47 protein-coding genes and 1 riboswitch (2 of these 48 running past the window's edge) are annotated in these 57,671 nt (G+C 65.4%); of the genes, 13 read left to right on the plus strand and 34 right to left on the minus strand.

Annotated elements, in window-relative coordinates; genetic code table 11:
• Nucleotides 1-1,303 carry the 3' portion of a Hint domain-containing protein gene (locus tag LC092_RS01645; protein ID WP_224804381.1) on the plus strand. Its footprint begins 5 nt before the window's first position, so only the last 1,303 of its 1,308 coding nucleotides appear in the window; the start codon falls outside the window, past its left edge; it ends in the stop codon at nucleotides 1,301-1,303.
• A gap of 273 nt (nucleotides 1,304-1,576) precedes the next feature.
• Here the strand turns inward: LC092_RS01645 and hydA are convergent, their stop codons facing one another.
• The 5 genes from hydA to LC092_RS01670 form a co-directional block, all read right to left on the minus strand.
• Nucleotides 1,577-2,989: a dihydropyrimidinase gene (gene hydA, locus LC092_RS01650; RefSeq protein WP_224804384.1), complete on the minus strand. Its 1,413-nt coding sequence runs from the start codon at nucleotides 2,987-2,989 to the stop codon at nucleotides 1,577-1,579.
• Nucleotides 2,986-4,272: a cysteine desulfurase-like protein gene (locus LC092_RS01655; RefSeq protein ID WP_224804386.1), complete on the minus strand. Its 1,287-nt coding sequence runs from the start codon at nucleotides 4,270-4,272 to the stop codon at nucleotides 2,986-2,988. Before LC092_RS01655 ends, hydA begins: the two co-directional genes overlap by 4 nt.
• A 29-nt stretch (nucleotides 4,273-4,301) precedes the next feature.
• Nucleotides 4,302-5,039, minus strand: coding sequence for an amino acid ABC transporter ATP-binding protein (locus LC092_RS01660; protein ID WP_224804388.1), 738 nt, complete (start codon nucleotides 5,037-5,039; stop codon nucleotides 4,302-4,304).
• Complete coding sequence (locus LC092_RS01665) at nucleotides 5,039-5,713, minus strand: amino acid ABC transporter permease (RefSeq protein ID WP_224804390.1); 675 nt, start codon at nucleotides 5,711-5,713, stop codon at nucleotides 5,039-5,041. The genes LC092_RS01660 and LC092_RS01665 overlap by 1 nt, the downstream gene beginning before the upstream one ends.
• Nucleotides 5,714-5,791: 78 nt before the next feature.
• Nucleotides 5,792-6,592, minus strand: a complete 801-nt coding sequence (locus LC092_RS01670) for an ABC transporter substrate-binding protein (RefSeq protein ID WP_412103504.1) — start codon at nucleotides 6,590-6,592, stop codon at nucleotides 5,792-5,794.
• A 178-nt stretch (nucleotides 6,593-6,770) separates the two neighbouring features.
• Here LC092_RS01670 and LC092_RS01675 point away from each other — a divergent pair, with 178 nt between their 5' ends.
• The gene (locus LC092_RS01675) at nucleotides 6,771-7,490 is read left to right on the plus strand and encodes a FadR/GntR family transcriptional regulator (protein WP_224804392.1); all 720 of its coding nucleotides are present in this window, start codon (nucleotides 6,771-6,773) and stop codon (nucleotides 7,488-7,490) included.
• A 64-nt stretch (nucleotides 7,491-7,554) separates the two neighbouring features.
• On the opposite strand, the gene LC092_RS01680 is transcribed toward LC092_RS01675, so the two are convergent.
• Complete coding sequence (locus tag LC092_RS01680) at nucleotides 7,555-8,649, minus strand: LysR family transcriptional regulator (protein WP_224804394.1); 1,095 nt, start codon at nucleotides 8,647-8,649, stop codon at nucleotides 7,555-7,557.
• Here LC092_RS01680 and LC092_RS01685 point away from each other — a divergent pair.
• Genes LC092_RS01685 through LC092_RS01695 form a run of 3 tightly spaced genes read left to right on the plus strand, consistent with a single transcriptional unit; the run spans nucleotide 8,614 to nucleotide 11,125 of the window.
• Nucleotides 8,614-9,714: an alkene reductase gene (locus LC092_RS01685; protein WP_412103505.1), complete on the plus strand. Its 1,101-nt coding sequence runs from the start codon at nucleotides 8,614-8,616 to the stop codon at nucleotides 9,712-9,714. The genes LC092_RS01680 and LC092_RS01685 overlap by 36 nt on opposite strands.
• A complete protein-coding gene (locus tag LC092_RS01690; RefSeq protein ID WP_224804397.1) occupies nucleotides 9,711-10,076 on the plus strand; it encodes a cupin domain-containing protein in 366 nt (121 codons plus the stop codon). The genes LC092_RS01685 and LC092_RS01690 overlap by 4 nt, the downstream gene beginning before the upstream one ends.
• The gene (locus tag LC092_RS01695; protein ID WP_224804400.1) at nucleotides 10,073-11,125 is read left to right on the plus strand and encodes a zinc-binding alcohol dehydrogenase family protein; all 1,053 of its coding nucleotides are present in this window, start codon (nucleotides 10,073-10,075) and stop codon (nucleotides 11,123-11,125) included. Before LC092_RS01690 ends, LC092_RS01695 begins: the two co-directional genes overlap by 4 nt.
• 155 nt (nucleotides 11,126-11,280) lie before the next feature.
• Here LC092_RS01695 and LC092_RS01700 read toward each other — a convergent pair whose 3' ends face one another.
• Nucleotides 11,281-12,600 carry a ferric reductase-like transmembrane domain-containing protein gene (locus LC092_RS01700; protein ID WP_224804402.1) on the minus strand — a complete coding sequence of 440 codons (1,320 nt, stop codon included), beginning with the start codon at nucleotides 12,598-12,600 and terminating at the stop codon, nucleotides 11,281-11,283.
• A 115-nt stretch (nucleotides 12,601-12,715) separates the two neighbouring features.
• Nucleotides 12,716-13,429, minus strand: a complete 714-nt coding sequence (gene gph, locus LC092_RS01705) for a phosphoglycolate phosphatase (RefSeq protein ID WP_224804404.1) — start codon at nucleotides 13,427-13,429, stop codon at nucleotides 12,716-12,718.
• A gap of 623 nt (nucleotides 13,430-14,052) precedes the next feature.
• Between gph and LC092_RS01710 the strand changes: the two genes are divergently transcribed.
• The 3 genes from LC092_RS01710 (at nucleotide 14,053) to LC092_RS01720 (ending at nucleotide 16,763) form a co-directional block, all read left to right on the plus strand.
• The gene (locus tag LC092_RS01710) at nucleotides 14,053-14,472 is read left to right on the plus strand and encodes a universal stress protein (RefSeq protein WP_224804406.1); all 420 of its coding nucleotides are present in this window, start codon (nucleotides 14,053-14,055) and stop codon (nucleotides 14,470-14,472) included.
• A gap of 55 nt (nucleotides 14,473-14,527) precedes the next feature.
• Complete coding sequence (locus LC092_RS01715) at nucleotides 14,528-16,180, plus strand: BCCT family transporter (protein ID WP_224804408.1); 1,653 nt, start codon at nucleotides 14,528-14,530, stop codon at nucleotides 16,178-16,180.
• 136 nt (nucleotides 16,181-16,316) lie between these two features.
• Complete coding sequence (locus LC092_RS01720; RefSeq protein WP_224804410.1) at nucleotides 16,317-16,763, plus strand: methyltransferase family protein; 447 nt, start codon at nucleotides 16,317-16,319, stop codon at nucleotides 16,761-16,763.
• On the opposite strand, the gene LC092_RS01725 is transcribed toward LC092_RS01720, so the two are convergent.
• Genes LC092_RS01725 through LC092_RS01755 form a run of 7 tightly spaced genes read right to left on the minus strand, consistent with a single transcriptional unit; the run spans nucleotide 16,760 to nucleotide 24,311 of the window.
• On the minus strand, nucleotides 16,760-18,598 hold the full coding sequence (locus LC092_RS01725; protein ID WP_224804412.1) for a V-type ATP synthase subunit A: 1,839 nt from the start codon (nucleotides 18,596-18,598) through the stop codon (nucleotides 16,760-16,762). The genes LC092_RS01720 and LC092_RS01725 overlap by 4 nt on opposite strands.
• Entirely contained in the window at nucleotides 18,595-19,326 is a 732-nt protein-coding gene (locus tag LC092_RS01730) for a DUF2764 family protein (protein ID WP_224804414.1), read from the minus strand. Before LC092_RS01730 ends, LC092_RS01725 begins: the two co-directional genes overlap by 4 nt.
• A gap of 3 nt (nucleotides 19,327-19,329) precedes the next feature.
• Nucleotides 19,330-20,055, minus strand: coding sequence for a hypothetical protein (locus LC092_RS01735; protein ID WP_224804416.1), 726 nt, complete (start codon nucleotides 20,053-20,055; stop codon nucleotides 19,330-19,332).
• A 23-nt stretch (nucleotides 20,056-20,078) separates the two neighbouring features.
• Nucleotides 20,079-20,528: an ATP synthase subunit C gene (locus tag LC092_RS01740; RefSeq protein ID WP_224804418.1), complete on the minus strand. Its 450-nt coding sequence runs from the start codon at nucleotides 20,526-20,528 to the stop codon at nucleotides 20,079-20,081.
• Nucleotides 20,525-22,315, minus strand: coding sequence for a V-type ATP synthase subunit I (locus tag LC092_RS01745; RefSeq protein WP_224804420.1), 1,791 nt, complete (start codon nucleotides 22,313-22,315; stop codon nucleotides 20,525-20,527). The genes LC092_RS01740 and LC092_RS01745 overlap by 4 nt, the downstream gene beginning before the upstream one ends.
• Complete coding sequence (locus LC092_RS01750; RefSeq protein WP_224804422.1) at nucleotides 22,312-22,935, minus strand: V-type ATP synthase subunit D; 624 nt, start codon at nucleotides 22,933-22,935, stop codon at nucleotides 22,312-22,314. Before LC092_RS01750 ends, LC092_RS01745 begins: the two co-directional genes overlap by 4 nt.
• Nucleotides 22,932-24,311: a V-type ATP synthase subunit B gene (locus LC092_RS01755; protein WP_224804424.1), complete on the minus strand. Its 1,380-nt coding sequence runs from the start codon at nucleotides 24,309-24,311 to the stop codon at nucleotides 22,932-22,934. Before LC092_RS01755 ends, LC092_RS01750 begins: the two co-directional genes overlap by 4 nt.
• Nucleotides 24,312-24,474: 163 nt before the next feature.
• Nucleotides 24,475-24,689, plus strand: a riboswitch (cobalamin riboswitch).
• A gap of 49 nt (nucleotides 24,690-24,738) precedes the next feature.
• On the opposite strand from LC092_RS01755, the gene LC092_RS01760 reads away from it, so the two are divergent.
• On the plus strand, nucleotides 24,739-25,422 hold the full coding sequence (locus tag LC092_RS01760) for an energy-coupling factor ABC transporter permease (RefSeq protein ID WP_224804426.1): 684 nt from the start codon (nucleotides 24,739-24,741) through the stop codon (nucleotides 25,420-25,422).
• Nucleotides 25,423-25,568: 146 nt separating this feature from the next.
• Nucleotides 25,569-26,159, plus strand: coding sequence for a HupE/UreJ family protein (locus tag LC092_RS01765; protein ID WP_224804428.1), 591 nt, complete (start codon nucleotides 25,569-25,571; stop codon nucleotides 26,157-26,159).
• A gap of 64 nt (nucleotides 26,160-26,223) precedes the next feature.
• On the opposite strand, the gene LC092_RS01770 is transcribed toward LC092_RS01765, so the two are convergent.
• The 5 genes from LC092_RS01770 to LC092_RS01790 form a co-directional block, all read right to left on the minus strand.
• Complete coding sequence (locus LC092_RS01770; protein WP_224804430.1) at nucleotides 26,224-28,107, minus strand: adenylate/guanylate cyclase domain-containing protein; 1,884 nt, start codon at nucleotides 28,105-28,107, stop codon at nucleotides 26,224-26,226.
• 75 nt (nucleotides 28,108-28,182) lie between these two features.
• Entirely contained in the window at nucleotides 28,183-28,989 is an 807-nt protein-coding gene (gene iolB, locus LC092_RS01775; RefSeq protein WP_224804432.1) for a 5-deoxy-glucuronate isomerase, read from the minus strand.
• 4 nt (nucleotides 28,990-28,993) lie between these two features.
• The gene (gene iolE, locus LC092_RS01780) at nucleotides 28,994-29,917 is read right to left on the minus strand and encodes a myo-inosose-2 dehydratase (RefSeq protein WP_224804434.1); all 924 of its coding nucleotides are present in this window, start codon (nucleotides 29,915-29,917) and stop codon (nucleotides 28,994-28,996) included.
• 25 nt (nucleotides 29,918-29,942) lie between these two features.
• On the minus strand, nucleotides 29,943-31,772 hold the full coding sequence (iolD, locus tag LC092_RS01785; RefSeq protein WP_224804436.1) for a 3D-(3,5/4)-trihydroxycyclohexane-1,2-dione acylhydrolase (decyclizing): 1,830 nt from the start codon (nucleotides 31,770-31,772) through the stop codon (nucleotides 29,943-29,945).
• Entirely contained in the window at nucleotides 31,769-33,727 is a 1,959-nt protein-coding gene (locus tag LC092_RS01790) for a bifunctional 5-dehydro-2-deoxygluconokinase/5-dehydro-2-deoxyphosphogluconate aldolase (protein ID WP_224804901.1), read from the minus strand. Before LC092_RS01790 ends, iolD begins: the two co-directional genes overlap by 4 nt.
• 816 nt (nucleotides 33,728-34,543) lie before the next feature.
• Between LC092_RS01790 and LC092_RS01795 the strand changes: the two genes are divergently transcribed.
• Nucleotides 34,544-35,923 (plus strand): DEAD/DEAH box helicase, encoded by a 1,380-nt coding sequence (locus tag LC092_RS01795; RefSeq protein WP_224804438.1) that lies wholly within the window; start codon nucleotides 34,544-34,546, stop codon nucleotides 35,921-35,923.
• Nucleotides 35,924-36,005: 82 nt separating this feature from the next.
• Here LC092_RS01795 and LC092_RS01800 read toward each other — a convergent pair whose 3' ends face one another.
• From LC092_RS01800 to LC092_RS01865, 14 genes are all read right to left on the minus strand, one after another.
• Complete coding sequence (locus LC092_RS01800; protein ID WP_224804440.1) at nucleotides 36,006-36,854, minus strand: fumarylacetoacetate hydrolase family protein; 849 nt, start codon at nucleotides 36,852-36,854, stop codon at nucleotides 36,006-36,008.
• Between the two features lie 74 nt (nucleotides 36,855-36,928).
• Entirely contained in the window at nucleotides 36,929-37,354 is a 426-nt protein-coding gene (locus tag LC092_RS01805; RefSeq protein ID WP_224804442.1) for a c-type cytochrome, read from the minus strand.
• Entirely contained in the window at nucleotides 37,351-37,749 is a 399-nt protein-coding gene (cueR, locus tag LC092_RS01810) for a Cu(I)-responsive transcriptional regulator (protein WP_224804444.1), read from the minus strand. Before cueR ends, LC092_RS01805 begins: the two co-directional genes overlap by 4 nt.
• Nucleotides 37,750-37,912: 163 nt before the next feature.
• The gene (gene ileS, locus LC092_RS01815) at nucleotides 37,913-41,047 is read right to left on the minus strand and encodes an isoleucine--tRNA ligase (protein ID WP_224804445.1); all 3,135 of its coding nucleotides are present in this window, start codon (nucleotides 41,045-41,047) and stop codon (nucleotides 37,913-37,915) included.
• A gap of 118 nt (nucleotides 41,048-41,165) precedes the next feature.
• Entirely contained in the window at nucleotides 41,166-42,479 is a 1,314-nt protein-coding gene (locus tag LC092_RS01820; protein WP_224804447.1) for a nucleotide sugar dehydrogenase, read from the minus strand.
• Between the two features lie 172 nt (nucleotides 42,480-42,651).
• Nucleotides 42,652-44,151, minus strand: a complete 1,500-nt coding sequence (locus tag LC092_RS01825) for a phosphomannomutase/phosphoglucomutase (protein ID WP_224804449.1) — start codon at nucleotides 44,149-44,151, stop codon at nucleotides 42,652-42,654.
• Nucleotides 44,152-44,221: 70 nt separating this feature from the next.
• Nucleotides 44,222-45,628: a mannose-1-phosphate guanylyltransferase/mannose-6-phosphate isomerase gene (locus LC092_RS01830; protein WP_224804451.1), complete on the minus strand. Its 1,407-nt coding sequence runs from the start codon at nucleotides 45,626-45,628 to the stop codon at nucleotides 44,222-44,224.
• A gap of 145 nt (nucleotides 45,629-45,773) precedes the next feature.
• The gene (locus LC092_RS01835) at nucleotides 45,774-46,535 is read right to left on the minus strand and encodes an ABC transporter permease (protein WP_224804453.1); all 762 of its coding nucleotides are present in this window, start codon (nucleotides 46,533-46,535) and stop codon (nucleotides 45,774-45,776) included.
• Nucleotides 46,532-47,323 (minus strand): ABC transporter ATP-binding protein, encoded by a 792-nt coding sequence (locus tag LC092_RS01840; RefSeq protein ID WP_224804454.1) that lies wholly within the window; start codon nucleotides 47,321-47,323, stop codon nucleotides 46,532-46,534. Before LC092_RS01840 ends, LC092_RS01835 begins: the two co-directional genes overlap by 4 nt.
• Nucleotides 47,324-47,410: 87 nt before the next feature.
• The gene (locus LC092_RS01845) at nucleotides 47,411-48,421 is read right to left on the minus strand and encodes an ABC transporter substrate-binding protein (protein WP_224804456.1); all 1,011 of its coding nucleotides are present in this window, start codon (nucleotides 48,419-48,421) and stop codon (nucleotides 47,411-47,413) included.
• A 159-nt stretch (nucleotides 48,422-48,580) separates the two neighbouring features.
• The gene (gene cysN, locus LC092_RS01850; protein ID WP_224804458.1) at nucleotides 48,581-50,464 is read right to left on the minus strand and encodes a sulfate adenylyltransferase subunit CysN; all 1,884 of its coding nucleotides are present in this window, start codon (nucleotides 50,462-50,464) and stop codon (nucleotides 48,581-48,583) included.
• A gap of 10 nt (nucleotides 50,465-50,474) precedes the next feature.
• Nucleotides 50,475-51,380, minus strand: a complete 906-nt coding sequence (cysD, locus tag LC092_RS01855) for a sulfate adenylyltransferase subunit CysD (RefSeq protein ID WP_224804460.1) — start codon at nucleotides 51,378-51,380, stop codon at nucleotides 50,475-50,477.
• Nucleotides 51,381-51,581: 201 nt separating this feature from the next.
• Nucleotides 51,582-52,433 (minus strand): 3'(2'),5'-bisphosphate nucleotidase CysQ, encoded by an 852-nt coding sequence (gene cysQ, locus LC092_RS01860; protein ID WP_224804462.1) that lies wholly within the window; start codon nucleotides 52,431-52,433, stop codon nucleotides 51,582-51,584.
• A 15-nt stretch (nucleotides 52,434-52,448) separates the two neighbouring features.
• Nucleotides 52,449-53,795, minus strand: a complete 1,347-nt coding sequence (locus LC092_RS01865) for a UDP-glucose dehydrogenase family protein (protein ID WP_224804464.1) — start codon at nucleotides 53,793-53,795, stop codon at nucleotides 52,449-52,451.
• A gap of 318 nt (nucleotides 53,796-54,113) precedes the next feature.
• On the opposite strand from LC092_RS01865, the gene galE reads away from it, so the two are divergent.
• The gene (gene galE, locus LC092_RS01870) at nucleotides 54,114-55,118 is read left to right on the plus strand and encodes a UDP-glucose 4-epimerase GalE (protein WP_224804466.1); all 1,005 of its coding nucleotides are present in this window, start codon (nucleotides 54,114-54,116) and stop codon (nucleotides 55,116-55,118) included.
• Between the two features lie 305 nt (nucleotides 55,119-55,423).
• Nucleotides 55,424-57,671, plus strand: partial view of a type I polyketide synthase gene (locus LC092_RS01875; protein ID WP_224804468.1) — the 5' end (the start) only. 5,324 nt of this gene lie beyond the right edge of the window; only the first 2,248 of its 7,572 coding nucleotides appear in the window; it begins with the start codon at nucleotides 55,424-55,426; its stop codon lies beyond the right edge, outside the window.

A 57,671-nucleotide genomic window follows, 5' to 3' on the forward strand; every position in this document is an offset into this window, starting at 1 on the left:
CTCTAAGGGTGGGATAGGCGCTTCTTATAGCGGAAGTTTTTCACCTCATGAAAGGGTCGAGATTTCGGGTAAAATGGAAGCTTCCCTCGATTTTGCGCTGGGAATAGGAATTGTGGGCGCAGCTGTTAAGTTTGACCCAAATACTTACGATATTACAGTATCAGCGTCTGGCTTTGGTGGAATCGCAAATTTTAAGGCAGGCTTTTGGTCCGGCACGCTTGGCGGTAACTATGGTTTCGGAGCTATCCTTGGTGCTAAGGCTGGTCAGATAGGAGCCTATGGCAAAGCAGAGATAGTCGGCGGCAGGGAAATTACAGGGATTAATTTTTCCGACCCACTGAATACCAATTCTTGGACCGTTAGAGATAGCATAGATGCCAAATTGAAATTAGGACTATTGTACGGATCCGCTGAAGCTAAAATTTCTGTCGATACAGAAAACCGCTGTTTCCTCGCGGGCACGCCAATCGACATGTGGGACGGGACGCAGAAGCCCATCGAGGAAATCGCGGCGGGGGATGTGGTCGTTTCCTATGACGCGAGCGGGACCCTCAAGCCGGGTCGGGTCAAGCGGACCTTCGAGAACCGCGTCGCGCATATCCTCGACGTTCACGGGCTGATGGTCACGCCGGGGCATGCCACTTATTGCGCGGACGGCAAGTTCGCCGGTCGACACGTGCCGATGATCGACATTCTGCGCTCCGACGGCGCGTTGGTGACCCGCGACGGCCAGATGGTTCGGGCCGCGACCAACTGCTTGGTCGGATCGCTGGAGGACCGCTTCGTCAAGGCCGTCACCTTCGAGGATGTGCCCGGCACCGACAGCGTGCGCATTCTGGACAGCGGCGAGATCCGTCTCGGCACGCGCTACATGCGCGCCGACGGGGCGACGATGAGCGTGCTGGAAACAATCCGAAAAATGGGCGCGTCGCTCAGCGACGATGGCCACGTCATCCTGCCGGGCCCGGGCGAGAAAACGCCGTTCTTCTGGACCTTCGGCAAGTATCTTCCCCGCCCCGAGGATTATGTCCTGCAGCGCAGCCAGTTGACGCTCAACGACATCTACGAGGCGGACGAATGGGAAGCGGTCGGGCCGCAAATGCCGTCGCCTTTTGCCGGGGAAGCTGGTCCGGGGTTTTCGCCGAGTCGTGGCGGCGTTCGCGCGCCGGGCAGATCAGAGCCAACCCCCAATATCCCGCTTGCCATGCGCGGCCACCCGAACCAGCCGACGATGTCACGCCGCCAGCGCCGGGCGATGGACGCGCGGGCGCGCAAGCAGCAGAAAGCCCGCATGGCGCACTAAAAACGCCGGGGCGCGAAACATGCTAAGGCTGAGGTTGATCGTAACGATTGTGACCACTCTTGGCGCCATATCGGGCAAGCGTCAGCGCGACCCGGTATCGGAGAGCCAAAAGCCTGGATTTCCTGAGGCTGAGAGACGCCGACAGGCAGTGCCTCTCCGGTCCCGGCTCTCATTGCATTCGGCCGGGATGAGGACGCCTCAAGCTTTTATCATTAGTCTAAGCCGGGGCGCGACATGCGCTCCGGCTTTTCCTTTTTCCGCGGGCTGTTCACCTCACCGAAACAGGCTGCTCTGCCCGCGCGGTAAATATGCGCCCCTGCCCTTTTCAGCGACCAGCTCGCCGTTCTCCACCGCGACTTCGCCGCGCAGCAGGACCGTGACCGGGCGTCCGGTGATCTCCATGCCCTCATAGGGCGTGTAGTCGGCGCCGTGCTGGAGGTCGGCGTTGCGGATCGTGCCCTTTGCCGTCGGGTCCCAAATCGCGATGTCGGCGTCGGACCCGACAGCAATCGTGCCCTTTTGCGGATAGAGGCCGTAGAGCTTCGCGTGGTTGGTGGCGGTCAGTTCGACGAAGCGGTTGACGTCGATGCGGCCCGTGGCGACGCCTTGCGAAAACAGGATCTGCAGCCTGGTGCCGACGCCCGGAATGCCGTTCGGGATCCAGCGGAAGGACTTTCTGCCCTTCTCCGTCTTCTTGCCGGCGCTCTCCTCGAAGCGGAACGGGCAGTGATCGGAGGAGAAGAGGTCAAAGACGCCGGTCTCCAGGCCCTGCCAGCAGGCGTCCTGGCTCGGCTTGTCGCGCGGCGGTGGCGAGCAGACGTATTTCGCGCCCTCGAAATCCTCCGTGTCGAGATCCTCGGCGGTGAGCACCAGATATTGTGGGCAGGTCTCGCCGGCGATTTTCTGCCCGCGCATCCGTGCGCGGCCGATCTCCTCCATCGCCTCGCGGTTGGAGACATGGACGATGACGATGGGCGTGTCGACGATCTCGGCAAGCGACAGCGCGCGGTGGGTCGCCTCGCGCTCGGCGGCGATCGGCCGGCTGGTCGCGTGGTGATAGGGCGCGGTGTCGCCGTCCTCCTCGCGCCGTCCGATCAGATAGCGGATCGCGTCCTCGTTCTCGCAGTGGACGAGGACGACCTGCTTGGAGCGGCGAGCGGAATCGAGCGTTGCCAGGATCTCGTCGTCGCGCAGGCGCAGGCCCTCGTAGGTCATGAAGACCTTGATCGAGGTGTAGCCTTCCTGCGCGAGCGCCGGCATCTCCTGGCCCAGAACGGTCGGCGTCGGATCGGAGACGATCAGATGGAAGCTGACGTCCGTGTAGCAGTTGCCTTCCGCAAGGGCGTGATAGCCGTTGAGCGCTTCGCGCAGGCCGACGCCCTTTTCCTGCAGGCAGAACGGCATCACCGTGGTGTTGCCGCCAAGGATCGCGGAGCGGGTGGCGCTTTCGAAATCATCCGCCATGACGATGCCCTCGCCCGACGGCTGGGCGATGTGCACATGGCTGTCGATGCCGCCCGGCATGACGAGCAGGCCGCGTGCGTCGATCTCGCGCGCGCCCTTGGCGAGATCCGAGCCGAGGGCGACGATCCTGCCGTCGCGAATGCCAACGTCACAGGTGACGGCATCGGCGGCGGTCACCACCGTGCCGCCGCGAATGACCGTGTCGAAACCGGCCGAACTCATGCGCCACCTGCCCGCGCCTGCCGCGTATCGCCGCGTGCGGCGTCGAGCACCGCGTCCAGTTCCCGCGTCATGCGGTCGACCTCTTCCAGCGTGTTGTAATGCACCATGGAGACGCGCACGACGCCGCCGGCCTCGGCCAGTCCGAGATCCTCGATCAGCCGGCGGGAGTGGAAGTCGCCGTGGCGGATGGCGATGCCCTTGGGGTCCATCTCGCGACAGAGCGCTTCCGGCGTCCAGCCATCCACGGTGAAGGCGATGGTCGGAATGCGGGTCGATGCGGGTGTATTTTCGCCCTGGCCGACGAGATGGACGTCGTCGCGGCCGTTGGCCCAGGACAGCAGCCGCTCGACCAGCGTGTTTTCCTGCGCGGTGATCGCCGAAAAGGCCGCCTCGACCTGCTCGCGCGGGGATGTGTCCGCCGCTCCGGCGCGTTTTCCAAGCTCCTGCAGATAATCGGTGATGCCGAGGATCGAGTACGCCAGTTCGTAGTTCGGATTGCCCGGCTCAAGTTTCCCCGGCACTTTGTCCTTGCCGTAGAAGTAGTGATAGAGCGTGTCGAGCTCGAGCAGATGGGAATGCTTGCCGTACATGACGGCGGTGTGCGGACCGTAGGTCTTGTAGAGGCTAAAGGCGTAGTAATCGACATCGAGCGCTTGAACGTCGATGGCGCGATGCGGCGCATAGGCGACCGCGTCGACGCAGATCCGCGCGCCGTGGGCATGGACGAAATCGGCGATCTCGCGGATCGGATTGACCTCGCCCAGGATGTTGGAGACGTGATGCACGCACACAAGCCGGGTGCGGTCGCTGATCAGCGGTTCGAGGTCCGACAGCTCCAGCTTCAAGGTTTCATGGTTGATCGGCCAGGTCTTGATGACGATGCCGAACTCGCTGAGCCGGTCCCAGGGGCCGATGTTGCTCTCGTGATCGGCAACGCAAATGACGATCTCGTCGCCCGGCGAGAGCTGGCTGCGCATCGCGGCGGCCAGATTTTGCATCAGGACCGTGGTGGAGGCGCCGAAGACGATCTCGTCGGAGCGCTGCGCATTGACGAGCACGCGTGCGGCGTCACGCGCCTCTTTAAGCGCATTGGCGGCGGCGACCGAGACCTCGTAGCTGCCGCCGATCTGCACGTTTTTCTCGTAGAGGAACGTGTTGATGCGCTCCACCGCGCCTTTCAGGATCTGCGACCCGCCGGCATTGTCGAAAAACACCCAGCCGCTCTGCAAGCCGGGGAACTGGGCGCGGACATACTCCATGTCGAGCGGCGCGTTGGTGAGCATATCTGTCTCCGAAACTGTCGTATCCAAGGTCAATGATTGAGAACCGCGCTCAGAAAGTCACGGGTCCGCGGTTCCTTCGGGGCGTCGAAGATCTCTTCCGGCTTGCCGGTCTCGACGATCTTGCCCCCGTTCATGAAGATCACCCGGTCGGCGACCTGCCGGGCAAAGCCCATTTCGTGGGTCACCACGATCATGGTCACGCCGGTGCCGGCGAGATCGCGCATGACGTCGAGCACCTCGCCGACCATTTCCGGGTCGAGCGCCGAGGTCGGCTCGTCGAAGAGCAAGACCCGCGGCTCCATCGCCAGCGCCCGGGCAATCGCCACACGCTGCTGCTGCCCGCCGGACAGTTGCCCGGGGTATTTCTCGGCCTGCTCTCCGATGCCGACACGGTCGAGCAGTTCGCGCGCCTTCTTTTCCGCCTGTTCCTCGGAAAGGCGGCGCACCCGCAGCGGCGCCAGCATGATGTTGCGCAGCACCGTCATATGCGGAAACAGGTTGAAGGACTGGAACACCATCCCGACCTCGGCGCGCACCTGCGCCAGATGCTTGCCCGGCTCCACCGGGATCTTGTCGACGAGGATGGTGCTTCCTTCCGAAAAGCTCTCCAGCAGGTTGATGCAGCGGATCAGCGTCGATTTGCCGGAGCCGGAGGGCCCGATGACGCAGACCACCTCGCCTTCGGCGATATCGAGATCGATGTCGGTGAGGGCTGCGAAGGCGCCGTAGTGCTTGTTGAGATTGCGGATCTCGATGAAGGACGACATCAGCGGGCTCCCCTTTGTCCCATGTGGCGCTCGAAGCGCGATACCAGCGCCACCAGCGGCCAGAGGAACGCCAGATAGATCAGGGCCGCCCCGATCAGCGGACTGGGGTTGGCGGCAAGGGCCTGCGCCTGCGTCGCCTGCTTGAGCAGGTCCGGCATCGCAACCACCGAGGCAAGCGCCGTGTCCTTCATGACGTTGATGCAGTTGTTGGTGAGCGGCGGGATCACGATCTTCACCGCCTGCGGCAGAACCACATCGACCATCATGTGGCGATAGCTCAAGCCCAATGCGCGCGAGGCTTCGAACTGGCCCGACGGGATTGCCTCGATGCCGGCGCGGAAGATCTCGGCGGTATAGGCACCGGAAACCAGCGTCAGCGCGACGACGGCGGAGAGGAAGGGCGACAGCCGGATGCCGACGAAGGGCAGCGCGTAATAGACGACGATCAGCAGCACCAGGAGCGGGATTGAGCGGAAGACGTCGATGTAGATGCGGGCGATGAAGACGAGCGGCCTGGCGGCATAGAGGCGGATCAGCGAGAGAAACAGGCCGAGCACGAGGCCGGCGATGATGCTTGTCGCGCCGATCTGGATCGTGATCCACAGGCCCGACATCAGCATCGGGAAGGTGCGGATCAGGATCGGAACGTTGAAGAAGGTATCGAGCAGGTCCATGGGGCGTCCGAAGGTGCGGGGCCTGAAAGAAAAGACGCGGGGGCGATGGAAACCGCACCCCGCGCCCTGCCGAAGAGCTTATTTCAGGCTCGGCATGTCGAGAACCTTCACGGTCGAGGTGGTGTCTTCCGGCGTCGCGCCGAACCACTTCTCGTGCAGCTTGGCGATGACGCCCTCTTCCTTGAGCGTCGTCAGGACCGCGTTCACTTCGCCGGCCAGCGGCGCGTCCTTGGCGAACATCATGGAGTATTTTTCGCCGGTCTCGATGCGCTGGATCACGGCGAGGTTCGGCTTGTCCTTGGTGTAGTAGAGCAGCGCCGGGATATCGCTGATGTAGCCGTCGATGCGGCCGGCGGCGAGGTCGAGCATCGCCGGTGCGAGGCCTTCGTAGCGGCGGATATCGGAGAAGCCGTATTTCTCGGTGTTCTGGGTCGCCCACATGTCGCCGGTCGAGCCGGTGTCGACGCCGATCACCTTGCCCTTCATGTCGTCGAGCGACTTCAGGCCGCTGGCGGTGGTTGCGGTCAGCGACTGGTCGCTGTCGTAATAGGGCTGCGCGAAGGTCACCGATTCCAGACGCTTGTCGGTGATGGTGATGGAGGAGACAGCGATATCGATGCGGCCCGACTGGACGGCGGAGAACAGGCCGTTGAAGGGAATGTTCTCGAAGGCGACGGACTTGCCGAGACGGCCCGCGACTTCATTGACCAGGTCAATCTCGAAGCCGACGGTCTTGCCGGTTTGGTCCTGGAATTCCCACGGCACGTTGCCGATGTTGGCGCCGACGGTCAGATCGGCGGCGAGAAGCGGCGCGCTGCCGGCCGCGACGGTCATAAAGCCGGCAAAGGCTGCGGATTTGAGCAAAGAACGGATTTTCATGTGAAGTCCCCTGGTGGCGAGTGTTTTTGATTTGGTCTAACTGGTCTGACCAGTTAGACCAAATAACCGCTTTGCAGCGAAGAGTGCAAGGTGGAATGTTGAGACGCACCGACAGGCACGCAGCGTGTGCCGCGTTCGGGGCACATGCGCGCATAAGGACAAAAAGGCGAAATTGCGGATGTTCACGCGGATCCCGGTGCCACAGGGCGTCGCCCGAAAGCTCCAGACGATGATTCTGGACGGAGAACTGAAGACCGGGGAGAAGATCCCCTCCCAGCGCGAGCTGTCCGAGAAATTCGGGGTGAGCCGTGCGTCCCTGCGCGAGGCGCTGATGACGCTGGAGACGATCGGCCTCGTCAAGACGGAAGCCGGTCGCGGCACCTTCGTCGTCGGAACCTCGCCCGAATCCGCCAAGACCATGGCGGAATGGCGCTATTCGCACACCTATTCCCTGCGGGAGGTGTTCGAGACGCGGCTGATGCTGGAGGGCGAAATCGCCGCCCGCGCGGCCGGCAGGCTTGTCGCCGACGACCTGGAGGCGCTGTCGCGGCTGACCGACGACATGGAACGGTCCTGGGCGGCGCGCGACTATCTGGCCAATGTCGAGGCGGACCTGAAGTTCCACGCGATCATCGCGCGGGCCTGCGGCAACAAGATGCTGAGCGAACTCTACGGCCAGGTGCGCGACCAGGTCACGGAGACCCAGCGCCAGCCGATCCCGATCACCGACCCCAAGCGCATGGAAGCTTCCGTCAGCGAACACCGGCGCCTGATCGCAGCCCTTGCCAAGGGGAATGCCCGGGGCGCACGCCGCGCCATGAGCGAGCATGTAGCCAATACCGCCGCCTGCGCCGGCTACGACATCTCCGCGGCCGGGATCGAGCCGCAAGGGGACTGATCGCCGGCCCCGGGGAGACCGGCGGGCGGCCACGGGCACGACGCGACGCGCGACGGCCCCGGGATCACGACGCGAACCCGGCGACCAGATGGTCGATCAGAAGGCGGACCCGGCGCGGCAGGGCCTTTCCTCCCGGGTAAACGATCTGCAGCCGCGACTCCTCGCCCAGATATGCTTCGAAAACCGCCACAAGCGCGCCTGAGTGCAGGTCGTCCCGCACGTCGCAATGGGCTTTCAGGGCAAGACCGTGGCCGGCCAAACACCACGCGCGCACCAAGCCGCCGTCATTTGCGATCCGGTTTCCCGACACGACGACGGACAATGGTCGGCCGTCGACCCGGAAGCGCCAGTGGTTGTCCAGCGTCTGCCCGAAGCGCATCAGGATGCAGTTGTGATCGACCAGCTCGCCGGGCGCGCGCGGTGTGCCATGGCGTGCCAGATAGGCAGGAGCGGCGCAGACCAGCCGCCTGTTGTCCGCAAGCTTGCGGACCCGAAGTCCGCTGTCGGCCAGCGCGCCATAGCGGATCGCCAGATCGATGCCCTGCCGGGGCAGATCGCTGTAGCCGTCCGACAGGTGCATCTCGACGCTCACATGCGGGTGCTCTTCCAGGAACGTGTCGATCAGCGGCGCGATCCGGGCCCGGCCGAGGTCGACCGGAACGCTCAAGCGAACCGGTCCGCTGACCTGCTCCACGCCAAGGCGAACCCGCGCGTCGAGGTCACTCGCCTCGGCGAGCAGCCGCCCGGCACCTTCCGCGAGCACCCGCCCCTCCTCGGTCAGGCTCACCGCACGCGTTGTCCGGTTGAGCAGGGTCGCGCCGAAATGGGTCTCCAGCGCGGCCAGCCGTTGCGAAACGCTTGTCGGCGACAGGCCGAACTCGCGCCCCGCGGCGGCAAGACCGCCCTTTTCCACGATCTTGAGAAACAGGGCGAGGTTGTCGAGGGTCATTATCCGCAATTTCCAAATTGTCATTTTGATTTTGAACGGATTATCGCCTTTTTGCAAACGAGGCATGCTGCGCGACAACACCCCGATGCACTGGCTGCCGTGGGTGAGCGCCTCCTGATCCTTTCGGGCGCTGCCCGCTTCGACGGCCCGGATCGCCCAACACAGGGATTGCCTTTGATGACCACGCTTTTCAGTGCCCTCGACATGCAAGGGCTCGTCCTTCCGAACCGCATCGTGATGGCTCCGATGACCCGCGCGCGGACGGACCAGCCGGGCAATGTGCCGAATGCGATGATGGCCGACTATTATGCCCAACGCGCCAGCGCGGGGCTGATCGTCTCCGAGGCGACGCAGATCAGCCCGCAGGGACAGGGCTACTCGTTTACCCCCGGCATTCACTCGCGCGCGCAGATCGCCGGCTGGCGCGGGGTCACCGATGCGGTGCACGCCGCCGGTGGACGCATGTTCCTGCAGCTCTGGCATGTCGGCCGGATGAGCCACGAGAGCTTTCACCCGGACGGCCGTCCGGTGGCACCGTCGGCGCTCTCGCCGGATGCGTCGGTCTGGGTCGCCGATCCCGAAACGGGCGCCGGCAGGATGGTGCCCTCGCCTCTCCCCCGGGCGCTTGAGACCGACGAGATCCCGGCAATCGTCGACCAGTTCCGGCAAGCGGCCGCCAATGCGGCGGACGCCGGCTTCGACGGCGTCGAGATCCACGGGGCGAACGGCTATCTGATCGACCAGTTCCTGCGCCGCTCCTCCAACATCCGCACGGACCGTTACGGCGGCCCCCAGGAAAACAGGATCCGGTTTCTGGTCGAGGTCGCGGAGGCGGTTGCCGGTGAAATCGGCGCGGGACGAACCGGCATTCGGCTGTCGCCCTACATCACCCAGCGCAACATGGAGGACGCGGAGATCATCCCGACCATCTTGCGGGCCGCGCGTGAAATCGAGCGGATCGGCCTGGCCTATATCCACCTGTCGGAAGCCGACTGGGAGGATGCGCCGGTCATTCCCGAAAGGTTTCGCAACGACCTGCGTGCGGCCTACTCGGGCACACTGATCGTCGCCGGGAAATACGACAAGCCAAGGGCGGAGCGGATCCTGGCGGAGGGACTTGCCGACCTCGTCGCCTTCGGGCGTCCCTTCATTGCCAATCCCGACCTGCCCGAAAGGCTGCGCACGGACAGCCCGCTTGCCGCCTTCGACCCGGCGACGCTTTTCGGTGGCGGGGCACAGGGCTATTCCGACTATCCGGCGGTGTCCCCGGCATGAGCGCGCAGGACAGGCTGACCCCGGCCGAGGTTGAACGGGGCCGGACAAACGACCGGATCGGCACGCAGCTCGTGCAAGCCGCGCCGGGGGTCTCTGTCTGGCATATCCGCCTGCAGCCGGGGGAAACGCTCCCGGCGCACCGCCACGACCGCCCGTACCTCTGGACCGTGTTGAGCGATGGCAAGGCGCGCACGCGCCGCGACGACGGAACGGTCGCGGAAGTGAGCTATCGCGCCGGCGACACTTGCCACCATGCGACCCTCTCGCCGGACACCGCCTTCGTCCACGACCTGACAAACATCGGCCTGGCGGAGCTCGTCTTCGTCACAATCGAATTCACCCAAGAAGGATCCCCCTCATGAAAGCCGTCGCCCTCACCCGATATCTTCCGGTCAGCGACCCGGATGCCTTCATCGACGTCACGCTCGAAACGCCCGTTCCGCAAGGCCGGGACATCCTGGTCGCGGTCGCGGCCGTCGCGGTCAACCCCGTGGACACCAAGGTGCGCGCCCCCAAGGACAAGGTCGAGGAGACCCCGAGGGTGCTTGGCTGGGATGCCAGCGGCACGGTCGTGGCGACGGGGCCCGACGCAACCCTCTTCAAGCAGGGGGACGCCGTCTATTATGCGGGCGACATCACCCGCCAGGGCTCCAACCAGGAGTACCAGCTGGTCGACGAGCGCATCGTCGGGCACAAGCCGAAGAGCCTCTCCCACGCCCAGGCGGCCGCCCTGCCCCTGACGACGATCACCGCCTATGAATCCTTCTTCAAGCGGCTGCGCATCGACCGGGATGGCGGCGATGCCGGGCAAAGCGTCCTGATCATCGGCGGTGCCGGCGGCGTCGGCTCCATCGCCATCCAGCTAGCGAAACGCGCCGGCCTGACGGTGATCGCAACCGCCTCGCGGCCCGAGACCGTCGCGTGGGTCAAGGACCTTGGCGCAGACCACGTGGTCACCCACCGCGAGCCCATGGTGCCGCAGGTCCGGGCCCTGGGGTTCGAGCATGTCGACCACATCGCGATCTTCAACGACATGCGCCACTGGGCGGAGGCGGTCGAGCTGATCCGTCCGCAAGGCGGCATCGTGACCATCGACGACACACACCACCCGATGCCGATGGACCTGATGAAAACCAAGGCGGCAAGCCTGCACTGGGAGTTGATGTTCACGCGCGCGATGTTCCAGACGCCGGACATGATCGAGCAGCACAAGCTTCTGACCTTCGTTGCCGGAGAGATCGACGCCGGACGCTTGCGCACCACCCTCGACACGGTGCTGAGCCCGATCAACGCGCAGACGATCCGCGAGGCCCACCGTCTCGTGGAGACGGGCGCGGCGCGCGGCAAGATCGTGATCGCCGGATTTGAAAACGGATCCGACGCAGGCTCAGCGAAAACGCCCCGGCCATAACACCCCCTTCGGCGGGAGCGCGATCTCCCGCCGTCGGCCTTGCGGCAGGCGGTCGCTAGCGCGCGGCAAAGACCAGAAGCGCGAGGACCACAAGCCCGTTCAGCGCCCAGAACACGATCAGCCCGCGTGCCTTGGATCCGTATTTGCGGTGGCCCTCAGTCATAGTGGAACCTTTCCGTCAGGACCTGTCCCGGTGCGACGCCGATGTCGAGCAGCATCGCCTCGACCGTGTCCAACATCGCCGGCGGGCCGCAAAGCACGAACAGCCAGTCGCGATATTTTTCCTCGCCGAAGAGCGCCCGGATGCGCGGCGCGTCGATAATCCCGGTCTCGCCGCTCCAGTCCGGCGGCGGGTCGCTCAGGACCTGGACGACCTTCGTCTTGTGAACCCGCCGCAATCTGGCCAGTTCATCGCCAAGGGCAATCTGGTCGGCGGCGCGGTTGCCGTAGACGAGCACCGTCGGGCGAGGATCTTTCTCATGGGCCAGCTGTCCCAGCAGAGAGAACATCGGCGCGATCCCGACGCCGCCCGCGATAAAGGCAATGCCCGGCGCGGCGCGGCCCTCCAGCGTCAAATGCCCGTGCGGACCATCGAGATGGACCCGCGTTCCGGGCCGAACCCGCGACAGGCTGCGGGTGAAGTCCCCCAGTTCCTTGATCAGGAACCGGAGCTCGCGGCCCTCGGCGGGCGACGAGCAGATCGAAAACGGGTTTTCATCGAGCGAAAACGGGCTGTGGCCGACATTGATCCAGGCGAACTGGCCCGCGCGATAGGCCAGGCCATCGTGGCCATCGGGCGCAATCGTCAGCTCCCAGGTGCGCTCCGCCACCTGCCGCACAGCGCTCACGTGCCAGCCGCGCCGCAGTTGCAGGAGCGGCTTGACGACATAGACGACCAGCAACGACAGCACGGCAAGGCCGAGCAGTCCGCTCCAGAACCAGCGCAGCATTGCATCCTGGCTGTAGCGCCCGGCCTCCACCGCATGCAGATAGACAAGGCCCGCGACGGCGAGCGCGCCGATCCCGTGCAGGAGCCGCCATGTTTCGTAGCGCAAGGACAGCTTGTCCCGGCCGATGGACAGGATCACCAACGACGGCAGCAGGAGAAAGGCCAGGACGCCGGTGACGAGACCCTCGCCTTCGAAGGTCAGGGTCAGCTGCCGCGTCGGGTCATAGGGCAGCGGATGGTTGAAGGGCAGCGTGTAGAGAAACGGATGGACCACCGCGAGCGCCAGCGCCGTACGCGCCAGAAGCTGATGAAATCGCATGGTGACATCCATGCCGACCCGTCCGGAAATCGCGCGGAAACGTCCAGAGAGCAGAAACTCGGCGAGCAGGATGGCAAAGGCGACGAGGCCGGCGCCGGCGGCCAGTTCGTCCATCATCGGGCGCGGCGGCCGGCCACTGGCGACGGCAAGCCCGAGCGGTGCGAAAACGACCGCAAGATAAAGACCGATCAGGGCGATTGCAGGCATTCCGGCTCCGTGAAAGTGGCTGCCCGCGCCCGTCCGGGACTGCGGCGCACGGCAGCGATCAAGCCACACAGTCACGCATCATGCAACCTGAGGCCAAAGTGCGGACCGGCGCTCGTCAGGCGGACGGCGACGGCGCGGGAACGCGCGCGAGAGCCTCGGCAAGATCGTCGAGACTGTCGATCACGCAATCCGCACCGAGCTCCTCCACAGCTATATTGGTGTATCCACCCCGGACCGCGATGCAGGGAAATCCGCCCGCCAGGGCGGCGTTGACGTCCGCCGGGCTATCGCCGACCAGAATGGCGTCTTCCGGCGCGACGCCGAGTTCCCGACAGGCGTGAAACAGCATTTCGGGATCGGGCTTGCGGGTCGCGCAAGTGTCGCCCCCGACCACCACCGTGAACATCTCGTGCAGGCCGAAATGCTCCACGATTTCGCGCGAAAAGGCTTCCGGCTTGTTGGTGACGACGGCAAGGCGATGCCCGCGCCGATGAAGCCACGCGGCGGCGCTCAGGGCGCCCGGCATCGGGGTCGTGGCAACGGTGAGCCCCTTGCCATAGACCTCCATCATGCGTGCGGTCATCGCGGTCAGCTCGTCGCCGGCCAGCGGCTTGCCCGATGCGTCGAACGCGCGTTCCACCAGCTTCTGGATGCCATTGCCGATCATCTTGCGCACATCGTCGACCTTCAGCGCGGCAAATCCCTCCGCGACGAGCACCGTGTTGATGGCATCGGCGATGTCGGGAACGCTGTCGACGAGGGTGCCGTCGAGATCGAAAAGCAGGGCGCGCGGCCAGGGCGTGGCTGGGATCGGGGCGTCGTTGGACAAGCGGCATCCTTCCATGGTGCAAGGCGAAAACGAGATGAACACGCTGCCGGCGACGGGTCGGAAAACCGGTTCGCGGTCGACGCGGCGCCCAAGCATTCCGCTTTTATAGCAGAGGCTTGCAGGGCGCAATTGACGCAAGACGAGCCGGAACCGCGGGCGCAGGATGCGCGCCGCAAGGCGCGGACGCCGGCGCGGGGCGATATCGCTCCCAAGCACCGGCGTCTTCTCGACGATATGCACAAGGTCTGCGCAGCGGTTTGCGCTCATGCCTTGAATATGCCAGTTTCACGGCGGTTTCGCGCAGCGAGGGGCTGGGGCCGATCGTCTTGCGAAATGCGCTGGCGTCCCGTGTCTTGCGGGCAGACGGCAAGCGTATCCATGTCGAGGGCGCGCCGTCAGCGCGCGTTTGCCGCCGGCGCCGCTGCCGTTCGGGCATGTGATGTCGCATCGACGCACCGACGGCCCCAATCGTTCTTCACTGACGAGCGTCACGTCCGCCTTGCGTCTTGTCACGGCCGAGGTCGGTTTTCAGCAACACAACGGCGCCCACGGAAAGCCGCGGGACAAAAATCCGGCGTTTAATTCAAAATAAAATCCAAAACACGGAGGTGCGAGACACCAGAATGTACAAGAAGATTATTGTTCCGGTAGATCTGGCTCATGCGGGAAAGCTGACGAAGGCCCTGAAGACGGCTGCGGATCTCGCGCGCCATTATCAGGCTCCGGTCTGCTATGTCGGCGTCACGACGGCAACCCCGGGTTCGCTCGCCCACAACCCGGCCGAATACACCACGAAACTCGAAGCCTTCGCCAGAACACAGGGCGAGGAAAACGGCATCGAGACCTCCAGCCACACCGTCGTTGCCCATGATCCGACGATCGATCTCGATCCGGCGCTGCTCAAGGCGATCGACGACACCGGGTCGGACCTGGTGGTGATGGCCTCGCATGTGCCGAATGTCGTCGATTACCTCTGGCCATCGAATGGCGGCACCGTCGCCGGACGCTCCAAGGCCTCCGTCTTCGTCGTCCGCGAGAGCTGACCGCCACCAAAGACCTGCCGCAAAGGCACACGAACAACAAAGACAGGGACACCCAATGACAGACCAAGCCAGCACAGGGATCCCCGATCCCGAAGGCGCGGCCGACATCATCGACACCGAATTCGAGATCGGCCAGGACAACATCGAGGGCAACGTCGGCCCTTTCGGCTTCGACATCCACAACCCGGTCTTCCTGATTTCCGGCCTGTCGGTGGTCGCATTCGTCCTCTATGCGCTCATCGCTCCCGAACAGGCCGCCACCTTCTTCGGATGGCTGCGCCCTGCCCTCACCAGCACCTTTGACTGGTTCTTCCTGAGCGCGGCCAACATCTTCGTGATTTTCTGCCTGTTTTTGATCGTCAGCCCCTGGGGCAGCGTGCGGCTCGGCGGCAAGGACGCGACGCCCGACTACACTTATGTCGGATGGTTCGCGATGCTGTTCGCCGCCGGCATGGGCATCGGCCTGATGTTCTTCGGCGTTCTGGAGCCGGCCTATTACTTCGGCACGCCCTGGGGCGACGCCCCGCTCGGCACCGTCCGCCCCTTCGATGAAAACGGCGCGCTGATTGCAGCCAACGTCGAGGAAGCCCGCCGCATGGCGCTGGCCGCGACGTCCTATCACTGGGCGCTCCACCCCTGGGCGATCTATGCCGTCGTCGCGCTAGCGCTGGCGCTCTTCAGCTTCAACAAGGGCCTGCCGCTGTCGATCCGCTCCGCCTTCTATCCGCTGCTTGGCGAGCGCGTCTGGGGCTGGCCCGGCCATCTCATCGATATCGTCGCCGTGTTCGCGACGCTCTTCGGCCTCGCCACCTCGCTCGGTCTCGGCGCGCAGCAGGCCAACGCCGGCCTCGAGTTCGTCTACGGCGTGCCCAACACCGTGACCGTCCAGGTGGTCCTGATCATCGGCATCACGGCAATCGCGCTGATCTCGGTGCTGCGCGGTCTCGACGGCGGCGTGAAGGTACTGTCCGAGATCAACATGGTGATCGCCATCCTGCTCCTGCTGTTCGTGCTGTTCACGGCCGGGGCCGTGGGCATCCTCACGGAGTTCGCCCAGGGCCTCCTCGCTTACACGCAGGAGGTCATTCCGCTGTCGAATCCGTTCGGGCGCGAAGATACCGGCTACATGCAGGGGTGGACGGCCTTCTACTGGGCCTGGTGGATCAGCTGGTCGCCGTTCGTGGGCATGTTCATCGCCCGCGTCAGCCGCGGTCGCACGGTGCGCGAGTTCCTGACCTGCGTGCTGATCATTCCCTCGCTCGTCTGCATCTTGTGGATGGCCGTCTTCGGCGGCGCGGCGATCAACGACATGATCGCGGATCCCGCGACCAGCCTGGTCAAGGCGAATGTGATCGATAGCTACAGCCCGGAACTGTCTCTCTTCGCCATGCTGGAGAGCCTTCCGCTTGCTTCGATCACCTCCACGATCGGCATCGTGCTCGTCATCGTGTTCTTCGTCACCTCCTCCGACTCCGGCTCGCTGGTGATCGACACGATCACGGCCGGCGGCAAGGTGGACGCGCCGGTTCCCCAGCGCGTGTTCTGGTGCACCTTCGAGGGACTGGTCGCGATCGTTCTGCTGATCGGCGGCGGCCTCAGTTCGCTGCAGGCGATGGTGATCTCCACCGGCCTGCCGTTCACGCTGGTGCTGCTGGTGATGTGCTGGGCGATCTTCCGCGGCCTGCAGGCGGAACGCAACGGGACCTGATCCACGGCCCGACCGCCAAACGACCCAACAGGCGCGGGACACGGTTCCGCGCCCGTTTTTATGCATCCGGCAGAAACTGGCCAAGGACACCGCACGGGCCTATCGTGAGACAGACCGCCCGTCAGGAAACCGTCCGATGCATCGCTTGCTGATCCCGCCCGTCCTCTGGCTCATCCTGCTTCTGGCCATGGCGGGGCTGAGCGTGGTTGCACCGGTCGCCACGCTGTTCGATGCGCCGGCCGAGATCCCCGGATGGATCGCGATCGCTGCCGGGCTCGCGCTTCAGGGCATCGCCGCCGGCCAGTTCGTCAAGGCCCGGACAAATCTGCACGCGTTCCGCGATCCCGACAAACTCATCACCGACGGCGTTTTTTCCTTCAGCCGAAACCCGATGTATCTCGGGTTCACCCTGACCCTCGCCGGGGCGGCCTTGCTGCTCAACACGGTCTCGGCGCTGATCGGCCCGCTGGTGTTCTTCGCGGTGGCCAATCTCTGGTACATCCCGCGCGAGGAACGCATCGCCGACAAGCTGTTCGGCGAGCCCTACCGCGCCTATCGGGCCCGGGTGCGCCGCTGGTTCTAGCTGCCGACGTAATGGACGTGCGACGTCGCGAGCAGGGATGCAATCTCCGCCAGCAACTCGATGCGCCTCGGGCTCTTGTCGGCCGCATAGTTCAGGTTGCGGAACAGCCCGGTCAGCCGGATGAAGAATGCGCGCGCGGCCTCCTTGTCGTCGAAGGCATACGTGTGGCCGACCGCACGGCAGACCAGATCGAATGTCTCGCGCTGGCGTGCCAGTGGCACCGACACATCGACATCGTCGAAGGCATCCTGCTGCAGATAGACCATGTCGACGAAGAGCGCTTTCTGCTGCGTCACGAAGTCGTCGAGAGTAACGCCGTCCTCGCCCGTCACCTGCATCATCCGCGAAATCTCGTCGCCCTTGTGCAGCAGCGCGGTCACCGTCTCGACCTGGCCGGCCCAGTCGTGTCCGAGTTCGCGGGCGAACCAGCCGGCCAGTTGAGAGCGGTAGCGCGACCAGGAGATCAGCGGATCGACGGCCGGGTAGAACCGTTTGTAGGCGCGGTCATAGGACAGGCCGAGAAAGGCCTTGACGGTGCCGAGTGTCGACTGGGTGACCGGCTCCTCAAAGTTTCCGCCGGCCGGCGACACCGTTCCGATCACCGTCAGGCTGCCGGTCGCCCCGTCGGGCGCACGCACCACACCGGCGCGTTCGTAGACGCCGCGAATCGCGGAATCGAGATAGGCGGGAAAGGCCTCCTCGCCCGGAATTTCCTCCAGCCGGCCGGAGGTCTCGCGCATCGCCTGCGCCCAGCGCGAGGTGGAATCCGCGATCAGCAGAACATCCAGCCCCATCTGCCGGTAATATTCGCCGAGCGTGATGCCGGTGTAGATCGAGGCCTCGCGCGCCGCCACGGGCATGGAGGAGGTGTTGCACACCAGCACCGTGCGCTCCATCAGCGTCCCGTCGCCGGAGGGGTCCGGCTGATTGGGAAACTCGGTGATGGTTTCCACCACCTCGCCCGCCCGTTCGCCGCAAGCCACGACGACCACCACGTCGACATCCGAAAACCGGGAGATCAGCGACTGAAGCACGGTCTTGCCGGCGCCGAAGGGACCCGGAATGCAACCGGTTCCCCCACGGGCGATCGGAAAGAAGGTGTCGATCAGGCGGATGGTCGTGACCAGCGGATCGCCCGGATAGAGCCGTTCGCCGCGCCCGGTGCGGTTCAGCGTCTCCGGGATCGGGCGGCGCACCGGCCAGCGTTGCGCCATGGTGAGTTCCTGCAAGCGGCCCTGGTCGTCACGCAGGGTGACGATCACCTCGTCGATCGTATGCGCGCCCTCGCGGATGCGTTCGACGGTAAGCGCACCGCGCGTGGAGAAGGGCACCATGATCTTGTGGGTGAACCGTCCCTCCGGAACCGTGCCAAGCACATCGCCGCCGCGCACCGTATCCCCCGAGCGCACGGCCGGAGAGAACGCCCATTTGCGGCGGGTGTCGAGGGCGGGAATGACGATGCCGCGCGGCAGGAAGAACCCGTAATCTGACGCGACATCGGCAAGCGGCGTCTGCAAGCCGTCGAAAACACCGCCAAGCAGTCCCGGCGCCAGCGTGACGGAGAGCATCTCGCCGGTCTGGATCACCGCATCGCCGATCCGCACCCCTTGCGTGCTTTCAAACACCTGAGCGTCGGCGGTGGCCCCGCGCACGCGCAGAACCTCAGCACGCAGATATTCCCTGCGCTGGCCGGCGCGTTCGGGCCCATGGGGAATGATGTAGACGACCTCGTTCTTCATCAACGGCCGCTCGCCGGTCGGGGCGATGGTCACAAGATCGTCCTGGACCGCGATGATTTCCGCGCTCGGCGCCGGCAGTTCCGAAATCTCCGTCATTGCGACAAGCTCCCCGCCATTCCCGCGCCCGTTGGTGTGGCATTGCCGGCGGTCCATGCGCCGGCCAGCGTCGACTGAAGCAGCGCCTCCAGCCGGCCGCGCGCCCGCGTTGCATCGTAGCGCTGCCAGCGCTCGATCAGTTGAAACCGCATCACGAAGAACGCCACCGCCTCGAAATCGAACTGGTGATCGTCCGCCGCCCGGTCGATCTGCCGATAGACTTCCGTCAACACCGCGCGCTCCAGGCCGATGTGGTCCCCGGCGGCACACAATGCCCGCGCCGCGCGCAACCAGGGACGGGCCCGGCCGAGGCCGAAGGTCGGCTCGCTCCAATTTGTGCGGATCGCTCGCGCGATTGCCGTGCGGCCCCATGCGGCGACCGGAGCGGGGTCCGCCGCGCCGTCCCGGCGCAGGCGAAGGGCTGCGACCAGCATCCGCGTTTCGAGCCGTTCGCGCACGACTGCCGCAAGATCCGGATGGGCCTGCACGGACCGGGATGCGGCCTCGAAGCGGGCGACGACCTCCGCGTCGGTGTCGCAACCGTCGACGCCGGGCCAGGAGGTCACATGCGCTATACGGTCGAGGCGACGGCGGTCCTCGTCCTCCAGCATCGACAGCCGCTCTTCCAGCCGATAGCGCGACATCGGCAGGTCCGCGTTGCTGAACAGCGCGCCAAGGTGCGGCAGGCTTGCCGCAAGCGTAATGTACTGGAACGAACCTTCGGCCATCACCTAGCGCACCACGCCTTCCATGACGGCCCGAAACCGAGGCTGCAGATGCCTGACGAGCAGCGGCGCGATCGCCGCCTCGGTCACATCCACCTCAAGGTCCCGGTCGCGCAGCTTGATGCGAATGCCGTCGAAGCCCGCACCGGCCGAAAACGTCACACCCTCCCGCAGCACGTTGGCGGCAAGCGACACCACCAGATGGGTCAAGGTGCCTTCCTTCGCCGTTTCGGGCGCGGCCTTCAGTTCCTCGAAGGTGATCACCTGTTCCGGCAGAACGATTTCCAGCTCCCTGGCGTCGTCGAGACCGGCGTCGCCGCGCACCTTGCCGGCGAGTGCCAGAACGAGACGTTGCAAGAACGTCTCGTCGGCGAAGGCCTCCCGCAGCAGGCGGGACGTCTCCTTGTCGATGCGCGCGGCGATTTCGTTTCGCAGCGACAGGACGACATCGCGCGCCGCGATCTTCAGCGCATCCTGGGTCGCCGCGCGTTCGGCCCGCGCGTCCTGGCGGGCGACCTCGCGGATCTCGGACGCCTTTTTCTCCGCATCCTCCACGAGCCGGTCCGCCTTCAGCCGCGCGTCGGCGAGCAGCGCCTCCGCCTCGCGCCGCCCGGCCTCGACGCCTTCCTGCCTCAGCCGGTCGATCAGGGCCTGCACGCCCGCGCCGGCGGAATGGACATCGGCGGGGTCCTGGCGCGCCGGATCGGCGCCGGTTTCGTTTGTCGAGCTCATGTCGGATCTCCCGCTTGAAAGCCTTAGCCCGGAATCGAGCCGCTCAGGACGAGGGCGAACACCAGTGCGAAGACGGCAAAACCCTCCAGAACCGCCGCCGGTGCCAGCGAGATGCCGAAGATTTCCGGCTTGGCCTTGGCGGCGACGATGGCGGAGGCGAGGACCTCGCCCTGGCGAATGCCGACATAGAGCAGTGCGACGCCCGCAAGCACGCCGACGCCAAAGACGCCAGCCGCGGCCTCCGCCGTCATCGGGTCGCGTTGCAGCGAGAACATGATGACGATGCCGTAGATCACCTGCGACGACGGCATCAGCGACGCGCCGATGAAACGGCCGTAGCCGGTTTCCGTATCGAGCATCGCGCCAATGGCGGCGGAGCCGGCGCGCGCGCAGCCGATGCTGCTGCCGATGGCGCCGAGGGCCACCGGTGCGAACAGGCCGAACCAGCCAAGTACCAGAACCAGGTCAGTCACAAGCGTGTCTCCTCCTTGCGGAACGGTCGGAAGGGGCGCCCCTCGCCCTTGAGGCCCCAGTTGAAGAATTCGATGACGTTGAGCCGCAGGCCATGCACGGTTCCCGCGACGATCCCGAGGCCCATGTTGACGGCATGGCCGATCAGCAGGACGGCGATCGCGACCAGAACCCCGACGCCCGGCACGGCATGGCGCACCTGCTCCGCCAGCATGTTGATCGTTCCGGCGAGCGACGCCGCCGCCAGCCCCAAGGCAAAGAGCCGCATGTAGCTGAGAACGTCGGAGAAAAGGTTCACCACCCGGGCGCCGCTGAGCAGCCCGCCGCCGAGGCGCTTGGCGAATGTCGACAGCGACGTGACCCGCACCTCGCCACCGAAGGCAACGACCAGCGCCACGCCGATGCCCGCCAGCGCGATACCCGCCGTCGCCTGCGTGCCGCCGGTCAGATAGACGAGAAGCCCGCCAAGGGCCGCGCAACACCAGCCGGCGGGAACAAGCCGTCCCGCGAGACTATCCGCATTCCAGGCGTTCAGCAGATTGGCGGCGACGACATGTGTGACACCGATGGTGACAGTGAGGCGCATCATCGCGTCGATGTCCGTGAGGTCGATGAAAGCGGCGCGGGCGACGAGGCCGCCGCCGTGCGGCTGCCAGCCGAAATAGCTTCCGGTGGCGACGCCGAACACCATGGTCGAGACCGCGAGCCAGTAGCCGAGGCGCACCATGCGCCGGCCAAGGGCGGTTGTCTGGAACCGGCGGCGCAGCAGGAACAGCAGCACCAGCAGGAACAGGCCATAGCCGGCGTCGGTCATGATCATGCCGAAGAAGACGATGAAGGACACATAGACCACCGGAGACGGGTCCCAGCTGCGATAACCGGGGGTCTGGTAGAACTGAACGAGATCCTCGCCCGCCGCCATCGCCGGCGCGTTTTCCAGAAGCGTCGGCGGATCGTCCTCCGGGACCGGCTCCTCGACCAGCGCCGCGATGCCAAGCCGTTCGGCGAGTTGCGCGATCTCGGCGACCCGGTCGGCCCTGGCCCATCCGCGCATCACGAAGACGCGGTCGGCGTCGATTGTTTCCAGCGCCGCGCGATTGCGGGCCGCCTGGTCGCGGGCGCGCGCCAGATTTTCGGCCAGCAGCAGGCGCCATTTGGTGAGATCGCGCCGTTCCAGCCAAAGGTCGTCAAGACGGATCTCCACGGCCTCCAGCTGCGCCAGCAGGCTCGACAATGCATGCGAGCCGATGTGAACGCGCGGGACCGGCATGCTGTCGACCGGCGGTTCCTCCGGCGACAGCACCACCATATAGGCGATGCCGCCCTCGCGGTGGACGGTCTCCACGATGGCACCGGATGCCTTGACCGCCTTCTCCCGCCCGGCCGGCACTTCGTAGAACCAGAAACGATAGCCGCCGATCTCGGACATGTCGGGAAAGGTGAACTCGCCCCAGCGCGCCACGTCGCGGATGCGCTTTTCCAGCGCGGCCTTGCGATCCTCGGTCTCCAGCAAGGCCCGCCGGTTGCGATTGGCCGCCTCGACGACGCCGGCAAGATCGAACAGCGGATCCCTGGAGACCACCCGTCGCGGCGCCGGACAGTCGACCAGCCAGCGCAAGGCCTCGGTCGCTTCCCGACCGGTGCCGCTCGGCACCGCCTCCAGGTCCTTTTGGGCGGCGCGCAGCGGCACGAGATGGCAGCCACCGAAGGCCTGCACCGCCTCGAGCACGGCCGCCTTGTCCTCCATGACGCCAATGAGGCTGATCTTCCTGAGCGCAACGATGGTCATATCGCGGCAAGCCTCGCTTCGGCCGCACGCGCCGCGGTCTTGCGCTTGGAGAGCTTGGCGCGCACCACCGCTTCGCGTTCGGCGTCGGCCAGCGCCATCCGGATCCGCCGGATTGTCTCCCTCGAGCGCGGAATGAGAACCTTCTCGAACAGATTGACCCGGCGGGCGATCACCGCCTCGGCCTCTTCCAGCTCGCGCAACCTGCGCTCCGCCACGTCATGGGCGATGCGCAGCCGGACCACGTCCCGAAGCGCGGTCACCGCGGCATCGACCCAATGCGGGCGCGCCAGCCGCGCATAGGCGACCTCGGCGAAGCGAACATCCTGCAACACGGGAAGCCGCGTGCCGGAGAGGTTCTGCACGGTGATGTCGACCGCTTCCACCACCACCAGCGCGTCGAGCCGCACTTCCTCGTTCGCGAGCATCGGCAGTTCGCGGGCGCTCTCCGCCAGCCGCGCCTCCAATTGCGCCCTGCACTTGGCCAGGTCGCTTCGCGCCTTGAGGCGTTCGGCAACGATCTGCCGGCGTTTCAGCTCCAGCGAGGGCAGGAACCGCTGGTACTCCGCGAGCTTGACGCTCTCATGCGACAGCACCGACTTGTTGAGCGAGGCGCGGGTCACGTCATCGCCTCTTCGCCTTCGCGAGACGGCGCGGCGCGGTCGCCCTCGCCCCCGGGAAAATAGCGCTCGACCAGGTCCTGCTTCATCAGCAGTTGCTCGGTACGAAAACACTCCGCCAGCGTCGTCCAGCACAGATCCAGCACCTCCTCCAGCGGCATGGCGATGCGAATGTCCATGAAGCGGTCACGGAACAACGCGCCGAAACGCAGGAGCTGCCGGTCGTAGTCCGACAGGTCGAAGGCCATCGACTGCTTCTGCTCCGCGTCGCGCGCCTCGGAATAAAAGCGGATCATGGTGTTCATCACCTGGCCGTGGTCCTCGCGGGTCTCCTTGCCGATGACATGCTGCTTGAGGCGCGACAGCGACCCGAAGGGATCGATGGCGCCGCCGTGGAGATAGAACTGCCCCTCGGTGATATAACCGGTGTTGTCCGGCACCGGATGGGTCAGGTCGTTGCCCGGCATGGTGGTCACGGACAGGATCGTCACCGATCCCGACCCGCGAAAGTCGCAGGCCTTCTCGTAGCGGCGCGCGAGTTGCGAGTAGAGATCGCCCGGATAGCCGCGATTGGCCGGCACCCGCTCCATGGCGATGGAGACCTCCTTCAAGGCATCGGCGAAGGCGGTCATGTCGGTGAGCAGGACGAGCACGCGCTTGCCCTCCTCCACGGCGAATTTCTCCGCGACCGCGAGCGCCATGTCCGGCACCAGCAGCCGTTCCACCACCGGGTCGGAGGCCTGGTTGACGAACATCACCGTGCGCGGGAACGCGCCGGCATCCTCGAACTGCTGGCGGAAGAAGGCATAGTCGTCGAAAATCAGCCCCAGACCGCCGAAGACCACGACATCGGCGTCCGCCTGGATGCCGATGCGCGCGAGAAACGCATTGTAGGGCTCGCCGGAGACGGAAAAGATCGGGATCTTCTGGCTTTCCACCAGGCAGTTGAAGACGTCGATCATCGGCACGTCGGTGCGGATCATCCTCGAGGCGAGGATACGCTTCATCGGGTTCACCGTCGCCCCGCCGATGGGTACGGTCGGGTCGGCGCTAAGATCGGGGCCGGCATCGACCGGACGCCCGCCGCCATCGAAGACGCGCCCCAGAATGCTCGGCGAATAGGTGACCTGCATGGCGCTGCCCATGAAGCGCACGGCGGCGTTGTTTGGCAGTCCCTTGGTCCCGGTATTGACCTGCAGCGTGACCAGTTCGCCGTCGATCATGATCACCTGCGCAAGCGAATCGAAGCCCTCGGCGCCAGTGACCCGCGCGAGATCGCCCAGGCACGGGCCGCCCGCCCGGCTGCTGCCGGAGGTGGCCACCCGGATCCGGATGATGTCGCCGACGATGTCGACGATACGCGTGTGAACCACCAGCATGGCGTTCCTTTCCGTCGCGGTCCTGCACATCGGCAGACTGTCAAAGACCGGTGTCCGTCTTGCGTCGCCCCATGCTGCACTGCAACAGCTTCGCGAAAAAGATCAAGAGTGGAAATGATCAGGATCAATCGAAAATTGAACTTGTCACGGCGAAGGCCGGCAGCCTAGCATCATCCGCGATGGTTCCGTGCGGCAAAGCCGATGCACGGATGAAAAGGGAACACGGTGCGGCGTACCCATCAGGGGCCAAGACCGTGGCTGCCCCCGCAACTGTAAGCGGAGAGCGGCGCCCACAAGCCACTGGTCCTTTCGGGCTGGGAAGGCGGGCGCAGCAAGGATCCGCGAGCCAGGAGACCTGCCATCAACTCCGGCGCAATTCGCGCCTTCCTCGAACCAGCGCACGGCGGGTGCGCTTGGGAGACATGACATGCATATCGAACCCGGCGTCGTCGACGGCGCCAAGATCCTTCTCAGCATCGGCACGGCAGCAGCAGCCATCGGCCTCGGCGCCAAGATGGCCTGGACATCCGTTCGCGAGGACGGCGGCATTGCGGCCCTTGGCCTGCGCTCGGTTGCGGCCACGGTCGCCGTCTTCGGCTTTTTCGAAGTGCTGCCGCACTATCCGGTCGGTGTGTCCGAGGTGCATCTGATTCTCGGATCGACCCTGTTCCTGCTGCTGGGCGCCGGCCCGGCCGCCATCGGACTGGCCCTCGGCCTTCTCGCGCAGGGCCTGTTCGTCGCGCCCTTCGACCTGCCGCAATACGGAATGAACGTGACGACGCTGCTCGTGCCGCTCTACGCCATGAGCCTGATCGCGCGGCGGGTCATTCCCGCACGCACTGCCTACAAGGATATTTCCTACGGCCAGGCGCTGGCGCTTTCCACCAGCTACCAGGCCGGCATCGTCGCCTGGGTCGGCTTCTGGGCCGTCTATGGTGGCGGCTTCGGCGCGGAGACGCTCGCCTCGATCTCGACCTTCGGCGCGGCCTATCTGATCGTGATCGCCATCGAACCGCTGGTCGATCTCGCCATCCTCGCCGGCGTGAAGACCTTTCATGGCGCACGGCAGGGCTCGTTTTTCCCCAAGCGGCTGCACCGCGCGGCCGCGTGACCTGACCACGGTGGTGGCGGACGCCGTCGGGACCTCATCCCGGTGGCCTCCGCCACCGCCTCCCCGACGGTCCCGCGAGGGCCCGCCTCCATGCGGCACGACCCATTCCGGGGTGCCCAGATCGACTTGAAAGAAGGATCGACCTTATGACCAGACGTTTCCTGCCCCTGCTCGCCGCGGCCTCCGTCGCCACTGTCGCGGGCGCAACGCCTGCCCTTGCGCATTTGAACCCGGGCGAACACGGCTCGTTTGCCGCCGGACTCAGCCATCCGCTGTTCGGCGCCGATCATATCCTTGCCATGGTCGCGGTCGGTCTCTGGGCCTGGCAGATCGGCGGCAAGGCTGTCTTTGCCATTCCGGCCGCCTTCGTCGTGACGATGGTTGCCGGCTTCGGACTGGCGCTTGCCGGGGTATCGCTTCCCTTCGTCGAACCGGCGATCCTCGCCTCCGTCGTGGCGCTCGGGCTGCTGGTTGCGCTCGCCGTGCGGCTTCCGCTCGGCGCGGGTGCGGCGATCGTCGCGGTCTTCGCGCTCTTTCATGGCTATGCCCATGGCGGCGAGATCGGCACAGCGACCCAGGTCGCCTATGGCCTTGGCTTCGCGCTCTCCACGGCCGCGCTGCACCTCTTCGGCATCGCCATCGGCTGGTCCGCCGGGCAAATCGGCTCGAACCTGACCGTCAGCCGGGTGCTTGGCGGCATCACCGCCCTTGCCGGCGTGGCGCTCGCCGCCGGCTGATCGCGTCCCGATCTTCGGGTCCACCATCTTGCCGCGGGCCGACATGCCGTCGCCCGCGGCAGTTTCATTTGTCGTCCGGAAGAGCCCCGAGCAGCTCGAACACCGGCACCGGTTCCTCATACCCCTTGATCGCAGTCTCTCCGGCGCTCCTGAAGCGGAAGCGACCCTCTAGCCGCGCCTTCATGTCCTCACTGACGAGGATCGAGGTCCCCAGGTCGCGGTTGAGCCCTTCCAGCCGCGAGGCAAGGTTCACCGTATTGCCCAGCGCGGTGTAATTCATCCGGTCGGAGCTGCCGACATTGCCGATGATCGCCTGCCCGCAGTGAATGCCGATGCGCGTGCGCACTCTTTTGTCACCCGCGTCCACCCAGCCGCTCGTCAGGGCCGAGGTTTCTGCGATGATCTCCAGGGCGGCGGCGCAGGCCTTGGCGGGATGATCCTGCGTCGCCATCGGCGCATTCCAGAACGCCATGACGGAATCGCCGATGTATTTGTCGATGGTCGCCCCATGCGCCTGCAGGATCTGCGTCACGCGCTCGAAGTATTGCGACATCCGCAGCATCACCTCTTCCGGCTCCAGATGCGACGACATCGCCGTGAAGTTTTCCAGGTCCATGAAGCAGACCGTTACCTCGCGCCGCTCGCCGCCCAGAACCGGCGGCGTTTCGCTGGCAACCAGCTGGCGCACCAGCGTCTTCGGCGCATAGAGCGAGAACATCGAGAGACTGCGGCGCATCCGCTCCATCGCCCGCTGCAGCAGGTCGACCTCGCGGATCACCGAGCCTGAGGGGATTTCGCGGTCGAGCTCGAACCGGCCGATCCGCTCCGCCGCCTCGCCCAGCGCGTGGATCGGCCGGGAAATCCGCCGCGACACCAGCCAGATCAACGGGATGCTCGCAAGCACGATCAGCAGCGAGACGAGGAAGGTGCGCTGTGACACATCCTCGATCGGGCCGACGACGGCGGCGCGCGGCATCGCCACGACGAGATTTTCCGCCGCTCCGCCGCCCAGGTCGACCGGGTTCCGCCGCACCAGCCAGGCGTGACCTCCCACATCCACCTTCAGCGCACGCAGCAGCGGGTCCCCCGCGAGGCGGGTGACGAGATGTTCCAGTTTTTCCCGCCTGTCGCCGGAAGCGTCCGCGTCGCCGGCGGCACCGCGCGGCGCGAGCTTGGAATGGGTCAGGATCCGGCCATCATCGTGAAACAGGGCGACAACGCCGTCGCGCGCCTGCGGCACGGCATCGAGAAAGGCGGTCAGTTCATCCAGCGTCACATCCACCCCGACGACGCCCTGCTCGAAGCGCCGCGCGACGCTGACCCCGAGCTTCGTCGACATGGCGAAATGATAGACGTCCGTGCGCACGACCTCGTCGGTCCCGCGCGCGAGTTCGTACCAGGGGCGTCCGCGCGGGTCGTAGTCGTTTTCCGGAGTGAAGCGGGTGGCGAGGATGCCGCCCTGCGCATCCAGGAACCGCACGAGCGCGAGCGGTTTGGCGCGGCCGGAGCGCAGGATCACCGTTTCCTGATAGGCAGTATCGGGCGGGGCGCCCCTGTCCGACATCACCTCTGCCGTCCGGTGCGCCGCCGAGGCGACCTGATAGTGATCGCCCTGCTCGAAACCGACGAACACGGAGGACGCTTGCGGCATCTCGCGCAGCAGCGACACCATATGCGCGCGCAGCGGATGTCCGGCGTAGCTTGGCGGCTCGTTCAGCGACAGCCAGAAGCGCGACTGGCGCACGGTGCTGTCAATGGGTTCGACCAGGGCGGAAATCCGCAGGTCGATTGTTTCCAGCGCCCGGTCCATCAGGACGGTCGCCGCGAGTTCCGCGTTTTTCGCGTTCTGCCCGTGGGTATAGGAGATGATCGCGCCCGCAAGACCGACGGCAATCACAAGCGTGATCGTGAAGATGCTCGGGGCTATGGCGATGCGCGCGCGGGTCATGCGCAAGGAAGTGCCAGACAATTGTCAGGTGCGCAATCGGCAATCAATGCGCGACAGGCCGCCGCAAAGCGCCGCTCAATCGCCCGCGTCGCGCCGCGCGATCCAGTCGTGATCGGGATGGTTCTTGAACCGCCATTTGCGCAGCGGCCCCGCCATGACGTTCAGATAGTACATCTCGTAGCCATGTGGCGCGCCGCAGGGGTGATGCCCTTTGGGGACGAGCACGACATCGCCGTCGGAAACCGCCATCGTCTCGTCGAGCGATCCGTCCTCGGTGAACACCCGCTGGAATCCGAATCCGCTCGCCGGATCGAGCCGGTGATAATAGGTCTCCTCCAGATAGGTCATCTCCGGAAAGGCATCCTCGTCGTGCCGGTGTGGTGGATAGGACGACCAGTTGCCGGCCGGCGTGAACACCTCCGTCACCAGCAGGCTGTCGGCGATATCCTTATCCTCCATCGCGATTGGGTGTATGTAACGCGTGTTCGCCCCCTTGCCGCGCTCCTCGAAGCCGATGTCCTCAATGCGCCGGGCAGTGTGACCGCCGTGGCCGGGCGCGGTGCAGACCGCAAGCGTGCAGGGCGTGGTGGCGCTTGCCCGCCAGGCGCTGTCGTTGGGTACATAGAGACAATGCGGCTTGGTCTTCTCGAATACGCTCATCCGCTCGCCCATTTCGCCGAAGGGCGTTCCACCGGCCTCGATCTCCGCCTTGCCCTCCACAAGCACCAGGATCGCCTCGCGGTCCCCGGTGGCCTCCTCGGCCGTTTCCCCAGGCTGAAGCCTGTAGAGCGAAAAGCCGACGTAGCCCCAGCCCGCAGTTTCCGGGGTGATCTCATGCAGCTTGCCTCGGATTCCCTTCGGCTTCACCAGCAGCTTCGACATCGCTTCAGTCTCCCTTGCCGTGGGTGGCCGGTCCGGCATCCAGACCGGTGGCACGGGCCATCTCGCGCAGCGCCTTGAGGCCCATCGACTGGTAGGTGACCGGATCGCGCACCTCCGGGTCCTGCTCGGCCTCGATCACCAGCCAGCCGGAATAGCCATGCTCCGCCGCGATCTTCAGGACCGGCTCGAAGTCGACGGCCCCGTCGGGATCGCCCGGCACGGTAAAGACGCCGCGGCGCACGCCTTCCAGAAAACTCAGGCCCTCGTTGCGCACCTCGGCCATGATCCCGGGCCGGATGTTCTTGGCATGGAGATGCGACACGCGCCCCATATGCTTGCGGGCAAGCGCTTCCGGATCGCCCCCGCCGAAGAACGCGTGGCCGGTGTCGAGCAGGAGCCGCGTCGCCGGCCCGGTCAACTCCATCAGCCGGTCGATCTCCGCCTCGCTCTCCACCACCGTTCCCATGTGGTGATGATAGACGAGCGGCACGCCCTCGGCGGCGCAATGGGCCGCCACCTGTTCGAGGTCGGCACAGAAGGCCGCGAAACGCTCCGGGTCCAGCTTCGGGCGGTCGTTGACCGGCACGCCGTCGTCGCCGTGGATCGCGTTGGAGGTCTCGCAGGCGATCAGCACCGGGCATCCCATCGCCTTCAGCCGCGTCAGATGCGGGCCGATGGCGCGGATCTCCTCCTCGACCGAGCGCGTCAGCAGATTGAGCGAGTACCAGGCGGAAACGAAGCGCAGTCCATGCGGCTTGAGCACGGCGGCAAGCTCTTGCGGATCGGCGGGAAACTTGTGCCCGTTCTCGATGCCGTCGAAGCCGATCCGCGCGGCGTCGGAAAGGCACGTCTCAAGCGGAATATGCGCTCCCAGGGTCTGGTCATCGTCGTTCGACCAGGCAATCGGGTTGGTGCCGTAAAGGATCATGACAATCGCCCTGCTCCGCCGCCCGTCAGTTCGAGGACCGGCGCTGTTTCAAAATGGTTTCATAGTGGCCGCGCGCGTCGCGCACCCTTGCCTGCCCGGAGACCTCCGGCACCGCGACATCCCACCAATGACCGCCGGCGTCGGTGGAGGCGAGCGGGTCGGTGTCGATCACGATGACATGGCTGCGCGTCGAGGCGCGCGCCCGTACCAGCGCCTCTTCCAGCGACGCAATGCCGTCGACCTTTTCGGCAATCGCACCCATGGATGCGGCATGTGCGGCGAAGTCGATGTCGCTCGGGGTCACGTGACGCGCCGTATCGAGCAGATTGTTGAAGCTCTCGCCGCCGGTCGCGACCTGCAGACGGTTGATGCAGCCAAAGCCGCGGTTGTCGAGCAGGACAACGATGATCTTGAGGCCGAGCATCACCGAGGTGGCGAGTTCGGAATTCATCATCATGTAGGAGCCGTCGCCGACCATCACGACGACCTCGCGGTCGGGACACGCCATTTTGGCCCCAAGCCCACCGGCGATCTCGTAGCCCATGCAGGAGTAGCCGTATTCCATGTGATAGCCGCCGGGTCGGGCCGCCTTCCACAGTTTGTGCAGCTCTCCGGGCAGGCCGCCGGCCGCCCCGAGCACGACCGCAGCGTCGTCGAGGCCGCGCTGGACCGCGCCGATCACCTGCGCATCGCTCGGCAGGTCATTGCCCCGGGGTGCGGCGGTGACCGCCGCAACGGCGGCCATCCAGCTGTCCTTGAGCGCGGCATCCGGCGCCGGGGCAGAATAGTCGCCAAGCGCCGCGCCCAGGTCTTCCAGTCCGCTGCGCGCATCCGCGACCAGCGCCAGCGCGTCGTGTTTCGCCGCGTCATAGGCGGCGACGTTGAGGCACAACAGCCGGCAGGCCGGGTTCTTGAAGAGCGCCCAGGAGCCGGTGGTGAAATCCTGCAACCGCGTGCCGACGGCAATCACCAGATCGGCCCGTTCCGCGATATCGTTCGCGCTCGCCGCTCCCGTGACGCCGATGGCGCCGAAATTGAGCGGATGGTCGAAGGCGAGCGCCGATTTTCCGGCCTGGGTTTCGGCAACCGGGATGCCGTGGCGTTCGGCGAAGCCACGCAGCGCCTCGCAGGCACCGGAATAATGCACCCCGCCGCCGGCAATGATCAGCGGCGTCTTCGCCGCCTTGATCGCCTGTGCCGCCTCCAGGAGTTCCGTAACATCGGCGCGCGGCCGGCGCACCCGCCACACGCGCTCCTCGAAAAACGTCACCGGCCAGTCGAAGGCCTCCGCCTGCACGTCCTGGCAAAACGCCAGCGTCACCGGGCCGCAATCGGCCGGGTCGGTAAAGACGCGCATGGCGCGCGGCAGCGCGCTCAAAAGTTGTTCGGGACGCTGGATGCGGTCGAAGTAGCGGCTGACGGGCCGAAAGCAGTCGTTGGCGGAAACGGTGCCGTCGTCAAAATCCTCGACTTGCTGCAGCACCGGGTCGGGCGCGCGGTTGGCGAAGACATCGCCCGGAACGAAGAGCACCGGCAGCCGGTTGACATGCGCAAGCGCCGCCGCCGTGACCATGTTGGTCGCGCCGGGGCCGATAGAGGTGGTCACGGCCATCGCCTGCCGGCGGTTCCTTGCCTTGGCGAAGGCAATCGCGGCATGCGCCATGCCCTGCTCGTTGTGCCCGCGCCAGGTCGGAAAGGCGTCGCCCGCCTGCTGAAGCGCCTCTCCCAGTCCGGCGACATTGCCGTGACCGAAGATCGCCCAGCATCCGGGGATCAACCGTTCGCCATCGCCGTTTTTCTGCGCGGCGAGATAGCGCACCATGGCCTGTGCCGCTGTCAGGCGGATCGTCGTCATACTGCAAGCCCCTGTTTGCCGGCCGGATTTCCTGCGATTTGACCGCCCCTGACGCGCGCCGAGTCCCAGATCGCGCACAGGCGGGCGAAAACATCCGCCATTTCCGCGACCGCGGTCGCGTCGTCGATCTCGCCTGCAAACCACCGGCGCGCCGGGCCGGCGAAGATCGTCCGCCCGACGGCAAAGCCTTTCACAAGATCGAAGCCGGCGGCAATCGCGAAACTCGCCTCGAGGTCTTCCATCGCCGCATCCAGTCCAAGCACCACGATGCCGCGCACATGCGGGTCGTTGCGCGCAATCGCCTGGCTGATGCGCTTCCACGCCTCCTCACTGGCGGAGGGTTCGAGCTTCCACCAGTCGGGATAGACGCCAAGATCATAGAAGCGCTGGATGATCGCGGCGGTGGTGGTTTCGTCGACCGGACCGACCTTGGACGGGATCACCTCAAGCAGGAACTCCAGACCGTTTGCCCGCGCGGCACGCGCCAGGCGCACAATCGTTTCTTCCTGCCGCGCCTTCAGCTCCGGTGTATCGTCCGGATGATAGAAGCACAGGACCTTGACCACCTGACCCGACGGCCATTCCGCCAGCTCCGAGCCGAAATCCGGCCCGATTTCCAGCGCCAGCGGGCGCGAGCCCGGTTCTTCCACCGGCCGACCGACCCAAAGCCCGGTGCCGGCAGCGGCATGCAAGGCGGTCTCGCCAAGCCGTCCGTCGCAGAGGATGCCGTAGCCGGGCCGTCCATCCTGTACCCGGCGCGCGGCCTCAAGGCACAACGCCTTGAAGAGCGGAATGCGGGAGGCGTCGGCCCCGGCGTCGCGGGCCAGATCCTCAAGCTGCTTGCGATGATCGAAGGCAAAGACCCGCATCGTCGACCAGTCGCCCTTGCGGTTCGTCGACCAGTGGATCTGCTCCAACTCCGCGTCGTGACGAAGCGCGGGCGTGCGCACGCCGCGCTCAAGGAAGAAGCGCAACTCCTCCCAGCTCGGATAGGCCGGCGCGCAGCCGTGCCGCGACACCGCCAGCGCCCCGCAGGCATTGGCGTAGGTCAGCGCGGTCTCCCAGGGCTCGTCCCTGAGCCATCCGCGCAGCAGGCCGGACATGAAGCCGTCGCCCGCGCCAAGCACGTTGAACACCTCGATCGGGAAGCCGGGGCCGGAAATCCCAGCATCAAGCGTGTCGGGGATGTCTCCGGTGAAGGCAACCGCCCCCATCGGGCCGCGCTTGCACACCAGCGTCGCGCGTGACACGGCGCGCACGGCCCGCAATGCTGCGACCGTATCGGTGGTTCCGCCGGCGATATGAAACTCCTCCTCTGTCCCAACGATGAGATCGAAGAGATGCAGCGTGGACTGAAGCCTGGCGGTGACCCTGTCGGAGGCGATGAAGCGGCTTTCCCCGGCGTCGTGCCCGGCAAGCCCCCAGAGGTTCGGCCGGTAGTCGATGTCGAGCGCCGTGCGGGCGCCGGTATCGCGTGCCAGGTGCAGCGCCTTGAGCACGGCGGCTTCCGTGCGCGGATGCGACAGATGTGTGCCGGTCGCCGTCACGCAGCGCGCCTCCGCGATGAAGCGCGGATCGATATCGGCCTCGCAGAGCGCCATGTCGGCGCAGTTCTCGCGATAAAAGATCAGTGGAAACTGCTCGTGATCGCGAATGCCCAGGAGCACCAGCGCCGTCAGACGCTCGGGATCCGTGATCACGCCGCGGGTGTCGACGCCTTCCGATTCGAGCTGTTCGCGAATGAAGCGGCCCATGTGCTCGTCGCCGACGCGGGTGATCAGCGCCGATGTCAGCCCAAGCCGGGCTGCGCCAGCGGCGATATTCGTCGGGGATCCGCCGATATATTTGGAAAAGGCGCGCATGTCCTCGAGCCGCCCGCCCACCTGCGCGCCATAGAGGTCGACCGAGGACCGGCCAATCGTTATGACGTCGAGCGTCTTTCCGTCTGCATTCACCACAGCGCACCCAAACTCCCGAGATCCATTGACCCGCCACGGCCGGAAGCCCCTTCACTCGGAGACCTCTTAAAACGGAACATAAATTCCATTTTTTGCGCCTGCAACCCAATTTTTCCGACAGTTCGGTCCGCACCGCAGCGGCGTTGTCTCCGCACAAAAGAGACGCCCGGAAGGGGCGACCAACAGACGACACGACGCATCCGCCCCTGCCCGCCAACCGCTCGCACCCTGTAGAGGCTTGGCCAGGAACATGAAATACGCAAACTTCTTCGGCCAATTTCACCATATGGAGCGATCCGGCACCGCGCGACCGGACGCCACTGCCGCTCTCCGCTGGAGCAGTACACCCGGGTTTCACGCCCCTGCCCTGCCCCAACACTGACGTCGTGCGGTTTTAGAATTTTTATTCCACCATTATCTGCGTTTTGGCTGACCCTCCGCAGGCCGTTTTCCATGCGGCACGCGGTGTCGCGGTCCTGAACAGATCCCTCCGCACGCTCGCTCCGTCGCCGTTGCCGGCAGCCGCCCTGCGCTTCCGGCGCGGCTGGGTTGCACCCCTGCCGGCACGATTTCCATTGCGCTGCAGCATCTTCTGTGGTCTACAGGCACCATCCTGGCGCTGCGTAGAGAAACGTCACACGTTCACGGCGCTTCAGGTCAAAGCAACTTTCCTCCCGATCGTTGCCCGAGCTGCTCGCGAAGCGAGCGCACTCCCAAGGCAGCTGATCTGCGCAAGCTCCCTTTTCGATGACACACGACCGCGACCCACGCAGGCGATGACGCCGCGTTCGGGCGCAGCTCTAAGGATTCCGCTTGACCACTTTCAAAGACCTCGGCCTCGCCGACCCGATCCTCAAGGCCGTTGAGGGCGAAGGCTACACCACGCCGACGCCGATCCAGGCCCAGGGTATTCCCGCAATTCTCTCCGGTGGCGACGTGCTGGGCCTGGCCCAGACCGGCACCGGCAAGACCGCATCCTTCGTCCTTCCCCTGCTCCACCGTATCGCCGAGCAGGGCTCACGCCCGAACCCGAAGACCTGCGGCGCGCTCATTCTCGCACCGACGCGCGAGCTCGCCTCGCAGATCGCCGAGAGCATCCGCGCCTACGGCCAGAAGGTTCGCCATTCTTCGACCGTCGTCGTCGGCGGCGCCCGCGCGATGCCGCAGATCCGCAGCCTTGCCCGCGGCATGGACATTGTCGTCGCAACGCCGGGCCGCCTGCTCGACCACATGTCGACGGGTGCCCTGCGCCTCGACGAGACCACGACCGTGGTGCTCGACGAAGCCGACCACATGCTCGACCTCGGCTTCCTGCCGGCGATCCGCAAGATCCTCGCCGCCATGCCGCGCAAGCGCCAGACGATCCTCCTGTCGGCCACAATGCCGAAGCCGATCCGCGCGCTTGCCTCCGACTTCCTGCATGAGCCGCAGGAAATCGCCGTCTCGCCGACCTCCAAGCCGATCGACCGGATCGAACAGACCGTTCTTCTGATCGAACGCGACCAGAAGCGCCAGGCCCTGGTCGACGTGCTGAAGCGCGCCGACATGGACCGCGCCATCGTCTTCACGCGCACCAAGCACGGCGCGGACAAGGTCACGCGCCAGTTGGAGCAGGCCGGGCTGAACGCCTCCGCCATCCACGGCAACAAGAGCCAGGGCCAGCGCCAGAAGACGCTGGAATCCTTCCGCTCGGGCCGGACGCCGATCCTGGTCGCCACCGACATTGCCGCACGCGGCATCGATGTCGACGGCGTGTCGCATGTGGTGAACTTCGAACTGCCGAATGTGCCGGAATCCTACGTCCACCGCATCGGCCGCACTGCGCGTGCCGGCAAGAGCGGCTCGGCGATCTCCTTCTGCGACCGCAGCGAACGTCCGTTCCTGCGCGACATCGAAAAGCTGATCGGCAAGACGCTGGTCGAGCGCGACGACGACGGCCCGATCGGAAACACGTCGAACGGCAAGGGCCGCAAGCCGGCCCGCCGTTCGTTCAAGCCGCGCACCGATGGCGCCCATGCGGGCGGTCATTCCGGCGCACATGCGTCCGACGGTGCCCCCAGCGGCTCGCGCGGTCCGCGCGACGGCAAGCCTGCCGGCGAAAAGCGCCCCTATCGCACCCCGCGCCCCGGCACGCAGTCGGAAGGCGCACAGCGAGGCCGCTTTCGCGGTTCGCGCTCGGCAAACGCCAGCTAATCCAGCCTTACAGGGCTGAACAGACAACAAAAAAGCGCCGGGCAGCCATGCTCCGGCGCTTTTTGCGTTTTCGGGTCGAAACCTAGAGGGACGCGCGCACCGTCTGGCGCTGCATGCCGAGCCCGGCGATCCCGAGTTCCAGCTTATCGCCCGCCTTGAGATAGACGGGATCGGGCTTTTGCCCCATGCCGACGCCCGGAGGCGTGCCGGTCGCAATCACATCGCCCGGATGCAGGCTCATGAAGCGCGACAGATAGGCGATCACGAAGGCCACGCCATAGACCATCGTCGCCGTGGTGCCGTCCTGGTAGCGCTTGCCGTTGAGATCGAGATAGAGCGGCAGGCTCTGGGGATCTGGCACCTCGTCGCGGGTGACCAGCCAGGGACCGATCGGCCCGAAGGTGTCGGCGGACTTGCCCTTCACCCATTGCCCGGAATGCCGGATCTGGAAATCGCGTTCCGACACGTCATTGGCGACGCAATAGCCGGCAACATGATCGAGCGCATGGGCTTCGGCGATGTTCTTGGCATGCTTGCCGATGACGACGGCAAGCTCCACCTCCCAGTCGGTCGCGACCGACCCGCGCGGAAGCTCGATGCCGTCGTCGGGACCGCAGATCGCCGAGGTCGCCTTCATGAAGACGATGGGTTCGGGCGGCACATCCATGCCCGCCTCGGCGGCGTGATCGGAATAGTTGAGCCCGATGCAGATGAACTTTCCGACGCCGGCGACGCAGGGTCCGATCCGCGGCGTGCCCTCGACCGCCGGCAGCGTTTCGGGATCGATCGCGCGGAGCCGCTCGAAGGTCTCGTCCGACAATGCCGCCCCGGACAGGTCGTCGATATGGGCGCTGAGGTCGCGGATGCGCCCCGCCGTATCGACGAGCCCCGGCTTCTCGGCCCCGACGGGGCCGTAACGCATGAGTTTCATAAAAGACTGCCTCCCAGACTGCATGTCCGCGCGATCATAGGGGTTTGACCGCTCAGGGCAAACGCGTCTGCGCGTCACTCGATGCCATTGGCCCGCTGCAGGGTCCGCACATAGGCGACGATGCGCGCAATCTCGTCGGGCGAAACACCGGCAACGGGAGGCATGTTGCCGAAGGTCCAGTGGTGCTGGCGCACCCCTTGCGCCACGGCGAGGAAGAACGCGCCGTCGGCGTGATGGCCGGGTTCGTAGATCACATGCACCAGCGGCGGCCCCTCCCCGGCCCGACCCTCGGCATTGGCGCCGTGACAGCTCGCGCAATTCGCCGAAAAGATCTCCGCGCCTTCAGCCGCCGCGCCGCTCAGCGGCGGCACCGTCACGGCGGCAAGCGCCGCGCCCGTTTCCGTGGTGCTTCCGGTGTCGTCCCCGGTCAGCACGTAGACCGCGCCGATCGCGCCGACCAGCCCAGCACCTGCCAGCAGCAAAGCGGACCGGGCGTTCACGACGTTTCGCTCCGGCCGGCGAGATCGTCGAGAATCGGGCAATCCGGGCGGCCGTCGCCATGGCAACAGTCGACGAGACGCGACAGGGTCGCCTTCATCGCCTGGAGCTCCGCGATCTTGCGCTCCACCTCGCCGATCTTTTCCAGCGCCACCGCCTTGACGTCCGAGCTTGCCCGCTGCTCGTCCTCATAGAGCGACAGGAGCGAGCGGCATTCCTCGATGGAAAAGCCCAGGCTGCGCGAGCGTTGCAGGAAGCGCAGCCGGTGAATGTCCGCATCCGAATAGTCGCGGTAGCCATTGGCCGCACGCGTCGGGCGCAGCAGGTCGATTTCCTCATAATAGCGGATGGTCTTGGGCGGCAGCTTGGAACGCTCCGCGGCAGCACCAATGTTCATCGTCCGATCCTTCATTGCCAAAGCGAATGCCGTCACCATGTCCATTCCAGTAACTGGAAGGTCAAGCAGGCGAACGCAAGCCCCTGGTGCAGGAACGCAAAACGCCGCGGCCCCTGTTCGGGACCGCGGCGCATTGCGTCTTCACAAGCCGTCGAAAAGCCGATCAGGCGTCGATGCGCGCCATCTCGATCACGACGTCCTTGCCGCCAACCTCATGGGTGGCGCTGAAACCGCCCTCGACGCGCCCACCGAGCGTGAACTCGCGCGCAAGCGTATCGGCTGCGATCCGCTCGCGATGCTCCTCGACTGCCTGCACCAATTCCTCAGGCAGCGTCAGATTGAGACGGATGCGGTCGGAGACGTTGAAGCCGCCATCCTTGCGGGTCTGCTGGATCAGGCGGACGATGTCGCGGGCGTAGCCCTCGCGCTCCAGCTCCGGATAGAGCTGGGTGTCCATCAGGACGACGCCGGCGCCGCCATCGAACAGCCCCGTGTCGGAGCCTTCCGGCGCCAGCACGCGCATCGTGTAGTCCTCCGGCGGCAGTTCCACGCCGGCCAGTTCGACGATCCCGTCGGGACGAAGCGTCCAGTCGCCCGACTTGGAAGCCGTCATTACGTCCTTCATCTTCTTGCCAAGGCGCTTGCCGATCTGCGGCTTCACCGCAAGGCGGTGCTCGCCGACCGACAGCGGATCGGCTTCCAGCACCACGTCCTTGATGTTCACCTCTTCGGCGATGAGGTTCGCATAGGGACGCAGATCCTCGACCTCCGGATGGGCGACGGTCAGCGTCTTCAGCGGCAGACGGGCGCGCAGGCGCTTGGCCTCGCGCAACGACATGACCGAGGCGCAGATGTCGCGGATCAGGTCCATGCGGCGCACGAGGTCGGGGTCGTTCGGCAACGCCTCGGCCTCGGGCCAATCGGCCAGATGCACGGAGAGCTCGCCGGTAAGCCCCTTGTAGATGCGCTCAGACACGAAGGGCATCATCGGCGCGAGCGTGCGCATCAGATGCGTCAGCACCGTGTAGAGCGTATCGAGCGCGTCGCGCTTCTCGTCCGTCATCTCCTCGCCCCAGAAGCGGGAGCGGGAGCGGCGGATGTACCAGTTGTTCAGCGCGTCGATATAGCCCGGCACATGCGCATAGGCGCCCGGGATGTCATAGGCGTCGAGCGAGCCCTGAACCTTCTCGATCAGCTCGCGCGTCTTGGCGAGGATGTAGCGGTCGAGAAGCCCCTTCTGGTCGAAGCGCACCCGCGCCTGGTAGCTGTCGGCGTTGGCGTAGAGCGTGAAGAAATAGTAGGCGCTCCAGATCGGGATGATCGCCTGGCGCAGGGACTGGGCGATGCCGCGTCCGTCCTTGGCAACCGCCAGGTCGCCGCCAACGAGCAGCGGCGAGGACAGCATGTACCAGCGCAGCGCGTCCGCGCCGTAGGTGTCGAAGACGCCGACGGGGTCGGGATAGTTCTGCAGGCGCTTGGAGAGCTTCTGCTTGTTCTCGTCGAGCACGACGCCATGGCAGACCGCGTTGCGGAACGGCGCGCGGTCGAAGATCGCGGTGGAAAGCACCATCAGCGTGTAGAACCAGCCGCGCGTCTGCGCGACATATTCCACGATGAAGTCGGCCGGGAAATTCTGCTCGAAGCGCTCCTTGTTCTCGAACGGATAATGCTCCTGGGCGAAGGGCATCGATCCGGAATCGAACCAGACGTCGAGGACTTCCGGGACGCGGCGCATCATCGACTTGCCGGTCGGATCGTCCGGGTTCGGACGCACCAGCTCGTCAATCATCGGGCGGTGCAGGTCGTCGGGACGAACGCCGAAATCAGCCTTGATCTCGTCGAGCGAACCATAGACGTCCATGCGCGGATAATTGGGATCGTCGCTTACCCAGACCGGGATCGGGCAGCCCCAGAAGCGGTTGCGCGAGATGTTCCAGTCGCGGGCGTTTTCCAGCCACTTGCCGAACTGGCCGTCGCGCACATGCTCCGGCACCCAGTCGATCTCGCGGTTGAGCTCGACCATGCGGTCCTTGAACTGCGACACGGCGACATACCAGGCATCGATCGCCTTGTAGATCAGCGGCGTGTCGGTGCGCCAGCAATGCGGATAGTCGTGCAGATAGGTCTCGTGGCGGTAGACGACATTGCGCGCCTTGAGATCGCGGATGATGTCCTTGTTGGCCTCGATGACGTTCTGACCAACGTAATCGGTGACCTCGGCGGTGAACTTGCCCGCCTCGTCGACCGGCACGACGAGGGGGATCTCGCGAGCCTTGGCAAGCTCGAAGTCGTCCTCACCGAAGCCCGGCGCGATATGCACGCAGCCCGTGCCGTCGCCGGCTTCGACGAAGTCGGCCGCAAGCACCTTGAAGGCGTTCTCCGTGTCCTTGAAATAGGGAAACAGCGGCTCGTAAGTCGCATCGGCGAGCGCCGATCCCTTCAGCGTGTCGACGCGGCTCCATTCGCCGAACTCGCGCTCGTAGCGCTCAAGCGCGGCCTCGGCGAGAACGACCCTCTGGCCGTCCTTTTCAAGAACCGCATAGTCGAGGTCGGGCGCGACGGCGAGCGCAAGGTTCGACGGCAGCGTCCAGGGGGTCGTCGTCCAGGCGAGAAGTCGCGTCGGCACGCCGGCAAAGGCTGCATCCTTCAGCAGGAAGCCGACGGTGAGCGCCGGATCCTGGCGTTCGCGATAGGAGTTGTCGAGGCGGGTTTCGAAGTTCGACAGCGGCGTCTGCACGGCCCAGGAATAAGGCACCACCCGGTAGCCGCGATAGACCAGTCCCTTGTCCCAGAGCTGCTTGAAGCCCCAGATCACGCTCTCCATGAAGGAGAGGTTCATGGTCTTGTAATCGTTCTCGAAATCGACCCAGCGCCCCTGGCGGTTGACGTAATAGCGCCACTCGTTGGTGAAGCGCATGACCGAGACGGAGCAATGCGCGTTGAACCTGCCGATGCCGTAGTCGAGGATCTCGTTGCGGCCCGAAATGCCCAGTTCCTTCTCGGCCGTCAGTTCGGCCGGAAGGCCGTGGCAGTCCCAGCCGAAGCGGCGCACGACGCAGTCGCCGCGCATGGTGCGGTAGCGCGGGATCAGGTCCTTGACGAAACCGGTCGCGAGATGACCGTAGTGCGGCAGGCCGTTGGCGAAGGGAGGCCCGTCGTAAAAGACATATTCGCCAGCCCCTTCCTGGTTGCGCCGCTGCTCGACGGAAGCCTCGAAAATCCGGTTCTCTTCCCAGAACTTGAGGATGTCTTCCTCCAGCTTGGGAAAGCTGGGGTTTGGATCGATGGCTTCGTACATCAACAACGTCCCGCTTCTTGTTGCAATCGCGCGGGTCCGTGGCCTTTTCGGCCCGAACCGCCGCGCGTCGACTGGTCCAGTGGGTGGGTTATCCGACCGGGGCGAAAAACACAATCGGTCAGGCGCGCGTCACCTTGGCATGACTGGCCGGAAAGCGGCCGCGCGTGTCGACGATCAGCTTGGCGTTCCGCCCGATCATCGCATAGTCGAAGGCGTCATGGTCGGTGGCGATGACCACGGCATCCATCGTTGCCACGGTCTGCGCGTCGGCTGTCAGGCTCTCGTGGTGCGATCCGTCCGCCAGCGTCAGTGCCGGCACATGCGGGTCGGCGTAGAAGACCTCGCCGCCTTTCGCGGCAATGCCTTCTATCACCATGACGCTCGGGGATTCGCGCATGTCGTCGATGTTCTTCTTGAAGGCGACGCCGAGCACCAGCACCCGCGCGCCGTTCAGCGCCTTGCGCTCGCCATTGAGCGCATCCATCAGCTTTTCGACGATGAACTCGGGCATGTAGCGGTTGATCTCGCCGGCCAGCTCGATGAAGCGCGTGTGCACGCCGTATTCGCGCGCCTTCCACGTCAGATAAAACGGATCGACCGGAATGCAGTGCCCGCCGACGCCCGGCCCCGGATAGAAGGCCGTGAAGCCGAAGGGCTTGGTCGCAGCCGCGCGGATCACGTCGAAAATGTCGATGCCCATGCGGTCGGCGAGCGTCTTCATCTCGTTGACGAGGCCGATGTTCACCGCGCGGTGGATGTTTTCCAGCAGCTTGGTCATCTCCGCGACCCGCGTCGAGGCGACCGGGACCAGCGTGTCGACCGCTCCGCCGTAAAGCGCCTCGGCCGCGCGCAGGCAGTTGGCGGTCACGCCGCTCACCACCTTGGGGATCTGGCGAATGCTGAAGGAGGCATTTCCCGGATCCTCGCGCTCGGGCGAATAGACGACGAAAATATCCTCGCCGACGGTGAGGTCGTCGCGCGCCAGAACCGGGAGCATGTCGTCCTCGGTGGTTCCGGGATAGGTGGTCGATTCCAGCGCGATCACCTGACCGGGGCGCAAGTGCGGATGTACGCTGCGCGCCGCTTCCAGAATGTAGCCGATATCGGGATCGTGGTATTTGCCGAGCGGTGTCGGTACGCAGATGATCAGCGCGTCACATGTGCCGGCCTGTTGGAAATCCGTCGTCGCGGTGAAGGGCGCGGAAAAGCGGACGCTTTCGCGCGTTTGCCCGACATAGCGGCGGAAACCGCCGTCGGCGTTCAGTTCCGCGACCTTGCCCGCATCGACGTCGAAACCGACGACCGGGTGACCGAGCTCGCTGAAGCGGGAGGCCAGCGGCAGGCCGACATAGCCAAGGCCGATGATCCCGATCACCGCGGAGCGGTCGGCCATGCGCGCGGCAAAGGCCTCAAGGGGGGGCGTTGACGTCATGTCCGCTGCCATCGGATCGATCCTGACCGGTCGTTGTGCTGAAGATTAGGGAGCACGACGCCATTGGCGCCGCCACCCGTCCGTTTTGCACAGTGCGCGGCCCTCGGCAAGGGCCGAGCGCCACCCGGCGCTCCCCGCAAGAGCGGAGACGGAACGACCGGCCCGGATCGGCCTAGAGGGTCTGGTTGTAGGCGCCGACTTCCGGGTTTTCGCGCAAGACCGTATCGACCGCCTTGAACATCTCGTGCAGCCTGTCCTTTGAGACCGGGCTTTCGATCACCACCACAAGCTCCGGCTTGTTGGAGGAGGCGCGCACCAGTCCCCAGGTGCCGTCGTCGGCGACGACGCGCACACCGTTGACCGTGACCAGATCGACGATCTCGTGTCCGGCGATCGTCTCGCCCTTTTCCTTCATCGCCGTGAAGCGGGCGACGACGCGGTCGACCACCTCGTATTTGATCTCATCCGCGCAATGCGGCGACATCGTCGGCGAGCCCCAGGTCTTCGGCAGCGCCCGGCGCAGCTCCGCCATCGATTTGCCAGGGTTGCGGTCGAGCATGTCGAGGATGGCGATCGCCGACACCAGCCCGTCGTCGTAGCCGCGCCCGATCGGGGTGTTGAAGAAATAATGGCCGGACTTCTCGAAGCCGACGAGCGCGTTCAGTTCGTTCACCCGCCGCTTGATGTAGGAATGGCCGGTCTTCCAGTAGTCGGTCTTGGCACCGTTTGCCTGAAGCACCGGATCGGTGGCGAACAGGCCGGTCGATTTCACATCGACGACGAACTGGCAGTTCGGATGAAGCTCCGACAGGTCGCGCGCGAGCATGACACCGACCGTGTCGGCGAAAATCTCCGCCCCCTCGTCGTCGACCACACCGCAACGGTCGCCGTCGCCGTCGAAGCCGAGACCGACGTCCGCGCCGGTTTCGAGCACCTTGTCGCGAAGCGCGTGCAGCATCTTCATGTCTTCGGGATTGGGGTTGTAGCGCGGGAAGGTATGGTCCAGCTCGCAATCGAGCGGGATCACCTCGGCGCCGAGCGCCTCCAGCACGCGCGGCGCGAAGGCCCCGGCCGTGCCGTTGCCGCAAGCCGCGACCACCTTGATCGGCCGCGACAGCTTCGCCCGGTCGGTGAGATCCTTGATGTAGGTCTCGGCGAAGCCTTCGACGAAGCGATACCCGCCGCCGGACCCCTCGCGGAAGGCACCGGTCAGCACGATCTCCTTCAGGCGGCCCATTTCGTCCGGCCCGAAGGTCAGCGGCCGGTCGATGCCCATCTTCACGCCGGTCCAGCCGTTGTCGTTGTGAGAGGCGGTGACCATGGCGACCGCCGGAACGTCGAGAGCAAACTGCGCGAAATAGGCCATCGGCGACAGCGCCAGGCCAATATCATGGACACGCACGCCGCCGGCCATCAGTCCGGAAATCAGCGCCATCTTGATGGCGGCGGAATAGCTGCGGAAGTCGTGGCCGACGACGATGTCGGGCCGCGTGCCGCGCTCGCGCATCAAGGTGGCGATCCCCATGCCGAGCGCCTGGATGCCCATCAGGTTGATTTCCTTCTCGAACAACCAGCGGGCATCGTATTCGCGAAAACCGGTGGGCTTCACCATCGGCTGCGATTCATAGGCGTAGGTATTGGGCGTCAATTCGGCGACGGGAACGCTCAGCATGCGTTTATCCTCAAGACTGTGTGCCGGGCGGTGCCGGCTTTGCAAAATAGGGTTGCCAGGATGCCCGGGCTCAAGTCGCGTCCGGCGTCTCGCCGGAATATCGGACGATGTCGTCGTCCCCGATATAGGTGCCGGACTGGATCTCGATGACACGTGCCGGCACGCGGCCGGGATTGGCGAGGCGGTGGCGCGCCCCGACCGGCACATAGGCCGACTGGTTCTCGGTCATCAGCCGGGTTTCGCCGTCGATGGTGATCGCCAGCGTGCCGGAGACAACCACCCAGTGCTCCGCGCGATTGACATGGCTTTGCAGCGACATGCTCTCGCCGGGCTTGATCTCGATTTCCTGCACCTGGAAGCGATCGCCACGGGCGATCTCCTCGCGCGCGCCCCAGGGCCGGTACCGCTTGCGGTGCTCGCGCGTCTCGCGCCGGTCGTCGCGCTGGAGCTCCTCCACGACGCTCTTCACGTCCTGGGCATGCGCCTTGTCGGCAACCAGCACCGCATCCTTTGTGGCGACCACCATCACATGGTCGAGGCCGACCACGGAGACCAATGCGCCGTCACTCACGACCAGACTGTCGCGCGATTTCACGAAGATCGCCTCGCCGAGCGTGCTGTTGCCCTCGTCCGTCTTGTCGAGCGCCTCCCACACGGCCGACCAGGAGCCGAGATCGCTCCAGCCCGGGTCGGTGGGTACGCAGGATATGCGGTCCGACTTTTCCATGATCGCATAGTCGATGGAGATGTTGGGCACGGCGGAAAAACTCTCCACCCCGAGACGCAGGAAGTCGAGGTCCGGTGTCGCCGCGGAGAGCGCATCCCGCACACGGGCCAGCACCTGCGGGCAGTGCTTTTCGAACTCGGCGATCATCGTCGCGGCGGAAAACAGGAAGATGCCGGCATTCCAGACATGATCTCCCGAGGCGAGAAAGGCCTTGGCGCGCTCAAGATCCGGCTTTTCGACAAAGGCGGCCACGGGCCGCACGGGCCCCTCGCCCTCCTCCAGGCGAATGTAGCCATAGCCGGTGTTGGGTTCGCTGGGGCGGATGCCGAAGGTGACGATACGGCCGGCCCTGGCGGCCGGGATCGCATGATCGACCGCCCGCGCGAAGGCGTCCGTGTCGCGCACCAGATGATCGGAAGGGGCAAGCAGCACGAGCGCGTCGGGATCCGCGGCCAGGGCGGTCAGCGCCGCAACGGCGGCCGGAGCCGCAGTGTTGCGTCCGACCGGCTCCAGCACGATGGTGCCGGTCCCGTTTTCGGCCGTGGCCATCTGTTCGCCGACCAGAAACCGGTGCTCGGCATTTGCGATGACGATGGGCGACGCGTATCGGCCATCCGCGAAGCGCCGCAGGGTCTTTTGAAACAGGCTTTCACCGTCGAACAGCGGCAGAAACTGCTTGGGGCGCAGGGAACGCGACAGCGGCCAAAGTCGCGACCCGGATCCGCCGGACAAGATGCAAGGTATGATCACGCTTCGCCTTTCGCGGTTTTCGTCATCGGAGCGCGGCAAGCCACGCCTGGCACCCTTGATGCCCGACCGCGTCCTGAAAAGACGTTAACCGCGAACGCGCGCCTGCGAAACCGGGCGCGGTCGAAAACAAGCCCCCCAGGCTGTGTCAGCCGCGCGAGGAGCGGTGCGCCCATCCGGTCATGCGCATCTCCAGCCAGGCCATCATCGCATACATGACGATGCCGAGCACCGCGAGCGCCATCAGCCCCGCCCAGACGAGCGGCACGTTGAACTGCGATTGCGCCGCCAGCATCATGTGGCCGATGCCGGAATTGGCCGCCACGGTCTCGGAAATCACCGAGCCGACGAAAGCGAGCGTGATGGCGACCTTCAGCGAGCCAAAGAAATAGGGCATCGAGCGCGGAATGCCGACCTTGAGCATGATGTCGAGCTTCTTTGCCCCAAGCGCCCGCAGCACGTCCTCCATTTCCGGCTCGATGGTGGCAAGACCCGTCGCCACATTGACCACGATGGGAAAGAAGGCGATCAGGAAGGCCGTCAGCACGGCGGGCACCGTCCCGATGCCGAACCAGATGACGAGGATCGGCACGACCGCGACCTTGGGCACGGAATTAAAGCCGATCATCAGCGGATAGAGCCCGGCGTAGATCGCCCGGCTCCAGCCGATCGCAAGGCCGAGCGCCAGTCCACCGACGACCGCGAGCAGGAAGCCCAGCGTCGTCGTGAACAGCGTCTGCAGGGAATTGGTCCAGATCACCGGCCAGTATTTGACGGTGGCGACCCAGATGTCGGACGGCGCCGGCAGGATGAAGAACGCGATGTCGAAGGCGCGCACGACGCCTTCCCACACAACGAACAGGCCGATGGTCCAGATCCACGGGGCGGCCTTGATCCACTTGTCGGTCATGCCGCGGCCCTTGCGTCTGCGATATGCGCACGAAGCTCGTGCACGATGTCGTTGAACTTTGCTTCATAGGTCAGGTCGATCGGCCGCGGGCGCGGGAACGACACCTCGCGTTCCACAATGATGCGCCCCGGTCGCGCGCTCATCACGAAGACGCGGTCGGCGAGAAACACCGCCTCGCGCAGGTCATGGGTCACCAGGATCGTGGTGAAGCCCTTTTCCGCATGGAGGTCGCGCATCACCTGCCACAGTTCCTCGCGGGTGAAGGCGTCGAGCGCACCGAACGGCTCGTCGAGCATCAGCAGCTCAGGATCATGCACCAGGGCGCGGCACAGGTTGGCGCGCTGCTGCATGCCGCCGGACAATTGCCAGGGAAACTTGTCGCCGAAGCCCTTCAGGCCGACCACCGTCAGAAGATCCTCCGCCAGCGCCTCATAGGCGGCCCGCTCGCGCGACAGCCTGCGGCGGTGCGGCTGGACGATCTCCAGCGGCAGCATCACGTTCTTCAAAGTGGTGCGCCAGGGCAGCATGGAGGGGTTCTGAAACGCCATTCCGGCCATGGAGACCGGACCGTCCACCTCCTTGTGGGCAACCTCGACGGTTCCGGCCTGCGGCCGGATCAGCCCGGTGGCGAGCTTCATCAAGGTGGACTTGCCGCAGCCGGACGGGCCGACAACAGCGGCGAACTCGCCCTTCTTCACGGTCATCGACAGCCCGTCGAGAGCAAGCGTGCCATCTCCGCCCGGCCCATAGGCGAGGCGGATGTCATTCAATTCAACAAAGCCGGTCACGGAACGTCTTTCGGATTTCAAGGCGGATCCGGCGTCCTCGCCGCAAGGCGAAAACGCCGGAAACCAGTTGGGACAAGTCCCGTCGGCTCAGCGCACCATCCGCTCTTCGACCGGCGGCAGGTAGGAGGGATCGAACACCCGCTCCGGCGCCGGCGGCGTGTCGCTCACGCCCATGGAGGTCTTGAGATACTCCATCGACTTGGCAAGCTTGGCCATGTCGACGCCGCCGATGCCGTTCTCGCGAACCGCGGGCGTTGCGATGGACCCGGCGACCGCCATCTCGATCCGGTCGATCTCGGTCGCCTCGTCGAGCACGCCGTTGCGCTTCAGGACGTAGGGGACAGACGCCGCCGGATCCGCGATGGTGTCCTGGAAGCCGCGGATGAGCGCCTTCAGGAAGCCCTTCACGGCCTCCGGATTTTCCTCGGCGAACTGGGTGTTGACCATCACCACGTTGCCGTAGAGATCGAGGCCGTTCTCGGCCATCAGGATCAGCGCGATGTCGTCATCCGCAACGCCCTGGGCCTTGAGGTTGATGACGGAGGAAAAGGAAAAGCCGAAGATCGCGTCGACCTGACCCTGGGCGAGCATCGGCTCGCGCACCGGAAAGCCGACATTCTCGATGGTGATACCGGACGTGTCGATGCCGGCGACCTCGACGAAGGCCGGCCACTGGCCGAAGGCCGCGTCGGGCGGCGGCGCGCCGAGCGTCTTGCCCTCAAGCGACTTGGGATCTTCGGTGACGCCCTGGCTTTTGCGGCCGATCACGGCGAAGGGCGGGCGCTCATAGGCCATCATCACGGCCTTGACGTTGAGATCGGCCTGCTCGTCCATCAGCTTGATCAGCGCATTGATGTCGCCGAAGCCCATGTCGTAGGTGCCGGTCGCCACGCGCGGGATCGATTCGCGCGAGCCGGCGCCGCTGTCGATCGTGACCGAAAGCCCCTCCTCCGCGAAATACCCCTTGTCCTGGGCGATGAAGAAGGGCGCGGCCGGCGCCTCGAACTTCCAATCGAGCGTGAACTTGATCTCCGTCTCGGCCATGGCCGACGGCGCGGTCAGGGTCAAGGCAAGCGCAATTCCAAACAGTCGACGCATATCAGTCCCCACTGGCTTTGTTCTTCGCCGGTGAGAGTGCCAAGCGACTGCCTATCAATCAAGCAGATTTTGGGTGAGCCCAACTTTTCAGCAAAGCCGATCATTTCCGAGGCATCCCGCTCCGCGCACGTCGATGCGGAGCGGGATTTGCGGCCGGGTCTAGAGGTCGAGGTAGCGGATCACCTCATCGGCAAGCGCCTCCGGGTCGGCGCCGTCGGTGTTCAAAACGATCTCCGGCGACTGCGGCTCCTCGTAGGGGCTGTCGATGCCGGTGAAGTTGCGGATCTCGCCGGCACGGGCTTTCTTGTAGAGCCCCTTGGGATCGCGCGCTTCCGCCACCGCGAGCGGGGCGTGCACGTGGATCTCGACGAATTCGCCAGGCTTGAACAGATCCCGCGCCATTTGCCGGTCGGAGCGGAATGGCGAGATGAAGGACACCAGCGTGATCAGCCCTGCCTCGGTGAAGAGTTTCGCCACCTCGCCGACACGGCGGATGTTTTCCACCCGGTCGGCCTCGGAGAAACCGAGATCCTTGTTCAGCCCGTGTCGCACGTTGTCGCCGTCGAGCAGGAAAGTCAGCCGTCCCGTCGCATGCAGCCGTTGCTCGACCAGATTGGCGACCGTGGACTTGCCCGCCCCGGACAGGCCGGTGAACCACAGGACCCTCGGCGTCTGCCCGGTCAAGGCGGCGCGCGCGGAGCGGTCGATATCGAAGGCCTGACGGTGAATGTTGTCGGCCTTGCGCAGCGCCTTCCAGATCATGCCCGCCGCCACCGTATGGTTGGTCAGCGGGTCGATCAGCACGAAAGACCCCATGTCGCGGTTGACCTCATAGGGATCGAAGGCGACCGGCGACGACAGGGCCAGCTCGCAATAGCCGATGCCGTTGAGCGCAAGCGTCTCGACGTCCTCATGCTGCAACGTATTGACGTCGATGCCGTGATCGATGCGCGTCACGCTGGCCGAGGCAAGCCGCTTTCCGACCTTGATGGCGTAGCTGCGGCCGGGTACGAGCGGCCGGTCGTCCATCCAGATCAGATGCGCGCCGATGCGATCGGCAACCTCAGGACGCTGGTCTGGCGCGCAGAGCACATCGCCGCGCGAGATATCGACCTCCTCGCGCAGGGTGAGCGTCACCGCGTCGCCGGCGAGCGCTTCGTCGAGATCGCCGTTCATCGTGGCGATGCGCTCGACGGTCGCCGTGCGACCGGAGGCGGCAACGCTGATCCGGTCGCCGGGGCGGATCCGTCCGCCAACAAGCGTGCCGCAATAGCCGCGAAAGTCGAGGTTGGGCCGGTTCACCCATTGCACCGGCATGCGGAACGGGCCGTCGAACGCCTCCGAGGCCACCTCGATGCTTTCCAGATGGGAGAGAAGCGTCGGCCCGTCGTACCAGTCCATCGCCGTCGCGCGCGCCGTGACATTGTCGCCCGTCAGGGCGGACATCGGGATCACCTGAAGGGTCTCGAAACCGAAGCCTTCCGCAAAGGCCCGGTAGTCTTCCGAAATCCGCTCGAAGACCGCCTCGTCATTGTCGACGAGATCCATCTTGTTGACCGCGACGACGACGTGGCGAATGCCCAGAAGCGACACGATGAAGGAATGCCGGCGGGTCTGCTGCAAAACGCCCTTGCGCGCGTCGATCAGGATCACAGCGAGATCGGAGTTGGAGGCGCCCGTCGCCATGTTGCGGGTGTATTGCTCGTGGCCGGGCGTGTCGGCGACGATGAACTTGCGGGCATCGGTCGCAAAAAAGCGATAGGCGACATCGATGGTGATCCCCTGCTCGCGTTCGGCTTCCAGGCCGTCGACGAGCAGCGCGAGATCGATGTTCTCGCCCTGGGTGCCATACTTTCGAGAATCGTTTCGAAGGGCTGCAACCTGATCCTCCAGCACCAGCTTGGTGTCGTGAAGAAGCCGGCCGATCAGCGTCGACTTGCCGTCGTCGACGCTGCCGCAGGTGAGAAAGCGCAAGAGCCCCTTCTGGTCGTGATCGTCGAGCAGGCTCGTCACGGGCCGGGACAGAGACGGAAGCTGGTTCATGACGGGATCCTCAGAAGTAGCCTTCGCGCTTTTTCTTTTCCATCGACGCGGCTTCGTCGTGATCGATCAACCGCCCCGAGCGTTCCGACGTGCGGGCGATCAGCATTTCGGTGACGATGCCGTCCAGCGTGTCGGCCTCCGATTCCATCGCGGCAGTCAGCGGGTAGCAGCCAAGCGTGCGGAAGCGCACACGGCGCAGCTCCGGCGTCTCGCCGGCGGCGAGCGGCATCCGCTCGTCGTCAACCATCACCAGCATTCCGTCGCGTTCGACAACGGGTCGCTCGGCCGCGTAGTAGAGCGGCACGATCGGGATGTTTTCCGCGCGGATGTACTGCCAGATATCGAGTTCGGTCCAATTGGAGAGCGGGAAGACCCGCAAGGATTCCCCGCGCCGCACCCTGGTGTTGAAGACCGACCAGAGTTCGGGACGCTGGTTCTTCGGGTCCCAGCCGTGCTGCGGCGTTCGGAATGAGAAAATCCGCTCCTTCGCCCGCGACTTTTCCTCGTCGCGGCGCGCGCCGCCGAAGGCCGCGTCGAACCCGTGGAGATCGAGGGCCTGCTTGAGCGCCTCGGTCTTCATGACCTGGGTGTAGAAAGACGCGCCGTGATCGAAGGGGTTTACGCCGTCGGCAAGCCCCTGCGTGTTGGTATGGGTCAGAAGCTCCATACCCGCCTCGCGCGCCATGCGGTCGCGAAACTCGATCATCTCGCGGAACTTCCAGGTGGTGTCGATGTGAAGCAGCGGAAACGGCGGCGGCGCGGGATAAAAGGCCTTGCGCGCAAGATGCAGCATGACGCTGGAATCCTTGCCGATCGAATAGAGCATCACCGGGCGGGCCATCTCCGCGACGACCTCGCGAATGATCTCGATGGACTGCGCTTCAAGGCGATGAAGCTGGCTGGCGCGATTGGACACGATCTGCTCCTGAAGCCGGGAGCCGGGCCCGCCCGGAAACCAGGCAGGCCGCTCCGACACTGTGACTGAGCCGGACGCGCCAAGGCGCTTCTCCGGATCACCCGTCCGTATGGCTCGGGCTCAGGTTCACAATTACGGTCAGGACAATGTCAGGGCGAGGAACAGGATTGCGGACAAATGCCGCGCGGTAAAAAATCTCTGTCAAATCGCGTTCGGGGCAGCCTTGATCGCGCGGGTCAGTGCGGCAGCACGGGCAATGAGGGTGGCGTCGCCGGCCGCCAGAAAGCCCGGATTGGCGAAGTCGCTGTCCGTTGGCTGGTTGCGCTTGCCATAGAGAAACGGCGCGCCGTCAAGGCCGGAGACCTCGCCCCCGGCGGCGACCAGAACGGCATGCCCCGCGGCGGTGTCCCATTCCATCGTGCGCCCGAAGCGGGGATAGAAATCCGCCTCGCCGCGCGCCAGCAGACAGAATTTCAATGAGGATCCAACGCTGACGCTGTCCGCCAGTCCGAGCCGGGCGAGCAGGTCATCGGTCTGGGCGTCGCGATGCGAGCGGCTGGCGACGGCGACCGGCTGGGCCGGCGCCGGCTTGCGCACCTCGATCCGGCGCCAGTCCGCCGGAGCGCCCGCAGCCGAAACGCGTTCGAAGGCGCCCATGCCGGTCTTTCCGAGAAATGCCGATCCGCGATGCGGGGCAAACACCGCGCCCATCACCGGCAGGCCGTTTTCCACCAGGGCGATGTTGACGGTAAAATCGCCACGGCCCGAGATGAACTCGCGCGTGCCATCCAGCGGATCGACGAGGAAAAAGCGATCCGAGACCTGCGGAATTTTACCGGCCGACGCGGCCTCCTCCGCCACCACGGGAATATCGGGGTACAGGCGGGCGAGCCCGTCGAGGATAACCGCTTCTGCCCGTCGATCCGCCTCGGTAACCGGGCTGTCGTCGGCCTTGCGGTCGACGTTTACCCCGTCGCGAAACAGGGACAGGATCACATCGCCGGCCGCATCGCAGAGGTCGGCGAGCGCCTGAAGCTCCTCGTCAATCGCCATGATCCCCTTCCCGCCTCAGTTCGATACGGTCTGCAACGGGTCGGACCGTTTCGACGTCGCGCCCTTGCCGATCCCGCGATAGACCAGTCCGGCGCGTGCGACATCCTCCTCGCGCCAGATGTTGCGCATGTCGATGACCGTGTTTCCCTGCATCCTGCCAGCGATCTGCGTCAGGGACAGGCCGCGATAAAGGTTCCATTCCGTGACCACGGCGAGCACGTCGATACCGTCGGCGACATCATAGGGATTGTCGCGCCATTCCGCTCCGGGAAGCAGCGGCTCCGCCTGGGCGCGCGCTTCCGGGTCGTGCAGGACGACGCGCACGCCGCGTGCCTGAAGGGCCGGCACGATCACCAGAGAGGGCGCGTCGCGCACGTCGTCCGTGTTCGGCTTGAAGGCAATGCCGAAGATCCCCACGGACTTTCCTTCCGGGTCGGGACCGAGTGCGGCCAGCACCCGCTCCGCCATGTCGCGCTTGCGCGCCTCGTTGACGGCAATGGTCGTTTCCACGAGCCGCAGCGGCGCGCCGTGGCGTTGGCCGGTTGCGGCCAGCGCCGAGGTATCCTTGGGAAAACAGGACCCGCCGTAGCCTGGACCGGCATGAAGGAACTTTCCGCCGATGCGGTTGTCCAGTCCAATTCCGCTTGCCACCTTCTGCACATCCGCGCCGACCTTCTCGCACAGATCGGCGATCTCGTTGATGAAGGTGATCTTCAGCGCCAGAAAGGCATTGGCCGCATATTTCGTGAGTTCGGCATTTTCCAGCGTCGAGACCAGGATCGGCGTCTCGCGCAGGTAAAGCGGCTGGTACAGGCGGCGCAGCGTGGCTTCGGCGCGCTCGTCCTCGGCGCCGACGACTACGCGGTCGGGACGCATGAAGTCCTCGATCGCGGATCCCTCGCGCAGGAACTCCGGGTTCGAGGCGACCGAAAAGTCCACACCCGGACGTTCCGCACGCAGGATCTCGGCCACCTTGCGGCAGGTGCCCACCACAACGGTCGACTTGATGACGACGACCGTACCTTCGCGCATCACCCGCGCGATCTGGCGCGCCGCCTCATAGACATAGGTAAGATCCGCCTCGCCATCGCCCCGTCGCGAGGGCGTGCCGACAGCCACGAAGACGACGTCGGCAGCCGCCACGGCCTCATCGAACGCGGTTGTGAACGCCAGCCGGCCGGCTGCGAGGTTGCGCTCGATCAACGCATCGAGGCCCGGCTCGTATATCGGCACTTCCTTGGCGTTCAGCCGGGCGATCTTGTCCGCGTCAATGTCGACACAGGTCACGTCGAAGCCGAACTCGGAAAAGCAGACGCCGGACACCAGCCCGACGTATCCGGTTCCAATCATCGCAATGCGCATGGGAGCTCCTGAAGTCGATAGTCGCAAAAGACACGGTTTGCCGGCGATGGGCGCACCGGAACCGATGGGTCCGCGTGGAAAGGCCGCAAAGGCCGGCACCGCGCCGGCCGCATACGGACCGTCTATAGGAAATCAACTGCGACGGAAATGAGACAAACACAGTCGCGAGGTCATCGCCGGTCGATCCGCCCCGGAAAGACGCCGCGTTGGTGTTCGCTTGCCATCGGTTTGTCAAGCGGTTACCTCCATCCCTCTGCGGATCGTGGACCGCCCCGGGAACGATTCGCAGATCCGCATGCCCGGAACCGGAGAGCAAGAATGGCGACATTGGTCACCGGCGGCGCTGGTTACATCGGCAGCCACATGGTCTGGCGCCTGCTCGATGCCGGAGAAACCGTTGTCGTCATCGACGACCTGAGGACGGGGCACGACTGGGCGGTTCCCGGCCAGGCCCATTTCATCCAGGGTGATGTGGGCGAGCGGGATGTGCTGGAGCGCGCCTGCGCGCTTGCACCGATCGACGCCGTGATTCATTTCGCCGGTTCCGTCATCGTGCCGGAATCGCTTGCAGATCCGCTAAAATACTATCGCAACAACACCTGCGCCTCGCGCGCGCTCATCGAGAACTGCCTTGCCGCAGGTATCGAGCGGATCCTGTTTTCCTCAACGGCCGCGGTCTACGGCGACCCGGATACCTGCCCCGTTGCCGAAACGGCGCGCACCGTGCCGACCACCCCTTACGGCACGTCGAAACTGATGGTCGAGCAGATCCTGCGCGATACGGCCCGGGCAACGGGCCTTCGTTATGGAGCGTTGCGATATTTCAACGTTGCCGGCGCCGATCCGCAGGGCCGCGCCGGTCACTCGACCACGGGAGCAACCCATCTTCTCAAGGTCGCCTGCGAGACCGCGCTCGGGATTCGCGACAGCATCACGGTCCATGGCACCGACTATCCCACGCGCGACGGCACGGCGGAGCGCGACTTCATTCATGTAAGCGATCTTGTGGAGGCGCATTTCCTGGCGCTTCGCCACCTGCTCGACGGGGGCGACAGCTTCACCGCGAATTGCGGCTACGGCCAGGCCTATTCGGTGTTCGAGGTGATCGATGCGGTCGCAAAGGCGGCCGGCAGGGAGGTACCCATTCATCTTGGTCCGCGGCGGGAGGGCGATTCCGCGCGCGTGATCGCAGACAACACGGCGCTTCTGGGCTTGATCGACTGGCACCCCGCCTATTGCGATCTGGACATGATTGCCCGGCATTCGCTGGACTGGGAAAAGCGACTGCGCGCCCGCAATGCACCGGTGTCGCAGTCCGGCTGACCACTCCCGCGACGATGAACGCCAAGATGACCCGACAGCGGAAAGCTTCTCCGTTCTTTGTCAAATGCGACAATATCGACGCCTTGGGCGATATCTGGTTTTCTTGTCGAAATCCCTGAATATGCGAAGAGATCGCGTATATTCGGAAAAAACACGGATTGCTGCTGTGCGGATGAGCCAATGCCCGGTCCTGCCACAGGCCCCTTGCGCAGCGCGCGGGGCCTGACCGGCTTGCCATATTCCAGGCAATCTTGCATGCGATTGGCCAAGGCGCCCGGCGCTGCGTCGACACGAGAGAAGCTTACATGTCCCTTCGGGCACACAACACGATCATTTCCGGTTTCGCAGGTCGCCTTCCCGGCGCAGAGTCCGTTGATGCGTTCTGGCAGGTTCTGAAAGACGGCCGCTGCACGGTTACCAAGGTCGGCGCCGACCGCTTCGACTCGCGTTCGTTCATTCACCCGGACCCGGCCACGCCCGGGCGCAGCGCGACGTTTGCCGCCGGGCAGATCGATGACGTATGGGGATTCGACGCAAACTTCTTCGGAATTTCTCCGCGCGAAGCCGTGCAGATCGACCCGCAACAGCGCCTGTTGCTGCAGGTCGTCTGGGAGGCGATCGAGGACGCCGGATTGAAAGCCTCCGACCTCGCGGGCAGCAACACCGGCGTCTATGTGGGTGCCTCGGCGCTCGACTACCACCAGCGGCTCCTGTTCGACATGCCCGCGGTCGACATCCAGACGATGACCGGCAACACCTTGTCGATCGTCGCCAACCGGATCTCCTATATCTTCGACCTGCGCGGGCCGAGCTTCACCCTCGACACGGCCTGCTCCTCGTCGCTGGTGGCCCTGCATCAGGCGGTCGCGGCGATCGAGAGCGGACAGGTCGAAACCGCCATCGTCGCCGGCGTGAACCTGCTGCTCAGCCCGTTTTCCTTCATCGGCTTCTCACGCGCGTCGATGCTGTCGTCGCAAGGACTGTGTCGCGCCTTCGACGCATCGGGAGATGGCTATGTGCGCTCCGAAGGGGCGGTGGCGCTCGTGCTGCGACGCGACGCACCCGGCGTTGCGGCGCGCGCGCGCATTCTCGCCAGCGGCATCAATGCGGACGGGCGAACGGCGGGATTGTCGCTTCCCTCCTCTCCCGCCCAGACGTCGCTGCTGCGCTCGATTTATGACGATCTCGATATCTCGGCCGACGATCTCGCCTTTATCGAGGCGCATGGCACCGGCACGCAGGTCGGCGATCCGGCGGAGGCCAATGCGCTTGGCCAGGTGATCGGCCAGGCCCGCGGCACTGTCCTGCCGATCGGTTCGGCCAAGACCAATGTCGGGCATCTGGAGCCCGTGTCCGGGCTCGTCGGTGTTCTCAAGTCGATTCTTGCCCTTCAAAACCGGTTGCTGCCGCGCTCCCTGCATTTCGAGACGCCGAATCCCAACATCGATTTCGCCGCCCTGAACCTGTCTGTCGCAAGCGACCCGTTGCCGCTGTCCGGAGAGGTCTCCCGTCAACTCGCCGGGATCAATTCCTTCGGCTTCGGCGGCACCAACGCGCATACCGTGATCGGCGAGGTCGCCCCCCGGCCCGAACCGGCGAGCAGGATTGCCGACGATGCGCCGCTGGTCGTATCCGCCCGCAGCGAGGCCGCGCTTCGTGCGCTTGCGGGCCGCTACGCTGCACTTCACGCACAACCGGATGTTGCCGCCGGGACGGTCGCGGATGCCGCGATCCGGACCCGCGACCTGCATGACCATCGCCTCGTGGTGCTGGGCGACGGCGCGACAAAGCGCGCCGCGCTCGAGGCTTTTGCCAGCGGAGAAAACGATCCCGCCGCCGTAGCCGGGCGCAGCCTCGCCCAGCGCGGCGGACTGGCCTTTGCCTTCTCCGGCAATGGCGCGCAATGGGCCGGCATGGGCCAGCAGGCCTATCAGTCCGACAAGACGTTTCGCGAGGCCTTCGAGGCGGTCGACCGGCACTTCATGGCCGTGTCCGGCTGGTCATTGGTCACCATGCTGTTTTCCGCCGATCTGGATCAGGAGATCGGGCGGACGGAAATCGCCCAGCCGATGCTCTTCACGCTTCAGGTGGCGATCGTGACAGCGCTGGAAAAGCGCGGCATCGTGCCGGACATGGTGGTCGGCCACAGCGTCGGCGAGGTGGCCGCGGCCTGGTGCGCGGGCATGCTGGACCTGCCGACCGCGACCCGGATCATTCACGTCCGTTCCACCCAGCAGGAGTTCGTCCGCCACCTCGGCTCCATGGCAGCCCTGCTGTTGCCGGAAGCCGACGCGCGCGCGGCCATTGCGTCGTCGGCTCTCCCCGGACTGGAGATCTCCGCGATCAATTCGCCGCGCAGCGTCACCGTCTCCGGCCCGTCCGACAGCATCGACGCCTTCGCCCGTCATGCCCGGGCCAACCGCTGGGCCCTGCGCAAGCTGGACATCGCCTATCCCTTCCACAGCGCGCTGGTGGATCCGATCGAGGCGCCGTTGCGCGACGCGCTCGGCGCGATCCCCTCATCGCCTGCCAGACGCGGGTTCTTCTCCTCCG

The sequence above is a fragment of the Stappia stellulata genome (assembly GCF_020176715.1).
Classification (GTDB): domain Bacteria; phylum Pseudomonadota; class Alphaproteobacteria; order Rhizobiales; family Stappiaceae; genus Stappia.

What these genes read in the sequence shown, in the direction of transcription:
- galE (WP_224804466.1), top strand. Translation starts at nt 54,114, where the DNA reads ATGGCGACATTGGTCACCGGCGGCGCTGGTTACATCGGCAGCCACATG.
- LC092_RS01700 (WP_224804402.1), bottom strand. Translation starts at nt 12,600, where the DNA reads ATGCCTGCAATCGCCCTGATCGGTCTTTATCTTGCGGTCGTTTTCGCA.
- LC092_RS01760 (WP_224804426.1), top strand. Translation starts at nt 24,739, where the DNA reads ATGCATATCGAACCCGGCGTCGTCGACGGCGCCAAGATCCTTCTCAGC.
- LC092_RS01845 (WP_224804456.1), bottom strand. Translation starts at nt 48,421, where the DNA reads ATGCGTCGACTGTTTGGAATTGCGCTTGCCTTGACCCTGACCGCGCCG.
- LC092_RS01865 (WP_224804464.1), bottom strand. Translation starts at nt 53,795, where the DNA reads ATGCGCATTGCGATGATTGGAACCGGATACGTCGGGCTGGTGTCCGGC.
- LC092_RS01670 (WP_412103504.1), bottom strand. Translation starts at nt 6,592, where the DNA reads ATGAAAATCCGTTCTTTGCTCAAATCCGCAGCCTTTGCCGGCTTTATG.
- LC092_RS01715 (WP_224804408.1), top strand. Translation starts at nt 14,528, where the DNA reads ATGACAGACCAAGCCAGCACAGGGATCCCCGATCCCGAAGGCGCGGCC.
- LC092_RS01825 (WP_224804449.1), bottom strand. Translation starts at nt 44,151, where the DNA reads ATGCTGAGCGTTCCCGTCGCCGAATTGACGCCCAATACCTACGCCTAT.
- iolD (WP_224804436.1), bottom strand. Translation starts at nt 31,772, where the DNA reads ATGACGACGATCCGCCTGACAGCGGCACAGGCCATGGTGCGCTATCTC.
- LC092_RS01755 (WP_224804424.1), bottom strand. Translation starts at nt 24,311, where the DNA reads ATGCTGGTGGTTCACACGCGTATCGTCGACATCGTCGGCGACATCATC.
- LC092_RS01835 (WP_224804453.1), bottom strand. Translation starts at nt 46,535, where the DNA reads ATGACCGACAAGTGGATCAAGGCCGCCCCGTGGATCTGGACCATCGGC.
- cueR (WP_224804444.1), bottom strand. Translation starts at nt 37,749, where the DNA reads ATGAACATTGGTGCTGCCGCGGAGCGTTCCAAGCTGCCGCCCAAGACC.
- LC092_RS01730 (WP_224804414.1), bottom strand. Translation starts at nt 19,326, where the DNA reads ATGGCCGAAGGTTCGTTCCAGTACATTACGCTTGCGGCAAGCCTGCCG.
- LC092_RS01765 (WP_224804428.1), top strand. Translation starts at nt 25,569, where the DNA reads ATGACCAGACGTTTCCTGCCCCTGCTCGCCGCGGCCTCCGTCGCCACT.
- iolB (WP_224804432.1), bottom strand. Translation starts at nt 28,989, where the DNA reads ATGTCGAAGCTGCTGGTGAAGCCGAAGGGAATCCGAGGCAAGCTGCAT.
- LC092_RS01770 (WP_224804430.1), bottom strand. Translation starts at nt 28,107, where the DNA reads ATGACCCGCGCGCGCATCGCCATAGCCCCGAGCATCTTCACGATCACG.
- cysN (WP_224804458.1), bottom strand. Translation starts at nt 50,464, where the DNA reads ATGAACCAGCTTCCGTCTCTGTCCCGGCCCGTGACGAGCCTGCTCGAC.
- ileS (WP_224804445.1), bottom strand. Translation starts at nt 41,047, where the DNA reads ATGTACGAAGCCATCGATCCAAACCCCAGCTTTCCCAAGCTGGAGGAA.
- iolE (WP_224804434.1), bottom strand. Translation starts at nt 29,917, where the DNA reads ATGATCCTTTACGGCACCAACCCGATTGCCTGGTCGAACGACGATGAC.
- LC092_RS01820 (WP_224804447.1), bottom strand. Translation starts at nt 42,479, where the DNA reads ATGACGTCAACGCCCCCCCTTGAGGCCTTTGCCGCGCGCATGGCCGAC.
- LC092_RS01745 (WP_224804420.1), bottom strand. Translation starts at nt 22,315, where the DNA reads ATGACCATCGTTGCGCTCAGGAAGATCAGCCTCATTGGCGTCATGGAG.
- LC092_RS01695 (WP_224804400.1), top strand. Translation starts at nt 10,073, where the DNA reads ATGAAAGCCGTCGCCCTCACCCGATATCTTCCGGTCAGCGACCCGGAT.
- LC092_RS01725 (WP_224804412.1), bottom strand. Translation starts at nt 18,598, where the DNA reads ATGACGGAGATTTCGGAACTGCCGGCGCCGAGCGCGGAAATCATCGCG.
- LC092_RS01655 (WP_224804386.1), bottom strand. Translation starts at nt 4,272, where the DNA reads ATGCTCACCAACGCGCCGCTCGACATGGAGTATGTCCGCGCCCAGTTC.
- LC092_RS01665 (WP_224804390.1), bottom strand. Translation starts at nt 5,713, where the DNA reads ATGGACCTGCTCGATACCTTCTTCAACGTTCCGATCCTGATCCGCACC.
- LC092_RS01800 (WP_224804440.1), bottom strand. Translation starts at nt 36,854, where the DNA reads ATGAAACTCATGCGTTACGGCCCCGTCGGGGCCGAGAAGCCGGGGCTC.
- LC092_RS01710 (WP_224804406.1), top strand. Translation starts at nt 14,053, where the DNA reads ATGTACAAGAAGATTATTGTTCCGGTAGATCTGGCTCATGCGGGAAAG.
- LC092_RS01675 (WP_224804392.1), top strand. Translation starts at nt 6,771, where the DNA reads ATGTTCACGCGGATCCCGGTGCCACAGGGCGTCGCCCGAAAGCTCCAG.
- LC092_RS01690 (WP_224804397.1), top strand. Translation starts at nt 9,711, where the DNA reads ATGAGCGCGCAGGACAGGCTGACCCCGGCCGAGGTTGAACGGGGCCGG.
- hydA (WP_224804384.1), bottom strand. Translation starts at nt 2,989, where the DNA reads ATGAGTTCGGCCGGTTTCGACACGGTCATTCGCGGCGGCACGGTGGTG.
- LC092_RS01720 (WP_224804410.1), top strand. Translation starts at nt 16,317, where the DNA reads ATGCATCGCTTGCTGATCCCGCCCGTCCTCTGGCTCATCCTGCTTCTG.
- LC092_RS01660 (WP_224804388.1), bottom strand. Translation starts at nt 5,039, where the DNA reads ATGTCGTCCTTCATCGAGATCCGCAATCTCAACAAGCACTACGGCGCC.
- cysQ (WP_224804462.1), bottom strand. Translation starts at nt 52,433, where the DNA reads ATGGCGATTGACGAGGAGCTTCAGGCGCTCGCCGACCTCTGCGATGCG.
- LC092_RS01735 (WP_224804416.1), bottom strand. Translation starts at nt 20,055, where the DNA reads ATGAGCTCGACAAACGAAACCGGCGCCGATCCGGCGCGCCAGGACCCC.